The following is a 55,981-nucleotide window of genomic DNA, read 5'->3' as shown; positions in this document are numbered from 1 at the left end:
ACGACCGATACCCCCCAGTAAAGGTTGCGTTCGTACGTTCTTGAACTTCTTCAGAACGGATTCTTACGGTGAGGTGAACCTACTTTTGAACAAAGGAAGCTGGCGCGCCTCATGCCCCGAGACATACCGTCATTGCCCGAAGTGCGGCGCATCACCCAGAAAAAGCGTGACGCGTGGTGGACCGTGCTGCTCGTCGATCCGATCGCCACTCCTCTCGTGCGGGTCACGGCGCGCTGGACGCGCATCACGCCGAACCAGATCACTTGGGGCGCCCTGATCCTGGGGCTCGGCGCGGCCGGCTGTTTCGCGATGGGGGACTGGCGCTGGCTGATCGCCGGAGCGCTGATCTACCACCTGAGCTTCGTGCTCGACTGCATGGACGGCAAGGTCGCCCGGCTGACCGGGCAGGGCTCCGTGTTCGGCGCCTGGCTCGACTACATCTTCGACCGCGTCCGCGTGATGGCCTGTGCCGTGGCGCTGATGGGCGGCCAGTTCCACCGCACCGGCGAGCTGATCTACGTCTGGCTTGCCGTGGTCGTCGTCTTCCTCGACGGGCTGCGCTACATCAACTCGCTGGAGATCTTCAAGACCCGGCACACGATGCGCAAGCAGATCAAGGCCCGCATGCGGGCGGCCCGTCGCGCGCAGAACGCGGACGACGTCGCCTTCATGGAGGACCTGCTGCGGGCCAACCCGTCCGCGGACATCGAGCAGGACCTGCGCGGGGCGGCCGCCGCCACGGAGGACGGCGCGGCCCAGCAGTCGGATTCCGTCGAGCCGGCGATGCAGACGGAGACGGGGACGGAGACGCAGACGGAGGCGGGGGCGGTCGAGACCGTCGAGCCGGCCCCGCGGCCCAAGGTCGTCGACCTGCACCAGGAGTTCCGCAGCCGCTTCCCGGTCTATCTGCGTTTCCGGTCCTTCCTGCTGCGCCACCGCATCCGTACGCACCTGATCAGCGGCATCGAGTTCCAGATGGCCGTCTTCATCGTCGGACCGCTGATCGACCAGGTCATCGGGGCGACGGTCGTGGCCGGTGTGCTGCTGCTCGTCTTCGAACTCGCCATCGTCTACAAGCTGTTGCTGTCGACGCGCGACTTCGGCCGCACGCTGGAGGCCTTCGAGAAGGACGGCCGCGAGCGGGACGCTCTGGCGGCGAGTAACGGTGGGGAGCAGGACGGCGGTCTCCAGGAGGCCAAGGAGGAGGGCCTGTCCACCGTCGCGTGACGCGACACGGCGGACAGACCCTCGGACCGGCGGGAGGACGGATCGCGCGTCGTCAGACGCGCACCTCCTCACCGCCCTCGCGCGGGACCGGGGCGGGCTCCATGCCCGCCTCGTCGTGCGTCAGGTCCGGCATCCGGCGCAGCCACTTCGGCAGATACCAGTTGCGCTCCCCGAGCAGCGCCATCACGGCCGGGAGCAGCACTCCGCGGATGACGGTCGCGTCGATCAGGATCGCGGCCGCGAGGCCCACGCCCATCTGCTTCATGGACTGCATGGACAGCGTCCCGAAGATGCTGAACACGGCGACCATGATGACGGCCGCGCTGGTGACCACGCCCGCGGTGGTGACGACGCCGTGCCGGATCGCGTCGAGGTTCGTACGCCCCTGAAGACGCGCCTCCTTGATCCGGGACACCACGAACACGTGGTAGTCCATCGACAGGCCGAAAAGGATCACGAACAGGAACAGCGGCAGCCACGCGATGATGGCGCCCACGCCCTCCGCGCCGACCAGCGAGGCGCCCCAGCCGTGCTGGAAGATGGCGACGAGGACCCCGTAGGCGGCGCCCACCGACAGCAGGTTGAGCACGATCGATGTGATCGCGACCGTCAGTGAGCGGAACGAGAGCAGCATCAGCAGGAACGCGAACGCGACGACGAACGCGAAGACCGGGACGACGGAACCGACGATCTGGTCGTTGAAGTCCTTCGACCCCGCGACCTGACCGGTGATCGGCGCCTCGGCGCCGTCCACCTCGCCGAACGTGGCGGGCCGCACCTCGTCGCGCAGCAGCGCGAGGCTCTGCTCGGCCTTGTCCTGATCGGACCCGCCCACGAGCGGTACGTCGATGACCGCCACGTTCGCGTCCCGGTGCACGGTGACCTCGACAGGGCCGCGCGAGGCGCCCGAACTCACGGCCTGCGCGCGGAAGTCGGCGAGGGCGGCGCGCACCTCGGCGGCGTTGATGTCGTCGGCCTTCACGACCACCTCGGCCGGATCCGAGCCGCCCGGGAACGCCGCGTTGACCCGGTCGTACGTCGCCACGATCGGCAGCGAGTCGCCGAACTCCTGGTCCAGGGTGAGGTTCTGGGTCTTCATGCCGAGCGCGGGCGCGGCGATCGCGAGCAGCGCGACGACCGCGACGGCGACGGAGACGGCGGGCCGCGCCAGTACGACGGTCAGCACCCGGCTCCAGAAGCGGCTGCCGCCCTCTCCATTGGCCCCATCGCCGTTGCCGCCCCGCCGCTTCGTCGGGTGCAGGAACGGGATCCGTCCCTTCTCCACCCGCTCCCCGAGCAGCGAGAGCAGCGCCGGAAGCACGGTCACAGAGCCGACCATCGCGACCGCCACCACCATCAGCGAGGCGAGGCCCATCGCCTGGAACTCGGCGAGCCCGGTGAACAGCATGCCCGCCATCGCCACGCACACCGTGACCCCGGAGACGATGATCGCCCGGCCACTGGTGGCCGCCGCGACGCGCAGCGCCGTCTGCGGGTCGTGCCCCTTCATCCGTTCCTCGCGCTCGCGCCGCACATAGAACAGGCAGTAGTCGACGCCGACCGCAAGGCCCACGAGCAGCATCACCGAGTTGGCGGTCTCGCTCATCGGCTGCAAGTGGCTGACGATGCCCATCAGGCCCATCGTCGCCATGATCGCCGTGACGGCGAGCGCCACCGGGAGCAGCGCCGCGACGAGCGCGCCGAACGCGATCAGCAGGATGCCGAGCGCGACCGGCACCGCCGAGTACTCGGCGCGCTGGAAGTCCTCGCCGAACGCGTCGTCGAAGGTCTTGTTCATGCTCGCGGCGCCGATCTCCTCGATCCGCAGCGCGTCATGGTCGTCCGCGACGCCCGCGACGGCCTTCTGGACCGGCTCGACCCGGTCGGCCGCGGTGTCGGGGTCGCCCCGCATGTCGAACTGGACGAGCGCGGTGCGGCCGTCCTTCGAGATCGTCCGGGTGTCGGCGGCGTACGGCGAGCGGACGCCGGTCACCTCGCCCGTGCCCTCGACGGCCTTCGTCACGTCGGCGACCGCGGCCCTGAACTCGGGCGCGGTCGCCCGCAGGCGACCGTCCTTGCTCTGTACGAGCACGGTCTCGCCCGCCGGTTCGTCGATGCCCGCGTCGTCGATGATCCGCGCGGCCTGGCTGGTCTCCCCCTTGAGCTGGTCGTCCTCCGAGACGTCCACGCGCCCCGCGACGGACCCGAGGCCCATCGCCACCACGACGAAGAGCACCCAGATCCCCACCGCCGCCCACCTGTGCCGGGCGCTCCATCCGCCGGCCCGGGCCGCGAATCCGCGCACCCGGGGCTCCGGCCGTTCCCCGTTCCTGGCCATCAGGTCCACCTCCGGATTCGAAGGTATGGCCGGGATAAGGCCGGTTCGTCGTGCTGTTCGGTGAGGTCCGGGAGGCGGGGGTCCCCGGGGAGGATGACCCGAGTCCCCTACATCTATTGGGGGTTGAGCCATCGAGGGATGAACCGTCGAACCTTGATCCGAATCTCCGCTACCGCCCGATTTGTTATTACGAAACCTTGTTGAGCACGTCACAGGTTCATGTAGGTCTTGATCTGATCGCGTCAATCGGTCAGGGTTTCGTCTCAACCCCCGGACATCTTCCGGAGTTTGACAACCTTCGCGAGGGTTCGTCCTGGGGCGCTGGCATTCCCCCCACACACCACTGAGGAGATCCCTCTTCATGGCAACAAACCAGCATGCGCGCACGATGAAGCTCACCGCGGCCATAGCCACGGCGGCTACAGCGGTGGGCGTCACCATGTTCGGCGGCTTCTCCGCCACCGCGGCCCCCGCCGAGGGCAAGGTCTACGGGCAGGACGCCAAGGGCGCCGTGTCCGGCAGCTACATCGTGCTGCTCGACCAGAAGGCGGGCGCCTCCGCCAAGAAGGACCTGGCCAAGGAGTACGGCGGCACGCTCAAGCGGAACTACGGCTCCGCCGTCAACGGCTTCTCGGCGAGCGGCCTCTCGGACACCGAGGCCAAGCGCCTGGCGGCCGACGGCTCCGTGTCGAAGGTCGTCCAGAACAAGAAGTTCCACATCGACGCCACCCAGGACAACCCGCCGTCGTGGGGTCTGGACCGCATCGACCAGGCGGACACCGCGGGCGACAGCAAGTACACGTACCCGGACAGCGCGGGCGAGGGCGCGACGGCGTACGTCATCGACACCGGCGTGCGGATCAGCCACAAGGACTTCGGCGGCCGGGCCTCCTACGGCTTCGACGCCGTCGACAACGACGACAGCGCCGACGACGGCAACGGGCACGGTACGCACGTCGCCGGCACCATCGCCGGTGAGGCGCACGGTGTCGCCAAGAAGGCGAAGATCGTCGCCGTCCGTGTCCTCGACGACCAGGGCTCCGGCACCACCGAGCAGGTCGTGGCGGGCATCGACTGGGTGACCGAGAACCACCAGGGCCCCTCCGTCGCCAACATGTCGCTCGGCGGCGGCGTGGACGAGGCGCTCGACGCGGCGGTCAAGAAGTCCATCGACTCCGGTGTCACCTACGCGGTGGCGGCGGGCAACGAGTCGGCGGACGCCTCGCAGTCCAGCCCCGCCCGGGTCCCGGAGGCCATCACGGTCGCCTCCTCCACGAAGGACGACGAGCAGTCGGACTTCTCCAACTACGGCTCCGTCGTCGACATCTACGCGCCTGGATCGGATATCACGTCCGACTGGAACACCGGGGACGACGCCACCAACACCATCTCCGGTACGTCGATGGCGACCCCGCACGTCGTCGGCGCGGCGGCCGTCTACCTGGCCGGGCACAAGGACGCGGCCCCGGCCGACGTCGCCAAGGCGCTCACCGACGGGGCCACCCCGGACGCCATCAAGAACGCGTCCGACGGCACCGCGAACAAGCTCCTGAAGGTCGTCGAGTAAACGTTTCGGCTCGATGACCGGCGGCCGCCGTGCCCACCCCCACGGGGAACGGCGGCCGCCTTGCCGTGTGCGCTTATCGTGTCCGCATGACTCAGGGGACGATGGCCGAGGGCTGCGCCGCGCTGCTGCGCGGCATCAACGTGGGCGGCAACAAGAAGGTGCCGATGGCCGTGCTGCGGCCGGTGATCGAGGGCCTGGGCCTGACCGACGTACGCACCTACCTCCAGAGCGGCAACGTCGCCTTCACCGCGCCGGACGGCGGTGACGAGGAGGCGCTCGCGGCCGCGATCGGCACGGCGATCGAGGGCGAGTTCGGCTTCACCGTCGACGTTCTCGTGCGCCGCCACGCCTACCTGAAGGCGGTCATGGCGGACTGTCCGTTCCCGGCCGCCGAACTGGAGGCCAAGCAGCTGCACGTCACGTACTTCTCGGAGCCCGTGACCGCCGAGCGGTTCGCCGCCGTGGACCCGGCCGCGTACGCCCCCGAGGACTTCCGCATCGGCGACCGCGCCCTCTACCTCTACGCTCCCCAGGGCCTCGGCGTCTCGAAGCTGGGGGCCCAGCTGTCCCGGCCTGCGCTCAACAAGGGCCTGATCGCGACGAGTCGCAACTGGAACACCGTGACGAAGCTCGTGGAACTCACGGCCCCATAGCGGGCACGTCCGTGAAAAGGTCGGTGTATGCGCTACGTAATCATCGGAGCAGGAGCGGTCGGCGGCGTCATCGGTGGGCGGCTCGCGCAGGCGGGGCACGGTGACGTCGTGCTCGTCGCGCGCGGCAGCCAGTACGAGGCGCTGCGCGACAAGGGCCTGCGTGTCGAGACGCCGGACGGCCCGCACACCCATCAACTCCCGGTCGTGGACGGCCCGGAGGCGCTCGGGGCGCTGCGCGCCGACGACGTGCTGATCCTCGCCGTGAAGACACAGGACAGCGCGGCGGCGCTCGCCGCGTGGGGTCCGCGCCCCGTCGAGGGCGGCGGCACGGCGGCCGGGCGGCTGCCTCTCGTCTGCGCGCAGAACGGGGTGGAGAGCGAGCGGCTGGCCCTGCGCACCTTCCAGCGCGTGTACGGGATGTGCGTGTGGCTGCCCGCCACGTTCGTCGAGCCGGGCGTCGTCCGCGCCCAGGGCGCCCCGCTCTCCGGCATGCTGCACCTCGGCCGCTACCCCTCAGGCAGCGACGAGACCGCCCGCGCGATCTCCGCCGACCTGGAGAAGGGGCTGCTCGAAGCGCCCGTCGTCGACGACGTCATGCGCTGGAAGTACGCCAAGCTCCTCGCCAACCTCGCCAACGCGATCGAGGCGGTCTCCGGCGTCCTCACCAGCGACGAGGCCCTCGCCCTCTTCCGCAGGGCCCGCGCCGAGGGCGAGGCCGTGCTCGACGCCGCCGGTGTCGCGTACGCGAGCCCGGACGAGGAGAAGGCCGCCCGCGCCGACAAGATCCGCTTCGAGCCCTTCGACGGCGCCCCGCGCGGCGGCGGCTCCTCCTGGCAGTCCCTCCAGCGCGGCGCGGGCAGCATCGAGGCCGACTACCTCAACGGCGAGATCGCCCTGCTCGGCCGCCTGCACGGGGTGCCGACACCGGTCAACGACGTCCTGCAGGAACTCGCCAACGAGGCGGCGAGGGAAGGGCGTTCGGCCGGGGAGACGAGCGTGGCGGACCTTGTCGCGGCGGTGGACGCGCGCTGCGCGCCGTAGTGCGGTCTCCCGCCCTGTCGCGTTTGTTCAAGAGGAGCGGGTACCGGTCGCCGTAGCGTCAGCGGCATGAACGAACTCCGCATGGACACCGTGTACCCGTACCTCACCGAGAGCGCCACCGAAGCCGCTCGCGTCGCGGCCGGCGTCAAGCCCGACCGGCTCGACGCGGCCTCCGGCTGCGGCGACTGGGACGTGCGGACGCTCGTGAACCACTGGACCGTGTACACCTCGCACGGCATGGAACACCGGGCGCTGCGCACCCAGTTGCCCGAGGAACTGACCTCGCGCGACCTCACGGCCGACGAGGACTGGGCGGCGACGTACGCCGCCGACCTCGACCGGGCGGTCGCCGCCTGGGCCGAACCGGCGGTCTGGGAGGGCGAGGTCGACCTCGGCTTCGCCAAGCAGCCCGCACCCGAGGTCGCCGCGCTGCTGTGGGCCGAACTCATCCTGCACGGCTGGGACGTGGCCACCGCGACCGGGCAGGAGTTCCGCGTCTCGGACGGTGCGGCGGCCCTGCTCCTCCAGGTCGTGGAGGCGAACGCCGAGCTGTACCGCCAGTACGAGGGCTTCGCCGCGCCCGTCGACGTGAGCGACGACGCGTCCGTGTACGCGAAGGCCCTCGCGCTCAGCGGCCGCGACCCGCGCTGAACTCACGGCTCACTCGCCGCGCCACTGGGAGTCCCGCCGTGCCCACCGCACGGCGGGCCCCACCCCGAGCCCCGCCACCACGAACAGCACCCCGAGCACGGCCCAGCCCGCAGTGCCGTGCCGGATCGCGGTGACCGTCACGAGGGCGGGCGCGGCCATCGTCGCCGCGGCCTGCCCGGAGTTGAAGACGCCCTGGTAGACGCCCTGCGCCCGGGAGTCCGCGAGGCCGTAGCCGACGGTCCAGCCGCCCGCCGCCTGCAAGACCTCGGCGAGCACTTGCACCACCGCGCCGACCACCAGAACGCCCAGCGCCCACAGCGGCGAGGCCCCCGCCGAGAAGGCGAAGAACGCGCAGGACAGCGCGAGCAGCAGCCCCGAGCGCCGCATCGCCTTCACCGCACCCGGCAGATCCTCCACACCGCGCGTCGCCCGCACCTGGAGCAGCGCCACCAGCACACAGTTGAGGACCATGACGAGCGCCGCCGTCCACGTCGGCGCCTCCGTGTGCTGCGCGATCCACAGTGGCAGCCCCACCTCCAACAGGCTGTATTGGAGGGCCAGTACGGCGTTCAGGAACGTCACCGCCAGGAACGGCAGATCGCGCACCGCCCGCCACCGGCTCTCCGCCGGGGTGTCCGCCACCGGCCGTCGCCCCGCACCACCCGGCAGCCGGTGCACCATCACCGCGGACCCGACGAAGGCCGCCGCGTCGACGAGGATCAGGGCCGTGTAGCCGGCCCGGCTGTCGAGCTGCAACGCCAGCGCGCCGAACGCTCCGCCGACACCCATGCCCACATTGGTGACCATCCGCAGATGCGCCCGGCCCTCGACGCGCTCCCCGGCGGGCAGCACGTCCGCGTACAGCGCGTTGCGCACGCCCATGCTGCCCTGGCTCAGCGTGGCGTAGCAGATCGCCGTCACCAGGAACGAGGCGTACGAGCCGATCAGCGTGTACGCCGTGAGCGCCACGCCGCACCCGATCCACAGCCCGGTCAGCACCGGCCGCCGCCCCCACCGGTCCGACGCCCGCCCCGCCGGCACCCCCGCCGCGAGCCCGAACACCCCGGCCACGGACAGCCCCACGCCCACCGAGGTCGCGCTCAGGCCCACGAACCGCGTGAAGTACAGGACGCTCACCGGGAAGAAGAGCCCGCGCCCGAACGCGTTGAGGAGCGTGAGCAGCGACAGCCGGCGCAGCACCGGCACGGTCGGCAGCATCCCGGCGAAACGCGTGGTGGGACCGGTGGAGCGGGGTGGTGAAGTGGTCATGCCCACAGGGAAGCGGGGTTCCGGGCGCCGCGACATTTCTTTAGCGTGGCGCTAAAGGGTGGTGGGGGAGACGAGAGGGCGGGAGGGGGCGAGCCGTGATCGAGTTCCGGTTCGTCGTCGGCGACCTCGCCCGTACGTCCTTCGCGTACTCGCCCCTCCAGGAGGCCGTGTACTCGCTGCGCTGCTGGCGCGACCCCGCCCGCTATCCGCACCAGCGGCCCTGGCTGCGCCGCCTCGCCCCGGCCTTCCGGCGCCTCGACACCGAACTGCTCGGCGCCCTCATCGCACCGCACCTGTGGATACCCGACTACCTCACGCCGCGCCCGGAGCGCCCGCGCCCCGCGTTCACCGCGCAGCTCGACCGGATCCGTGACGTGCCGCCCGAGACCCTGGAGCCCGAATTCACCGCCGCCTACGACACGGTGACGGACCGCCTGCCACAGGTGTTGCGCGAGGGGCTCGCGGACCCGGCCGCGTTCCGCCACCGCATCGCGGACGCGCTGGAGGCCTACTGGCACGAGTGTCTCGCCCCGGACTGGTGGCCCCGTGTGCAGTCCGTCCTGGAGGCCGACCTCACCTACCGAGGCAAGGTGCTCGCGGACGCGGGCGTCGGCGGCCTGTTCACCAGCCTCGACCGGCGGCTTTCCTGGGACGGCGACGCGCTCACCCTCGTACAGACCGACAGCCTGCACACCTGGCCAGGGGCCGACATCCCCATCGAGGGCCGCGGGCTCGTCCTCGTCCCCACGCTCTTCTGCCACGGCGCGCACACCATGATCGACCCCGGTCTTCCGCCGCTGCTCAGCTATCCGGCCCGCGGCCGCGCCACCATCTCCGAGACCCCGCCCCCGGCGAGCAGCGAGGCCCTGACCCGGCTGCTCGGCGCGGCCCGCGCCCGCATCCTGCGGCTGCTCGCGGAACCCGCGTCGACGACGGAGCTCGCCCACCGCCTCGACGTCACCCCGGGCGCGGTCAGCCAGCACCTGTCGATCCTGTACGACGCCGGTCTCCTGCTGCGTACGCGCAGCGGGCGGAGCGTGCGGTATGCGCGCAGCGAGCTGGGGGAGCAGCTGTGCGGGTGAGTCCGAGCCCGGCTCAGGCGCTCACTGCCGCCAATTCCCTGACGAGGGACGCCTCGTAACGCTCCATCAGTACTCGCGCGACCTCCGGCGCGGCCCCCAGTACATCGGCCAGGACGTCGGCGTCCGCCGCGCCCGCCACGATCCGGTCCGGGAGCCGGCCCGGCGCGAGGACGTAGGGGGCGACCGCCACCCGCTCGCAGCCGAGGGCCCGCAGTTCGCGCACGGCGTCCTCCGTGCGCGGCAGAGATGCGGAGGCGAACGCAGGCCGCACGGCGCACCAACCGGTGTGCCGCCACTCCCGCGCGATTTCAGCGATCACTGCGATCGCCTCCGGGTCGGAGGAGCCCGCCGAGGCCAGGACGACCCCGGTCGTGGGCTTGTCTGCGGGGGTCAACCCCGCCTCGTACAGGCGCCGTTCGAGGGCCGCGACGAGCAGCGGGTCGGGGCCCAGGACCTCCGCCTGGTGGATGCGCAACCCGCGCGGCGCCTCGCGCAGCACCGCGGGGATGTCCGTCTTCGCGTGGAAGGCGCGGGTCAGCAGGAGGGGCAGTGCGACCACATCGCGTACGCCGTCCGCCGCGAGCGACTCCAACACCCCATGCACCGAAGGGACGTTGAACTCCAGGAACGCCGTCTCCACCCGCACGCCGGGGTTCTGTGCCCGGACCTCGCCCACGAGGGCGTGCACGGTCGCGGCATGGCGCGGGTCGCGGCTGCCGTGGGCTATGACGAGAAGGACGGGGGAGTGGCTCATCGGTCGCTCAGTTCTTGACGAGGAGTCCGCGGCCGCGCTGTGCGCGCCGCTCCAACGGGCTGAGGATCAACAGGTCGACGGCGATACCGACGGTCGGGATGAGGAGGGCGGTGAGGAGAACCATCGAGGCGGCGTGGTCGCTTCCCTGGAACCGGTCGAGGCCCGGCGCCGAGGCGATCAGTTGTGCCGCCAGCAGCGCGCGCCACGTGAACGCCCAGCCCCGCTTGAGCCCCGCCGGGTAGGCGGACGGCGAGGACCCGACGCCGGCCGCGATCGCGGGGGCCGCGCCCAGCAGGATCACCCCGTACAGCACCGGGTCGCTCGGGCCGAGCCACAGCACCACGGCCGGCACCCACAGCACCGACGGCAGCGACCGCAGGGCCGAAAGGACCGGGCCGACCGTCGCCCGCACGAACCGCATGCGGGAGACGGCGAGCCCGAGCAGCGTGCCGACCGCCAGGGCGAGCAGGAACCCGAGCAGCCCGCGCGAGACGCTCGTCCAGACGAAGCCGGAGAGCGTGCTCGGCAGCCAGGCGCTCGCGTTCATGCCGACCAGGGACTCAGAAGTCCCAACCCTCCTCGTCCACCAGCGCCTTGGGGTCCTCCGCCGAGGCGAAGGACTCGCCGGCCATGCCCGCCGCGAGCGTCGTCCCGTCCGACGGGTCGACCAGCAGGAACGAGCCCGTGCGCCGCGAGTCGGCGTAGGAGTCGATGGCGAGCGCCTCGGCGATCCGCACCTTGACCCGGCCGATGTCGTTGGCGACGAGCCGGCCGGGCTCGGGGTGCTGGGAGAGGTCGTCGAGCGTGAGCCGCGACGGGATCTCCTTGACGATCGCCTTGACCGTACGGGTGGTGTGCTTGAGCAGCACCCGCTGGCCGACGACGAGCGGGGTGTCGGCCACGTGGCACACCGTCGCCTCGATGTCCTGCGAGGTGGCGGGCGCGTCATGGCTCGGCACGATCAGGTCGCCGCGCGAGATGTCGATGTCGTCCTCCAGCAGGAGGGTGACCGACTGCGGCGTCCACGCGACGTCGACTGCCGTGCCCAGCAGGTCGATTCCGGCGACCTTCGACGTGCGGCCCGAGGGCAGCACGGTGACCTCTTCGCCGACGCGGAACGTGCCGGCCGCGATCTGCCCCGCGTAGCCCCGGTAATCCGGGTGCTCGGCGGTCTGCGGGCGGATCACGTACTGGACGGGAAGGCGCGCGTGGCAGCTCGTGAGGTCGTGGCTGACCGGCACCGTCTCCAGGTGCTCAAGGACCGTCGGGCCGCCGTACCAGTCCATGTTGGCGGACGGCTCCACGACGTTGTCGCCCGCGAGCGCCGAGATCGGGATGGCGGTGATCTCCGGCACGCCCAACTGCCCGGCGTACGCGGTGAATTCCTCGGCGATCTTCGCGAAGACCCGCTCCTCGTAGTCGACGAGGTCCATCTTGTTCACGGCGAGGACGACGTGCGGGACACGCAGCAGCGCGGCGACGGCGGCGTGCCGGCGGGTCTGCTCGATGACACCGTTGCGCGCGTCGACGAGGACCACGGCGAGGTCGGCGGTGGAGGCGCCGGTCACCATGTTCCGCGTGTACTGCACGTGGCCCGGCGTGTCCGCGAGGATGAAGCGGCGGCGCGGGGTCGCGAAGTAGCGGTACGCGACGTCGATCGTGATGCCCTGCTCGCGCTCGGCGCGCAGGCCGTCCGTGAGGAGGGCCAGGTCGGGCTCGGCGGCGCCGCGCGACTTGGAGGCGAGCTCGACGGCCTCCAGCTGGTCGGTCAGGACCGACTTGGAGTCGTGCAGCAGGCGGCCGACCAGCGTGGACTTGCCGTCGTCGACCGAGCCGGCCGTGGCGAACCGCAGCAGGGTCGTCGCCGAAAGCCCGGCCAGCTCTTCGGCGGCGGAGGTGGTGGTGCTCATGTCTAGAAGTACCCTTCGCGCTTGCGGTCTTCCATCGCGGCCTCGGACATCTTGTCGTCGGCGCGGGTGGCGCCCCGCTCGGTGAGCCGGGACACGGCGATCTCGGCGATGACCTTGTCGATGGTCGTGGCGTCGGAGTCGACGGCGCCGGTGCAGGACATGTCGCCGACGGTGCGGTAGCGGACCTGCCGCGTCTCGACCGTCTCGTCGTCCTTCGGGCCGCCCCAGTCGCCGGCGGTCAGCCACATGCCGCTGCGCTTGAAGACCGGGCGCTCGTGCGCGTAGTAGATCTGCGGCAGTTCGATGTTCTCGCGGGCGATGTACTGCCACACGTCCAGCTCGGTCCAGTTGGACAGCGGGAACACGCGGACGTGCTCGCCGGGCGCGTGCCGGCCGTTGTAGAGCTGCCACAGTTCGGGGCGCTGGCGGCGCGGGTCCCACTGGGAGAACTCGTCGCGCAGGGAGAACACGCGCTCCTTGGCGCGGGCCTTCTCCTCGTCGCGGCGGCCGCCGCCGAAGACGGCGTCGAACTTCTCCTGCTGGATCTTCTCGGTCAGCGGCACCGTCTGGAGCGGGTTACGGGTCCCGTCCGGACGCTCGCGCAGCTTGCCGGCGTCGATGTACTCCTGCACGGACGCGACGTGGAGGCGCAGCCCGTGCTTCTCGACGGTGCGGTCGCGGTACTCGATGACCTCGGGGAAGTTGTGCCCGGTGTCCACGTGCAGCAGCGAGAAGGGAATCGCGGCCGGGGCGAACGCCTTCAGCGCCAGGTGCAGCATGACGATGGAGTCCTTGCCGCCGGAGAAGAGAATCACCGGCCGCTCGAACTCGCCCGCCACCTCGCGGAAGATGTGCACCGCCTCGGACTCAAGGGCGTCCAAGTGGCTCAGCGCGTAAGGGCTGTCGGTCTCCTCGGAGCCCTCGGAGACGGAAGAAGCTACGGTCGTCATGCGGCGAGACCCCTCTCGGTGAGCAGCGCACGGAGCGCTGCCGCGGACTCCTGCACGGTCTGGTTCTGCGACTCGATGCGCAGGTCGGGCGATTCGGGTGCCTCGTACGGGTCGTCGACCCCGGTAAGGCCGGACAGCTCACCTGCCGCCTGCTTGGCGTACAGGCCCTTCACATCGCGTACGGAGCACACGTCCACGGGCGTGGCCACGTGCACCTCCAGGTATCCGGTGCCGCCGGTCTGGTGGCGCTTGCGGACGGCCTCGCGGCTGTCCGCGTACGGCGCGATGACCGGGACGAGCACCAACACGCCGTTACGGGCGAGGAGTTCGGCGAGGTAGCCGATGCGCTGCACGTTCGTGTGCCGGTCCTCCCGGCTGAAGCCGAGGCCCGCCGTGAGGTATTCGCGGATCTCGTCGCCGTCCAGCACCTCGACCTTGCGGCCCTCGGCGCGCAGCGTGTTCGCCAGCTCGTACGCGATGGTGGTCTTGCCGGCGGACGGCAGACCCGTGAGCCAGATCGTGGCTCCGGTCACTTGGTTCTCCAAAGTCCGTGTTTCGTTCATGAGTTCAGGCCCGGTCAGCCGTGCAGTCCGCACTCGGTCTTGGCCTGGCCCGCCCACCGTCCGGCGCGCGCGTCCTCGCCCTCGAGGAGGCGGCGGGTGCACGGGGCGCAGCCCACGGAGCCGTAGCCGTCCATCAGGAGCGGGTTGGTGAGCACGCCGTGCTCGGCGACGTAGGCGTCGACGTCGTCCTGCGTCCAGCGGGCGATCGGCGAGACCTTGACCTTCTGCCGCTTCTCGTCCCAGCCGACGACCGGGGTGTTGGCGCGGGTCGGGGACTCGTCGCGGCGCAGGCCCGTGGCCCATGCGGAGTAGTTGGCAAGCCCCTCTTCCAGGGGCTTGACCTTGCGCATGGCGCAGCACAGGTCGGGGTTGCGGTCGTGCAGTTTCGGGCCGAACTCGGCGTCCTGCTCGGCGACCGTCTGCCGCGGGGTGAGCGTGATGACGTTGACGTCCATCACGGCCTCGACGGCGTCCCGCGTGCCGATCGTCTCCTCGAAGTGGTAGCCGGTGTCGAGGAACACGACGTCCACACCGGGCATCGCACGGGAGGCGAGGTGGGCGACGACCGCGTCCTCCATGGACGAGGTCACGCAGAACTTCTTGCCGAAGGTCTTCGCCGCCCACTGGAGGATCTCCAGCGGAGTGGCGTCCTCCAGGTCGCGCCCGGCCTGTTCGGCGAGCGCCTTCAACTCATCTGTGTCCGTGGGGGCTTGAGCCGTCGTCATATCTGTTCCCCTCCACCGTCGTTGCGCTGAACCCCGCGGGCGAGGAGCCCGCGGAACTTCAACGTGAAGGCTCGGTTGCAGGCCGCGCATTCCCAGGCGCCGTGACCTTCTTCGCTCGGACGAAGGTCCTCGTCGCCGCAGTACGGGCAGAAGAACGGGGCCGCGCGCTCGCTCACGACAGGGCCTCCGCACTCGCACGAGCGGCCCAGGTCGCGAAGCGCTCGCCGTCCTCGCGCTCCGCCTCGAAGTTCCTGACCACGCGCTCGATGTAGTCGGGCAGCTCGGCCGAGGTGACCTTCAGGCCACGCACCTTGCGGCCGAACCCGGCCTCCAGGCCGAGCGCGCCGCCGAGGTGCACCTGGTAGCCCTCGACCTGCTCGCCGTTCTTGTCGAGCATCAGCTGGCCCTTGAGACCGATGTCCGCGACCTGGATACGGGCGCAGGCGTTCGGGCAGCCGTTGAGGTTGATGGTGAGCGGCTCGTCGAAGTCCGGGAGGCGCTTCTCCAGCTCGTCGATCAGCTGCGAACCGCGGGCCTTGGTCTCGACGATGGCGAGCTTGCAGAACTCGATGCCGGTGCAGGCCATCGTGCCGCGCCGGAACGGCGAGGGCTTGACCTGGAAGTCCAGCGCCTCGAGCCCGGCGACCAGCGAGTCGATCTGGTCCTCGGCGACGTCGAGGATGATCATCTTCTGCTCGACGGTGGTCCGCAGCCGGTCCGAGCCGTGCGCGCCCGCCAGTTCGGCGATCTTGGTGAGCGTGGTGCCGTCCACCCGGCCGACGCGCGGCGCGAACCCGACGTAGAAGCGGCCGTCCCGCTGCTTGTGCACGCCGATGTGGTCGCGCCACCGGTGCGAGGGCTCCTCGGGCGCCGGTCCTTCGACCAGCTTCCGCTTCAGGTACTCGTCCTCAAGGACCTGGCGGAACTTCTCGGCGCCCCAGTCGGCCATCAGGAACTTCAGACGGGCGCGGTTGCGCAGGCGGCGGTAGCCGTAGTCACGGAAGATGCCGACGACGCCGGCCCAGACGTCGGCGACCTCGTCCAGCGGCACCCACGCGCCGAGGCGCTGCGCCAGCTTGGGGTTGGTGGACAGGCCGCCACCGACCCACAGGTCGAAGCCGGGCCCGTGCTCCGGGTGGTTGACGCCGACGAAGGCCACGTCGTTGATCTCGTGGACCACATCCTGGACAGGAGAGCCGGAGATCGCGGTCTTGAACTTGCGCGGCAGGTTGGAGAATTCCTTGTTGCCGATGTACCGCTCGTGGATCTCGTCCACGGCGGGCGTGCCGTCGATGATCTCGTCGGCGGCGATGCCGGCCACCGGGGAGCCGATGATCACGCGCGGGCAGTCGCCGCAGGCCTCGGTCGTGGACAGGCCCACGGCCTCCAGCTTGTCCCAGATCGCCGGGACGTCCTCGATGCGGATCCAGTGCAGCTGGATGTTCTGCCGGTCGGTGATGTCGGCGGTGCCGCGCGCGTACTGCTCGGAGACCTCGCCGATCGCGCGCAGCTGCGGCACGGTCAGCCGGCCGCCGTCCACGCGGACCCGCAGCATGAAGTACTCGTCGTCCAGCTCCTCCGGCTCCAGGACGGCCGTCTTGCCGCCGTCGATGCCGGGCTTGCGCTGGGTGTAAAGACCCCACCAGCGCATGCGTCCGCGCAGGTCCTGGGGGTCGATGGAGTCGAAACCGCGCTTGGAGTAGATCGTCTCAATACGTGTCCGTACATTGAGACCGTCGTCATCCTTCTTGAACTGCTCGTTGCCGTTGAGCGGAGTGAAGTGACCCACGGCCCACTGGCCCTCGCCACGGTGACGGCTCACCTTGCGGCGGGGCGTGACGGGGGTAGGCGTATCCGGGGTGGCAGCCATGGAGATGTGTCCTTCAGGCAGGCTTAGGGCGGCTCTGACCTGCGCACTTCGCGGCAAAGGCGCGGCGGTGCGCAAGAGGTCAGGTGTGACGAGGATTCGGCGAAGCTGGAGAGATCAGCGCGCCGGACAGATGGCGCTGGACATGCGGCCGAAGTCGACGTGACGTCGACTCACCAAGGCGGTTCCAGCTGTAGACATGACGAAAGCGTGTCACGGGACTTTGGGCCCGGTCCACCATTGTCCGCAATCTGGACGAGATCGTCTCGAATCGCGGACGACAGTGGCGTCGGTCACAGCGGTGCGGGCCTGCTCGACGGGAACTCGACGGGCACTCGACGGGCAGGCGTGGCGCGCTCAGACGGCGGGAAAGGCCCCCGGCCACGGGCCCGCGGTCGGAAGGTCCGGCTCCTCTTCGGTCGCCGTGTGGAACAGCTTGAACCCGCGCCGCTCGTAGTTCGCCATCGCGTGCTCGCCGTCCTTGCTGCAGGTGTGCAGCCACACCCGCTTCGTCGGCGCCCGATCCGGCCACCGCTCGGCGAGATCCCACGCGCGCGCGACCGCGTACGACAGGAGGTGGCCGCCGATCCGGCGCCCGCGGAACGCCGGGATCAGGCCGAAGTAGACGACCTCCACCACGCCGTCGTCCTGCGCGTCCAGCTCCACGTACCCGGCGGGCGTCCCCTTCTCGTACGCGACCCAGGTCTCGGCACCCGGACGCGACAGCTGCTCCTGCCACTGCGCGTAGGTCCAGCCGAGCCGGTCGAGCCAGCGGATGTCGCTGCCCACGGACGCGTACAGGAACCGGCTGAACTCGGGGGAGGGGACCTCGGAGCGGACGATGCGGACGTCGTCGCCCTCCGGCGGCGTCGCGGGGCGCAGGTCGGAGGGAGCGGTCTGCTCCAGCGACCACGTGGTGACGGTGAGGGTGTTGCTGCTGCTCATGCGGCTCATCGGATCACGGCCGACGCCCTATGGCCAGGGCTGCCCGGGATGCGGGAAGATCCGGCAGCGCGCAACAGCGCCACCCCCCGCGCCATCCGTACCAGCCCGACCGGAGGTTGTACCGATGTCACGTCGTTCGTCCCGTGGTGCGCTCGCCGCGGCCACCCTCACCGTCGCCCTCGCCACGCTCGCGACCCCCGCACTCGCCGCGCCCGCGACGGCGGGGGCCCGGATCTTCATGGTCAACCCGGTCCAGTCCTCGGGCGACCAGTCCCTGACCGACGCCAAGGACTCCGCGACGGCGGTCCCGGCCGGACAGTACGCGACGGCGGCGCTGCGCAACCTCGACGGCAGCGGGGGACTGTCCGGAAAGTGGGCGGCCATCAGATCCGAGACCGGCGCCGCGGCGAAGGTCGCCGACGCCGGGACGTACACCCGCCACGACGACCAGTTCGAGCAGGTGATGGCCTACTTCTGGGTCAACGAGGCGCAGGAGTACCTCCAGTCCCTCGGCTTCGGCAGCGAACTCCCCGGCGCCAACGACCGCGCCCAGCCCGTCCGCATCAACCAGTGGGGCGCCGACAACTCGTTCTTCACCGACAAGAAGGCCGAGATCCGCTTCGGCAAGGGCGGCGTCGACGACGCGGAGGACGCGGAGGTCGTCGTCCACGAGTACGGGCACGCCGTGCACAATGCCCAAGTCCCCGGATTCGGCGCCTCGTTGGAGGCGGGATCGATCGGTGAGGCGTTCGGCGACTACCTCGCCGTGGAGGTCGGCGCCGCCGCCGACGCCAAGTACGGCTGGCCGCGCAGGACGGACCTGGCGTGCGTCGCCGACTGGGACTCCGTCTCGTACACCTCGTCAACTCCCCACTGCCTGCGCCGCGTCGACACCGACAAGACGTACGCGGACCGGGTGGGGGAGGTGCACGCCGACGGCGAGATCTGGTCGCGCGCCCTGTACGACATCCGCCGCGCCCTCGGCGCCCGCACGGCCGACCGGATCATCGTGAACGCCCAGTTCGCCTTCGCCCCCGACACCAGCTTCTCGGCGGCGGCGAAGTCGACGGTCACGACGGCGCGGGAGATGTACGGCGCCGGGGCGGAGACGGCGGTGCGCAAGGCCTTCGCGGACCGGGGGATCCCCGGAATCTAGGCCCTGCGCACCTGGTCCGGACGTCTCAGTCCGTGTCGCGGTCGCGGCCGAGGCGCCCGGGCCACCACGACTTCGGGCCGATGTCCCGGACCAGTGCGGGCACCAGCAGCGACCGTACGACCAGGGTGTCCAGCAGGACGCCGAAGGCCACGATGAACGCGATCTGCACCAGGAAGGCGAGCGGGATCACGCCGAGCGCGGCGAACGTCGCGGCCAGCACGACACCGGCCGACGTGATCACGCCGCCCGTCGCGACGAGCGCCCGCAGGATCCCGTCCCGCACCCCGTGCTCCAGGGACTCCTCGCGGGCCCTCGACATCAGGAAGATGTTGTAGTCCACGCCGAGCGCGACCAGGAACACGAACCCGTAAAGCGGCACGGACGCGTCGGTGCCGCTGAAGCCGAGGACGTGCTCGAAGACGAGCGCCGAAATGCCCAGCGTCGCCACGAAGTTGAGCGCCACCGTCGCCACCAGAAGCAGCGGCATCATCAGGGACCGCAGCAGCCCGATGAGGATCACCAGGATGATGGCGAGGACCACGGGAACGATCAGCGTCCGGTCGCGTTCGGCGGTGTGCTGGGTGTCGTACTGCTGCGCGGTGTAGCCGCCGACGAGGGCGTCCGCGCCGTCGACGGAGTGCAGCGCCGTACGGAGCCCGACGACCGTCTCCTTGGCCGCGTCGCTGTCCGCCGGGTCCTTCAGCGTCACGTCGACGCGCACCTTGCCGTCCACGACGCGGGGGGAGCCGCCGCCCGGCCGTCCCTGCTCGGTGAGGACGGCCGCGCTCGCGACGCCGTCGACCTTCTCGGCACGCGAGACGACCGCGTCCCGGTGTCCGGCGTCCGCGATCACCACGGCAGGGTTCCCGGAGCCGCCCGGGAAGTGCTCGGCCAGCGTGGCCTGCGCGGCGACCGAGGGCGCGTCGTTGACGAAGATCTCGTCGAGCGGCACACCCTTGGAGTCGAGGGTGGGAGCGAAGGCCGCGCACGCCAGCAGGCCGACGAGGGCGATCGCCCAGATCCTGCGCGGCGCCCGCTCCACCGCCCGCGCGACGCGCCGCCACAGGCCGTGCCCGGCGCCCGAGCCGTTGTCGGTGCGCACCTTCGCGGGCCAGTACGCGGCGCCGCCCAGGAGGACGAGCGCGGCCGGCAGGAATGTGAGGGTGCTCAGGACGGCGCAGCCGATGCCGATGGCGCCGACCGGGCCGAGCGCCCGGTTGTTGGTGAGATCGCTCAGCAGCAGGGCCAGCAGGCCGAGGGCGACGGTGGCGGCGCTGGCCACGATCGCCCCGGAGGAGCGGCGCAGCGCGGCCCGCATCGCGGCGAACCGGTCGGTGCCCGAGGCGAGTTCCTCGCGGTAGCGGGCGGTGAGCAGCAGCGCGTAGTCCGTCGCGGCGCCGATGACCAGGATCGACAGGATGCCCTGCACCTGCCCGTCGACGCGTACGACGTCGTGGTCGGCCAGGGCGTAGACGACGGCGCAGGCGGCGCCGAGGGCGAGCACCGCCCCGATGATGATCACGAACGGGAGCAGGACGCTGCGGTAGACCAGGATCAGGATCACCAGGACCGCCACGAGGGCGACCGACAGGAGCAGCCCGTCGATCCCGGCGAAGGCATCGGACAGGTCGGCCTGGCTCGCCGCGGGGCCCGCGACGGCGACCGTCGTGCCCGGCACCTTCGACGCCGCGGACTCGACCGCGTCGAGCGTCGGCGCGAGCTGGTCCCCCAGGTCGGGGCGGAGCTGCACGACCCCCTGAAGGGCCTCGCGGTCGTCCGACGGCAGGGCGGGCGACACCTGTCCCACGACGCCGGGCTCGCCCTTCAATGTGGCCAACGCGCGTGTGGCGGCGGCCTGTTGACGGTCGGCTATCCGGCCCCCGCCGTCGGCGGTCCACACGACCACCGCGGGGAGCGTCTCGTCCTCGCTGAAGGCGCGCTGCGCGTCGATCACGCGCGTGGACTCGGCGCCCTGCGGCAGGAAGGCCGCCTGGTCGTTGGTGGCGACCTCGCCGAGTTTCCCGGCGTACGGACCGAGCGTGCCGCCGATGGCGAGCCAGCCGAAGAGCAGGACGATCGGCACGAGCCAGCGGGCGCGTCGGTGGGTGCGGGGCATGGTTCTCCCAAGGAAGGCGTCCGGACAATCTCAATCGGAAAGTATCTCAATGATTGAGTTAACCGGAATGGTGGCATACGCCGTTCCTTCTCCTGGAGCCGGGCCCGCGGATGCGGGTGGACGCGGTCGAAAGGATCTGGGTTCGAGGGCCGCCTGGGCCCGAGGACCACCTAGGCCCGAGGGCTCTCGACCGCGGCGAGCTCCTCGTTGAGCGAGCCCAGGAAACGGATCACCACGTCCAGTTCCGCCGGGCTGAAGTCGCCGCGCACCCGGTCGGTCGCCTCGGCGAGGGGCCCGAAGTACTTGCGCGCCCGTGCCTGCGCCCCCGGGACGTACTGGAGGTGCACCACGCGCCGGTCCTGGCTCTCCCGTACCCGCCGCAGATGACCGGCGCGTTCGAGCCGGTCCACGCAGGCGCTCACCGCGCCGGACGTCAGGCCGAGGCGGCGGCGCAGCACGCTCGGGGTGACGGGCTCCGCGGAGTCCAGGACGACGGCGAGCGCCTGCACGTCCGTGGGGTGCAGGCTCTGGCCGGTGGCGAAGCCGTGCACCACCCGCGTGAGTTCCCCGTTGAGGCGGCGCAGCTCCACCGCGAGGTGCCGCAGATCCGCCTGCGCGGGCGCGGCCCCTTCGGCGGCTTTCTCGGCCCGTCCACCCACGCCCACCACTGCGTTCCCTTCGCGTGGGACGGCGCCCGCTCGGCGCCGCCCGCTCGATCCTGTACGAGGGTGCGCCAGCTTACTCGGGCCGCCCCGGCGCGCCTGACGTGCGGCTTCGGTCGGCGGGCCGGTCGGGGTGGCGGATGACGTCCAGCGGCGCCCGGTACCACGGGCTCTTGCGGTTCGCCGGGTCGAGCAGGGACTTCACGTGCGCGTCGGCGACGTCCCGCGGGGCGAGCAGCGATTCGGAGGGCGTCCCCTGCGCGCCTTCGTGCCAGACCGAGAGGCCGAGGAGGTAGTGGTCGCCGTACTCCTCCCATGTGTTGTACGTGCCCGCCACCTTCGGCACCACGTTCTTCAGCAGGTTCCACGCGTCCGCCTCGGACAGCAGCCCCGCGGCGAAGCCGCACCGCGCGATGTCCGCGTACAGGGCGATGTCCCAGGCCAGCGGCGCCACGCCGACCCGGGCGCGGGCCTGCTCCCGGAACCCCGACCGTGCCAGCACCCCGAGCCGCGCGAGCAGCTCTTCCCGCGTGCCGGTCTCCCACTGCCCGGCCAGCCGGCGCCGCGCCTTGTCGTCGTCGATGCGGGTGAACGGATAGAGCGTGGTGCGCGAGGCGTCCTTGCCCGGACGCACGGGTGCGCTCAGGGACACCATCCACAGCTGGTGCAGGCTGAGAGGCGTGCGGTAGCGCCGCTCCGCCTTGGGTCTGATGCGCGGGACACGTTCGAACATGGACATGCCGCCGGAGCGTACCGAACCAATCTGAGCCCCTGGGGCGGGCCTCTCAAGCCCCGCTCAGCGCCGCGCCAACCGCACCGCCAACTCGAACGCGTTCCGGATCGACCCCGTGTTCGAGGCCCCCCGACCGACCAGGTCGAACGCAGTGCCATGCGCCGGCGTACAGATCGGAATCGGCAGCCCACCCGCGATGGTCACCCCACCGTCGAAGCCCATCAGCTTCATCGCGATCTGCCCCTGGTCGTGGTACATCGTCAGCACCCCGTCGAACTCCCCGGCCCGCGCCTTCAGAAAGATCGTGTCGGAGGGGAACGGCCCGCTCAGGTCGAGCCCACCCTCGCGCAGGTCGCGAATCGCGGGCGCGATGATGTCCAGCTCATGACGGCCGAAGCGCCCGTTCTCACCCGCGTGCGGATTCAGCGCGCACACCCCGATGCGCGGCGCCCCGACCCCCGCGCCCCGCAGCACCCGGTCCAGGAGCCGCCCCGCCTCCGTCACCCGCTCGTGCGTGACCCCGGCGTCGACCTCGGCGATGGAGACGTGCGAGGTGACGCGCGCGGTCCACAGACCGGGCACCACGTTCAGCTCGGAGGTGAAGGAGTCGACGCCCAACTCCTCCTCGAACCACCGCAGTTCATCGCTCTGTGTCATCCCGGCCAGATGCAGCGAGGACTTGTTGAGCGGAGCGAAAAGCATCGCGCTGACCTCGCCCGCCCGCGCCAGGTCGAGCCCGGTCTTCAGCCGGCCGAGCGCCCAGCGCCCGCCCTCCGCCGTCGCCGCCTTGCGCTGGAAGCCGCCGCGCGGACGCTCGGGCGCGGGGCCGGGGTGCAGCAACTCCCGTGCCCAGCCCAGGTCCACGCCCGCGTCCTCGCCCGCCGAGCGCAGCTCCTCCTCGTCGGCGAGGAGCACGAGGTCCGCGGCCGAGCGGGTCCTCGGATCGTCGAGCAACCGGGCCACCAGCTCAGGTCCGATCCCGGCCGGATCGCCGAACGTCACGGCCACACGCGGGAGTTCAGAGGTCTGCGTACTCATGAAGTCTTCTCCGGAGTCTTGGGTTCGGGTGCCGTGGTGGCCTCGGGGACGGTACGTGCGCGGCGCAGCCCGCGGGTCAGCGGCGGCCCGGCCACCAGCACCACGGCGAGCGCCAGGATCGTCACCGCGGCCGGGCTGTGCAGGATGAGCAGGGAGTTCTCGCCCGACAGCGCCGACGTCTGCACCAGCGCCTTCTCGAACAGCGGGCCGATGACGAGGCCGAGGACGAGCGGCGCCACGGGGAAGTTCAGCCGCTTCATCGCATAGCCGACGAGCCCGAAGAACAGCACGATCCAGATGCTGAACATGCTGTTCTTCACCGAGTACGCGCCGATCAGCGAGGTCACGATGATCAGCGGGTACAGGAACGCGTAGCGCACGCGCAGGAGTTGGGCGAAGACCGGCGCGAGCGGCAGGTTGAGGATGAGGAGCAGAAGGTTGCCGATGAAGAAGGAGACCAGCAGGCCCCACACCAGCTCCGGCTGGTTCTCGAAGAGCAGCGGGCCCGGCTGAATTCCGTAGACGAGGAACGCGCCGAGCAGCACCGCCGTCGTCGCGCCGCCGGGGACACCGAGGACGAGGGTCGGCACGAAGTTGGCGTTGGACGCGGAGTTCGTGGCCGCGTCCGGGGCGACGACGCCCTCGATGGCGCCCGTGCCGAGCTTCTTGCGGTTGCGGGAGAACCGCTTCTCCGCCCCGTACGCCATGAACGAGGCGAGCGTCGTGCCCGCGCCCGGCAGACAGCCGAGCAGAAAGCCGAGGACCGTGCCGCGCGCGGTCGGGGCCGCCGCCCGCTTCAGGTCCTCCTTCGTCAGGAGCAGATCGCGGAAGCGGGCCCGGATCGGCTCGGCCATGCCGATGTGCAGCTGGTTGAGCAGCTCGCCGATCGCGAACAGACCGATCATGACCTCGACGAACGGGATGCCGCCGAAGAGGTCGATCTGACCGAACGTGTAGCGGGGCGTGCCGCTGCCGCCGTCCACGCCGACGCAGCCGATGAGCACACCGGTGAGGCCGAGCGCCATGCCGAGCAGCAGATTGCGGCCAGAGAAGACGACGATCGTGCACAGGCCGAGGATCATCACGGCGAGCATTTCGGGCGGCCCGAAGTCGAGCGCCAGATTCGCGAAGAACGGGGCCACCGCCATCAGCGCGACCAGCGACACCATCGCCGAGACGAACGCGCCGAGCGCCGAGATCGCGAGCGCCGGCCCGGCTCTCCCGGCCCGTGCCATGCGATAGCCGTCGAGGGTGCTGACCACCGACGACGCCTCCCCGGGCGTCGCGATGAGGATCGCGGTGATCGTCGCCCCGAACTGGGCGCCGTGATAGATCCCCGCCAGCATGATCAGCGCGGTGAGCGGCGAGAAGGTGAGCGTGACGGGGATGAGGATCGCGACACCCGTCGCCGATCCCAGGCCCGGCAGAATGCCGATCACGGTGCCGAGCAGCACGCCGACGAAGCACCACAGCACGTTCTCCGGGCTGAGCGCCGCGCCGAATCCGGTGACGAGATGGTCGATCACAGCTGGCTCCAGACGGCGGGGTCGAAGAGACCGAACGGCAGCGGAATGCTGAGAATCGTGATGAACAACAGGTACGAGACCGCGAACACGAGCACCGCCACGAGCACACTGCGCGCGAGCGGCTGCCGCTCCACGACTGCCGTGAGGAACAAGGTCATCAGGGTCAGTGCGGGCAGCAGCCCGAGGAACGGCACGAGCAGCGCGGTGACCACCATCGTCACCACGACCACGATCAGCTTCGAGCGGACCCGCCGCGCCTCCTCGGCGCCGACCTCGGCCGCCTCCTCGACGTGCCCGTCGCCCTCCAACACCGAACCCGTACGCAGTTCTTGACGCACCAGCAGCAGTCCGAGGACGGCGAGCAGCAGGCCCGCCGTGCGCGGCATCACGCCGGCGCCGATGGTGCCGTCCTCCGGCTGGGTCCACGGATAGGCGAAGGAGCCCGCGAAGAACAGGGCGCCGAGCGCGGTCAGCGTGCCGTACGCGATGAGGACGGGGCGGCGCGCCCGCGCGGGGGTAGGGGTCGTCACTTGAGGTCCTCCTTCACCTGCGCGTCGTACTTCTTGAGGTACGCGGCGAACGCCGGGCCGCTGCGGTGGGCGGGCGTGAGCATGTCGGTCTTCAGGTACTCGTGGTACGCCTTCGACTTCATGGCCCGCTCCAGCGACCTGATCCAGTACCTGCGCTGTACGTCGTCGATCCCGGCGGGCGCGAACACCCCGCGCCACAGGGTGACTTGGGCGTCCATGCCCTGCTCATCGGCCGTCGGCACCTTGCCGAGGACCGGGTCGTCGTAGCGCTTCGCGGTCATGGTGCACAGCGCCTTCAAGTCACCGCTCTGCAGATACGGCTTCGCCGATGAGGCGCTGGAGGGCGCGATGTCGATCTGCTTGCCGAGCAGCCCGGTCAGTACCTCACCGGTCGAGCCGTAGGGCACGACGCCGAACTTCCCGCCCTGCTTCTTGAACTTCCCGATCACCAGCGCGTCCGCGCCCGTCTTGCCGCTCGACCCGGTGACGACACGCTTCTCGCGCGCGGCCCGCACCACGTCCGGGCAGGTCTTGTACGGGGAGTCCTTGCGGGCCACGACGATGCGGGAGTCCTCCGCGAACATCATCAGCGGCGTGAACGACTTGTACGTGAACGGCACGTCATAGACGAGCGGGAGCGTGTTGAGGGCGCCCTCCGCGACGAGCAGCGCGTTCCCGTTGCCCTCCTCCGCGAGGAAACCGGCCCAGCCGACGGCGCCCGAACCACCCTCCTTGTTCTCGACGTTGACGTGGTAGCCGCCGTCGAGCTCGTTGAGTCCCTGGGCCATCACGCGCGCCGAGCGGTCGCTGCCCCCACCCGGCGCGAACGCGACGAGCGCGGACACCGAACCGCGCGGATGCCAGTCCTTCGGCACCTCGGGGGTGGCGTCGAGCAAGGTGCACGAGGTGAGTGCGGTGACCAGTGCCGTGGCTCCGGCGAGACGGCGTGCCGCACGCAGTGGTGACGTCATCGTCAACCTTCCTGCGGATCCGAGATCCTATGGGATATGGCCGTGACCGTAGGTGCGCCGAAGGAGCCATGACAAGAGGCGTGCGTGAATTGCCGCCGCGCGGACGGAAGTTGACCTCTGAAACCCGCCTAGGTGTTACGCGTCATCGAGCGAGCGCCGCTCGACACCCTCCAGGTGCGTGCGCATCGCGCGGGCCGGCGCCTCGGGGTCGCCGGACTCGAAGGCGGCGAGGATCGCGGTGTGCTCGGCGATGGCCTGGTCGATGTCGAACGTGCCGTGGTCGACGGTCTGCCGCATCCGGTGCACGTGCGCGCTCAGCGACTCGGCCATCGCCGTCATGAACCGGTTCTGGGCCGCCTGGATGATCAGCAGGTGGAACTCCCAGTCGGCGGCGAAGTACTCGCGCAGATCGGAGTTGTCGGTGGTGGCGCCGTGCTCCTGGCCGCCGCCGCGCAACTTGCGCACGCGGTGCGCGGCGAGCACATGCCGGGCGTGCGCGGCCCGCAGCTCTGGCACCAGGTCATCGGCGTGCGCGAGGGCCCGCTCCACCGCGCCGAGCTCCAACATGATGCGGGCGTCGAAGAGTTCGGTGACCTGCTCGGGGGAGAGCGGCGGCGCCACCTTGTACCCCTTGAGCGCGACCCGGTTGACCAGGCCCGTGTGCTCCATCTGAACGAGGGCCTCGCGTACGGGAGTCGGCGAAACCCCCAGCTCGCGGGCGAGCGAGTCGATGCCGAGCGAGGAGCCGGGCGGCGTCGAGCCGTCGAGCAGCTTCTCCAGGATCGCGTCGTAGACCCCGTCGCGCAGCGCACGGCGTGCCACGAGCGGGGAGTTGGGGCTCTGCGGGTGCGTGCTCTTCGGGCTCATCTCGCCGTCCAGGTTATCCGAGGGGGAGTGCGGACAGTCTGTCGGGGACAGAATAGATCCTATAGGGTCTACGATTCAGTGAGGACCGTTCAGGCCGACGAGGGAGTCGCCCATGCCGCCCACCGTCCACCGCGCTTCGCCCCGCACTTCCCGCGACTGGCCCATCGGTGCCGCCCTCCTCCAATTCCCCGACGCCCACAACGCGCCTACGAAACACTGGTGTTCTGTACTCAACGAAGTGGCGGGCGAGGGCTTCGACCACGTCGACCTCACCGACAGCTGGGTGCGCCCCGGCGACCTCGACGCAGACCGCAGAGCCGAACTGTCCCGCGCTCTCAAGGAGTCGGGCCTCGGCGTCACCGCGATCTCGGCGATCCGCCGCAGCGTCATCGACCCCGACGAGGACGCGGCCCGCGCGCACCTCGCGTACCTCCTGCGCACGGTCGACGCGGCGGCCGGCCTCGGCACGGGCGTCGTATCGGTGGGCCTGCACCGGGAATTGACGCAGACTCAGCAGGACGCACTCTGGTTCTGGCACGAACAGGGCGCCACCGACCCGATCGGCGACTTCCGCACCTGGGAACTCGCGGTCACCCGCCTGCGCGAACTCGGCGAACGCGCCGCCCAGCACGGGATACGCCTGTCCCTGGAGATGTACGAGGACACCTACCTCGGCACGGCCGACAGCGCGGTCTCCCTCGTCACCGACATCGATCTCCCGAATGTCGGCCTCAACCCCGACATCGGCAACCTCGTCCGCCTGCACCGCCCCGTCGAGGACTGGCAGTCCATGCTGCGCAAGACCCTCCCGCACACCAACTACTGGCACATCAAGAACTACTACCGCGACCACGACCTCGCCACCGGCGCCTACTTCACCCACCCCGCCCCCTGCGAAGGCGGCCTGATCGACTACCGGCGCGCCCTCGCCATGGCCCTCGAGTGCGGCTTCGACGGCCCGATCTGCGTCGAGCACTACGGCGGCGACGGCCTGGGCGTCTCGGCCGCCAACCGCGACTACCTGCGACGTGTGCTGCGCGCCCGCCTAGGGGAGTGATCCGGGGGCATGGAACCCGTACGAGCAGGAGGACGCTGCCTAATGCTGTTGTCAAGCCACGAGACGAAGAGGCGGCCGGGCTCGGTAGGGCTGGCGGTCGCGCAGGATCGCGTAGAGGACGTTCACCTTGCGTCGGGCCAGGGCGATCAGGGCCTGATGATGTCGTTTGCCCTCGGCTCGTTTGCGGTCGTAGAAGGTTCGCGAGGCGGGATCGCGCCGGATCGAGCAGAACGCGGCCTGGTAGAAGACCCGCTTGAGGGCCTTGTCGCCGCCGGTCGCGCGGCGCGAGTAGCGCACCTTTCCCGACTGGGAGAGGACCGGGGCCAGACCCGCGGCCGCGGCCAGCGCGTCGCCCCCGGTGAAGCGGTGGATGTCGCCGACTGCGGCGAGGAACTCGGCGCTGAGTGCGGCCCCCATCCCCGGCAGGCTCTGGATGAGGGCCCCGTCAGGGTGGACGTCGACCAGGCCGGCGATCTCGGTCTCGATCTGCTTCAACCGGTTTTTGCCCGCGAGGAGTTCGGCGGCGAGCTCACGGATGAGCATCGCGGTGCGTCGCTCGCCCACCACGGTGGTGGGCTGGGCGAGGGCCGCTGTGTGCGCGGCGTCGGCCAGCGTCTGCGCAGTGGGTTGCTTGACGCCGCGTCGGCGCAGGTAGTCGGCGATGCGGGCGGCTCCGGCCCGGCGGATCTCGGCCGGGGTGACGTAGTGGCTGAGGAGGATCAGGCTGGATTTGCGGGTCGGGTCGGTGGCGCGTTCCAGGCCGGGATGGATGCCGGTGAGCAGGTCGCGCAGCCTCGCGGTGCGGGCGGTGGCGTCCTTGACCAGCGTGGTGCGATGGGAGACCAACAGCCGCAGCTCCACGGTGGTTTCCTCGGGCAGTTCGACGATCCGCAGGTCATCGCGGAGCATGACCTGCTCGGCAATGACCTTGGCGTCGCGCGGATCGGACTTGTTCTCGCCGCCGCGGGTCGCTCGGCGGGCCCGATTGACCGCGAGGCCGGGCACGTGCACGCAGGTGAAGCCCTCGGCCAGCAGCATCGCGGCGAGCAGGCCGGCGATGCCGCCGAGGATGTCCAGCCCGATGGTTACGGTGCCGTGTTCGGCCTCGATGACGTGCAGTTCGCTGATCGAGTGCTCGATTGCCTCGGGTGTGTTGTCGACCCGGTGGCTGAGCAACGCACGGCCCCGGTCGTCGAGGGCCGTAAGCCAGTGGAACTCCTTGGCGATGTCGTACCCGGCGGTGCTGGACACAGTGTTCCTCCCCTGGTCGGACGACGTGCGGCGCACCTCCTTCCGCCTGTCCTCGCCCTACCAAGCGATGGTCCGCAGAGCCTAATCAGCAGTCCGGAAGAAGTGGCGGGGCAGGGGGATCAGCGTCCCGAGCCATCAAGGGCAGCCAGCATGAAAACCATCCCTGCCCCACCCGCGCAGTCCCAGGGTCGCGACCTACTGGGACGCACTCAAGAAGGTAGGACCGCATGAGCCGCTGGATCGGGACCAGCTTCAAGATGACCAAGACCCGTTCCGAGGCCGCGAGTTACGCGGCGCGCGTGCGGGCCGCGGTCGGCGACGGCATCGACGGCGTGCAGCCCTTCCTGATCCCCTCGGCGACCGCCGTCTCCGTCGTCGCCGACACCCTCGGCCCCCGCTCGCCCGTCCTGACCGGCGTGCAGAACGCCCACTGGGACGACGCGGGTGCCTGGACCGGCGAGATCTCGGTGCCGCAGGCCGCCGACGCGGGCGCCCGGCTCGTCGAGATCGGGCACTCGGAGCGGCGCGCCCACTTCGCCGAGACCGACGAGACGGTCCGCCTCAAGACGGCCGCGGCCCTGCGCCACGGCCTCACCCCGCTGGTCTGCGTCGGCGAGGACGCCGCGGCCAGGGACGCGGGGCGCGGCGCCGACGTCGTACGCGCGCAGGCGGAGGCGGCCCTCGAAGGCCAGTCGGACCCGGGAGCGGTGCTGCTCGCCTACGAACCGGTCTGGGCGATCGGCGAAAGGGGCCGGCCGCCCCGCCCCGAGGAGATCGCCCCCGCCCTCGCGGCCCTCGCCGAACTCCCGGCGCGCGCCGTGCTGTACGGGGGATCGGTCGACCTGGGAAACGCGCCGTGGTTGCTTGAACTGCCGGGTGTGCAGGGGTTGTTCGTGGGGAGGGCGGCTTGGGATGTGGATGCGTTTTTGAAGTTGCTCGGCCTGGGACTGTGACGGCTGACGACGCAGGAGTGGTGCTTCGGCGTCACAGTCCCAAGCAGTCCCAAGGCCTCCAACCTCAGAACCGGCCCGCCTCCCGCGCCGCCACGACCGCCGGCGCGACCGAGTGCGGAAGCAGGTCCCGCGGGTCCTTCGGCAGCACCACGTCCACGTCCGCGTCGTCCGCGAAGCGGTACGGGCGGTGCGCGAGGAGGGCGCCGAGGTAGCGGCGGACGCGGGACATCTCGGCCCGGACCGTCACCGTACGGGTCCGGTCGCCGAACAGGTCGTCGGCCAGCGCGGAGGCGCTGCGGCCCGTCGGGTGCAGCGCCAGGACGTACAGCAACTCGGCGTGCCGCGGGCTCAGTTCATGGGTCCAGGTGGCCGCTGCCCCGGACACCTCGAGGGACCAGCGGCGCGGGCGGCTCACGTCGAGCGCGATACGGGTCGCGCCGAGCGGCCGCGGCGTCTCGTCCACCATCAGGAGCCAGCCCCCGGGCAGCGGCGTCACATTGCAGGCGCCGAGCGTCGGGACCCAGCAGCAGCCCTCCGCAAGGGACTTGGGCAGCGCCACCCGGTCCACCGCCGGCATCCCGGTGACCGCCGCCGTCCAGCCGAACGGGTCCACCGCGAGCGCCCGCCCGCTCATCCGGGCGAGGACCGGCGCGGCGACCGAACGCAGCCGCTCGAGGCTCCCCTGCAACTGTTCGCGCAGCCGGGCCTCGGCGAGCTGCGCCACCGAGTGCACCCACGACAGCGTCGCCGGATGCATCGTGTCCATCGGCCCGCTGATGTCCACGACGCCGAGCACCCGCCCGTCGCGCGGGTCCGTGATCGGGGCGCCCGTGCATATCCATGGGTGCTGCGACTGCACGAAGTGCTCGGCGGAGAAGACCTGTACGGGACGGCGGGCCACCAGCGGCGTGCCTATGCCGTTCGTCCCGACGACGTCCTCCGCCCAGTGCGCCCCCAGCTCAAAACCGAGTTTGTCGGCCATGCGCAGGACTCCGGGGTGTCCCTCGCGCCACATGATCCGGCCCTCGGCGTTGCTGATCACCATGATGTGCTGCGCCGCGTCGGCCACCGTCACCAGTGCCTCGCGCAGCATGGGGAGGAGCGGGAGGAGGGGTGAGGCCTGCCGCTTCTCCTCCAGTTCCTCCGCGGTGAGCAGCCCCGCCCGGACGTCGTGGTCCGGGTCGACGCCGTCCCGCAGCATCCGCCGCCAGGAGTCGCCGATCACCGGTCGGGGGCGTACCCGCGGCCGCTGCCCCGAGAGCGTGGCGTCGCGCACCCCCTTGAGCAGGCGGGACGAGTGCGCCACGTCCATGGCGGACAACCGTGCGAGGTCGATCGTCGAATCCTTGTTCATGCGGGGAACCTCGGTTGTGGGGAGTTGCGTCCATCCTGCCCTGAGAACCCGCGCGGGCGTGGGCCTTCCCGAGGAACGTTGCAACCCCCTGCAACCCTGGTGAACAACCGTGCGGAGTTTGAAGATGGGGACGACGCCGCTGATGCGGCGTCCGAGCTCCTCTAGGGGCCCTGATGAGTGGGGATGGTGCCGTGTCGGCGCAGCACCATCCCCGCGTCGGTTCCCGGACCTCGTCATCAGCGTCCGGACATCGCGTCGGACTCCAGGCGTTCAGATCTGGGGGCGGGCCCGTTCCGCCAGTGCCGTCAGGTCCAGCGTGTGCGGCAGCGTTCCGAAGCCCGTGCCCCTGTCGCCCCCGAACCGCGCCGCGCAGAACGCGTCCGACACGTCGTCGGGCCCGAACCGCGCGAGCAGCGAACCCTGGAGCACCAGCGCGATCCGCTCCGCGATCCGGCGCGCCCGTGCCTCGATGCCGTCCAGGTCGCCGAGTTCGGTCAGCAGGTCCTTCACCGCCGCGTCGAGCCGGTGATCGGCGCCGCGCGCCTTGCCGATCTCGATCAGGAACGCGTTGAGCGCCTGCGGCTCCCGCTGCAACGCCCGCAGGACGTCCAGGGCCTGTACGTTGCCCGCGCCCTCCCAGATCGAGTTCAGCGGTGACTCGCGCAGCAGCCTCGGCATGCCGGACTCCTCCACGTACCCGTTGCCGCCGAGGCATTCGAGGGCCTCCGCGACCAGCGGCGTACAGCGCTTCGTCACCCAGTACTTGGCCGCGGGCACCGCGATCCGCAGGAAGGCCCGCTCCTGCTCGCCCCCGTCCTCGTACGCCGCCGCGAGCCGCAGCGCGAGCGTCGTCGCCGCCTCCGACTCCAGGGCAAGATCCGCCGTGACGTTGCTCATCAGCGGCTGGTCGGCCAGCTTCGCGCCGAACGCCTCGCGGTACGCGCAGTGGTGGGTCGCCTGCGCCACCGCCTGCCGCATCAGGGCCGCGGAACCGAGCACGCAGTCGAGCCGGGTCGCCGACACCATCTCGATGATGGTGCCTACCCCGCGCCCCTCCTCACCGACCCGGCGCGCCCACGTCCCGTCGAACTCGACCTCGGCCGACGCGTTGGACCGGTTGCCCAGCTTGTCCTTCAGGCGCTGGAGGGCGAACGGATTGCGGGTCCCGTCCTCCAGGACGCGCGGCACGAGGAAACAGGTGAGGCCGGCACCTGTCTGCGCCAGGACCAGGAATCCGTCCGACATCGGCGCGCTGCAGAACCATTTGTGGCCGGTGAGCGTGTACGTCCCGTCCTCGGACAGGGGTACGGCCCTCGTCGAATTGGCCCGTACGTCGCTGCCGCCCTGCTTCTCCGTCATCGCCATGCCGAAGAGCGCTCCGGCCTTCTGCCCCGCGGGGCGCAGCCCGGAATCGTAGACCGGGGACGTCAGCAGAGGCTCCCACACGGCGGCGAGGTCCGGCTCCGCGCGCAGCGCGGGCACCGCCGCGTGCGTCATCGACAGCGGGCACAGGTGTCCCGCCTCCACCTGCGACCACACCAGGAACGCGGCGGCGCGCCGCAGATGACCTCCCGGCCGCGTCCACGCCGACGTCAGTCCCGCCGACACACCCTTGCCCAGGAGCCGGTGCCACGCGGGATGGAACTCCACCTCGTCGATCCGGTGGCCGTAGCGGTCGTGGGTGCGAAGGCCTGGCGGGTTCTCGTTCGCGAGCCGGCCCCACTCCTGTGCCTGCGCCGACCCCGCGGTGCGGCCGAGAAGTGTGAGGTCCGCGAGGGTCTCGTCCAGAAGTCCCGGGTCCAGATGCCGCTTCAGGCCCTGCGTGAGGGCCGCGTCGGCGGAGAAGACGTCGTATCCGACGAGCGGAGGGACCTGGTTGGTGACGGTATGCGTGCTGCCTGCCATGTCTGTCGAACCTACCCGCGCCACCGCAAACCCCACCACAGGCCGGGCCTGACGTCGGACGCCGTCCCTCCTGGCGGATACCGTTGAGGGGTGCAGCCAGCAAGTGAATCCCCCGAACCGCCGTCCGGACGTCTGCACCGGGTGCGCGTCTTGTATCACAACGTCTCGAAACGGAAGACGACCTGGCTGCTCCTGAAGGACACCGTCAACTCGTGCATGGAGTACCGCATCCTGGGCCTCGCGGCCGAGGCGGCGTTCTTCACGCTCCTGTCGGTGCCTCCGCTGCTGCTGTCCCTGGTGGGTCTGCTCGCGTACGTCGACACCTGGACCGGCGCCGACACCATCGCGGGCGTTCGCGACAACATCCTGGAGGCGTCCCGCACGGTCCTCACGGACCAGGGCGTGAAGGAGATCGCGGAACCGATTCTGGACGACGTCATCAAGGGCGGCAGGCCCGACGTCATCTCCATCGGCTTCCTGCTCTCGCTCTGGTCGGGCTCGCGCGCGGTGTCGACGTTCGTGGACACGGTGACCGTGATGTACGGCCTCGACGGCGTCCGCGGCATCGTGAAGACGCGGCTGCTCGCCTTTCTGCTCTTCCTGGTGGGGCTCGTCGTCGGCGCGATAGCGCTGCCGCTGATGATCGCGGGCCCGGACGCGGTGATCGGGCTCGTGCCCTGGTCCCAGTCCCTCGTCCAGATCTTCTACTGGCCCGTGGTCCTGGTCCTGTCCATCGCGTTCCTCACGACGCTGTACCACGTGTCCGTGCCGGTGCGCTCGCCGTGGATCGAGGACGTGCCGGGGGCCCTCGTGGCGCTCGCGATGTGGATCCCCGGCAGCTTCCTGCTGCGCCTCTACCTCACCAACACCATCGAGGGCCCGACCATCTACGGCTCCCTCGCCGCGCCGGTCGCCGTGCTGCTGTGGATCGGTGTCTCGGCGTTCGCGGTGCTCGTGGGCGCCGCGGTGAACGCCGCGATCGACCGGGTGTGGCCGTCGGTCGCGACGGCGGCGGCGCGCGCCGCGAACGAGCGGGTGCGCAGGGCGGCCGCCACCGAGCAGTTGGCGCGGGCGGCCGCGCTGGGCTTCCCCGACGACGACGAGGACCTGGACGAAGGCGACGACCCGGGCATGCCGTCCGAGTTCCCGGAGCGCTGGTCGAAGTTCCTGCCCCCGGAGGACGTCACGTCCCGCCTGCGCACGCACGCCCGCAAGAACGGTGACGGGTCGGAGGACGAGGAGGACTGACGCCATCGGGCGGATGGGCCGGCTACTTCCTTGCGTCGGCCCGTTACTTCCAGGCGCCGACCGCCGAGCGTGGGAGGGGCCGCCGGGCGGAACCGGCCCGCTACTTCCAGGCGCCGGCCGCCGCCTCCCGCTCCGCGAACTCCCCGAACGTGCGCGGCCCGCGCCCGAGCACCCGCTCCACGTCACCGCTGACCGCGGCGTTCCGCCCGTCGAGCAGCGCCCCGAACAGCTCCACCAGGAACGCCACTTCCTCCTCCGGCACCCCGAACCCGGCCAGCGCCGCCCCGTACTCCCGCACCGGAACCGGGACATAGCGCTTCTCGGTCCCGGTGGCCGCCGCGACGGCCGCGAGCGCCTCGCCCCAGGTGAGCAGCGCGGGCCCGGTGAGATCCAGGACCTCACCGGCGTACCGCCCCGAGGGTTCGCGCAGCACGGCGACCGCGACCTCCGCGATGTCCGTCGCGTCGATGAACGGCTCGCGCAGCGCCTCCGGCGCCGCGAACGCCAGTTCCCCGCCGCGCACCTGGTCCGCGAGCGGACCCTCGCTGAAGTTCTGCTGGAACCAGGCGCACCGCAGCACGGTCCACTGCGCCCCGGACTCCCGCAGCGCTTCCTCGGCGGGCAGCGCCTGGTCCTCGCCGCGCGCCGACAGCAGCACGAGCCGCGTCACCCCCAGCTCCACGGCCCGCCGCGCCAGCACGCCCACCAGGCCGGCGGCGTCCGGCGCCCCGATGTCCGTGGGGAAGGCCAGATACGCCCCGTCGGCGCCGCGCAGCGCCTCGTCCCAGGTCCCGGGCTCCTCCCAGTCGAACCGCACCGCGCCCGACCGGGAGGCCGCCCGCACGCTCAGCCCGGCGGCGCGCGCCGCGTCGGCGACCCTGCGCCCCGTACGACCGGTCGCCCCGGTCACCAGCACCGTCCGTGTGTTCCGCTCCGTCTGTGTCATGCCTCCACTCAACTGCCGCACGCCACCCACCGACATCGCCGAGCCGCTCACCGCCATACGCGTCCGTCTACGCTGAGCTAATGGACGTACTCGCAGGGCTCCTGGAAGGGCCGAGGGCGCGCGGGGCCTTCATGATGCGGGCCTGCTTCGAGCCGCCGTGGGCCGTGCGGATCGCCGACGAGGCACCGCTCTCCGTGATGATCATGGTGGAGGGCGAGGCGTGGATCCTGCCGGAGAGCGGCGAGGACAAGCCCCGGCACATCCGCCCCGGTGACATCGCCATCGCCCGCGGCCCTGACCCGTACGTCTGCTGCGACGACCCGGCCACCGCACCGCGCGCCGAGATCGGGCCCGGACAGGAGTGCCGCCCGCTGGGCCCCGCACACGTCGGCCGCTACAAGGAGTTCGGCGTACGGGAGTGGGGCGAGGGCCCGGACGCCCCGGCCAAGATGCTCATCGGCACGTACCAGCTGCGCGGCGAGCTGACCGCGCGGCTGCTCGACGCGCTGCCCGCGCTGCTCGTGCTGCCCACCGAGGTGTGGCGGTGCCCGCTCACCCCGCTGGTCGCCGAGGAGATCGTGAAGGACGAGCCCGGCCAGGACGTCGTCCTCGACCGCCTCCTCGACCTCCTGCTGATCGCCTCGCTGCGCGCCTGGTTCTCCCGCCCGGAGGCCGACGCGCCCGCCTGGTACCGGGCGATGGGCGACCCGGTCGTGGGCCGCGCGCTGCGCCTCATCCAGGACGACCCGGCCCACCCCTGGACGGTCGTCGAACTCGCCGAGCGGTCCGGCGTCTCGCGGGCCGCGCTCGCCCGCCGCTTCACGGAGCTGGTGGGCGAGCCCCCGATGGCGTACCTGACCGGCTGGCGCCTCGCGCTCGCCGCGGACCTGCTGCGCGAGGGCGGGGCTACGGTCGCGGCGATCGCCCGGCGCGTCGGGTACGGCAGCGCGTTCGCCCTGTCCACCGCGTTCAAGCGGGAGTACGGGGTGAGCCCGCAGGAGTACCGGACATGAGCGGCGGCTACGCGGAGCGGGCCGCGCGGGTGCCGGGCGCGGTGGTGTGGACCCGGACCGTCGCGGACGACGAGGGCGCCGCGGCCCCGGTGCTGCCCGACGGCTGCATGGACCTGATCTGGAGCGAGGGCCGGCTCTTCGTCGCGGGACCCGACACCCGCGCCCACTCCACGGACCCCGGCGAGGGCCGCCGCTACGCGGGCATCCGCTTCGCACCGGGCACGGCGCCCGGCTACCTCGGCGTACCGGCACACGAACTGCGGGACACCCGCGCCGAGTTGGCGGACCTGTGGCAGGGGGGCGAGGCCCGGCGGCTGACCGAGCGGCTTGACGCGGCCGCCGACCCCGCGGCCGAACTGGAGGACCTCGCGGCCCGCCTCGCCCACGTCGCGGGCCCGCCCGACCCGCTGCTCACCCACGTGGCGCGGGCGCTCGACGCGGGCCGCACCGTCACGGCCGTCGCCGACGAGACGGGCCTGGGCGCCCGCACCCTGCACCGCCGCTCGCTCGCCGCGTTCGGCTACGGCCCCAAGACCCTGGCCCGCGTCCTGCGCCTGCAACGGGCCCTGGCGCTCGCCCGCGCCGGCGTCCCGTTCGCCGAGGCGGCGGCCCGCGCGGGCTATACGGACCAGGCCCATCTGGCGCGCGACGTAAGGGAGTTGACAGGGACGACGCTCGGCAAGCTGTTGCTCAGGTGAGAGGCGCGAACAGGTCCACCTGGTTGCCGTCCGGGTCGAGGACGACGGCGTACCGCTGCCCCCACGGCGCGTCCCACGGCTTGGCCTCGCCCCGGTGGCCCGCCCCGGTCAGCCCCTCGTACGTGGCATCGACCCCAGCGGCGTCCCCGCAGTGGAACGCGAGCCCGACGCGGCCCCGGCCGCGCTCCGCGGCGCCGGGGTCCGGGTCGAACATCAGCCGGATGCCGCCCGGCAACTCGGCCTCCACGTGCGGGAGTTGCTCGGCGCCCTCGGGGAACGTGAGGCCGAGGCGGCGGTAGAAGGCCAGCGAGGCGGCCAGATCGGTGGTGGCGACGCCGATGGCGTCCATACGGATACGGATCTCGTTCATGCGGCCCACCGTAGGCAGCGGGCCCCGGCCGGTCTTGTACGAAACGGACACCTTCCGTCCCTCCTTGCGCGCGGGCCGAAACCGCCGTACACGAGGCATATGGCAGAAAACGAGTTCCTCGTCACCACCGCGGTCCCCGCGAGCCCGGTCACCCTGGAAGCCGATTACGATCCGGCCGTGTCCCGATGGCTGTGGCTGGTGAAGTGGCTGCTCGCCCTGCCGCACTACCTCGTCCTCGTCCTCCTCTTCATCGGCTCCGCCCTCACCACGCTCGTCGCCCTGTTCGCGATCCTGTTCACGACCCGCTACCCGCGTCTCCTCTTCGACTTCAACGTCGGTGTGATGCGCTGGACCTGGCGCGTCGGCTACTACACGTACGGAACCCTCGGCACCGACCGCTACCCGCCGTTCACGCTCGGGCCCGTCCCCGACTATCCGGCCCGCCTCGACGTCGTCTACCCCGAGCACCTGTCGCGCGGCCTGGTCCTGGTCAAGTGGTGGCTGCTCGTGCTGCCCCAACTGCTGATGGTGTCGCTGCTCGTCGGCGGCTCCAGCACGGCGGGCGGCGTCGCGGGACTGCTCACGCTCTTCGCCGCCGTCGCCCTGCTCTTCACCGGCGTCTACCCGCGCGGCATGTACGACTTCAACATCGGCCTGCACCGCTGGGCGGCGCGGGTGGCGGCGTACGCGGGACTGATGACGGACACCTATCCGCCGTTCCGCCTCGACCAGGGGGAGCGCGAGCCCCACTAACATCCGGGCATGCCCGCCGCCACGCTCCTCGTGTACACCCGCACCACCGACTACCGCCACGACTCCATCCCGGGCGCCGTCGAGACCCTGCGCGCACTCGGCTTCGCCGTGCGGCACACCGAGGATCCGGCCTCCTTCGAGGCGGGGCTCGACGCCGGGCCCGACGCCGTCGTCCTCCTCTCCACCAGCGGTGACGTACTCACACCCGCCGGACGCGAGCGGCTCGCGGCGTACGTGGACGGGGGCGGCGGCTTCGTCGGGGTGCACGCGGCGGCGTGCACGGAGTACGGGTGGCCGTACTACGGGCGACTGCTCGGCGCCCGCTTCGACCGACACCCGGCGTACCAGCCGGGCCGCGCCCGGATCGCCGACCACGCCCACCCGGCCACCCAACACCTGCCGCCCCACTGGGAGTTCACCGACGAGTGGTACGACTTCCGCTCCGACCCGCGCGAGGATCCGACCGTACGGGTCCTCGCGTACGCCGACGAATCCTCGTACGAGGGGGCGGCCATGGGCGGCGACCACCCGCTGGTGTGGTGCCGGGACCCGGAGACCTCGGGCCGCATGTTCTACACGGCCCTCGGCCACGCCACCGAGGCGTACGACGACCCGGCCTTCCGGGCGCACCTGGCGGGTGCGATCGGCTGGGCGGCACGCCGGGCTTAGCGCTCCCGTGGCCCAGCGCTCCCGTGGCTCAGCGGCCCAGCGCCGCCGCGATCCCCGCCACGGCTCCCGGCCCGACCCGGCAGCAGCCCCCGATCAACCGGGCCCCGGCGTCCCGCCACGCGGTCACCTGTTCCGGGGCGGACGTGGCGCTGCCCGTCCAGGCGCGCGCCTCCGCGTCCCACTCCTCGCCGCTGTTGGGGTAGACGACGACCGGCTTGCCGGTGACGCGGGACGCGAGGCGCACGGCGGGCTCGACGTCGCGCGGGGCGCAGCAGTTGACGCCGACCGCGACGACCTCCTCCGAGTCCGCGGCGACCGCGAACGCCTCCTCCAGCGGCTGCCCGGCGCGCGTACGGGCCCCCTCCACGCTGTACGACAGCCAGGCCGGCACACTGAGCCCGCGCACGGCCCGCACCAGGGCCCGCGCCTCGTCCGCGTCGGGCACGGTCTCCAGGGCGAACACGTCGGGCGCGGCCCCCGCGAGCACCTCGAGGCGGGGCCGGTGGAAGGCGTACAGCTCCTCCTCGCTCAGCCCGTACCGCCCCCGGTACTCCGACCCGTCGGCGAGCATCGCCCCGTACGGCCCCGCGGACGCGGCCACCCACAGGGGCCGGTCGGTATCGGTGGCGGTGGCCGCCGCACGCGCCAACTCGACGCTGGACACCATGAGTTCGGCGGCCTTGGCCCGCCCGATGCCGCGCCGCGCGAACCCCTCGAAGGTCGCCTGATAGCTGGCCGTGATGGCGACATTCGCGCCCGCCTCGTAGTACGCGCGGTGCGCCGCGACGATCGCCTCCGGCTCCTCGGCGAGCAGCCGGGCCGACCACAGCTCGTCGCTCAGATCGTGCCCGGCGGCCTCCAACTGATTGGACAGTCCCCCGTCGAGAACGAGCACGCCTGCGGCGAGGGCGCGGGTGAAGGAGTTGCTGGTCATGACGTCGACGCTAACCGACGGACCGGTCCGGACCCTACGCCGGCAGATCGACCGCGTCGATCGCCGTCCCCGGCACCCAGATACGAGCTCGTGCCAACCTCAAGCCGGACGCTCTCCCCGGCGGCCCGCGCCACCGCCGCGACGAGCCGCTGATTCTCCGGTGCCGCGCCGCCCGGGAAGGCGAAACGGCGGCGGGCGTAGCCGTAGGCCAGGCCGGTGCGCGGGTCCGCGAACGCCTCGGAGCCCGCGGCCCCTGAGTGGCCGAAGGCGGTGGCGCCCAGGGCCGGGTAGCGCACTCCCTCCGTCTCGAAGCCGAGCGTGAAGTGGTCCGGCTCGCCGGTCACCGCGTCGGTGCCCGCCCAGCGGCGCTCCGTGAACTCCGCGACCGTCTCCGGCTCCAGCAGTGCAGGCGCCCCGTCGACGCCGCTGAGCGCCGCCGCGTACAGCCGGGCGAGGCCCCGTGCGTTGCCCACCCCGCCACCAGAGGCGGGCCCGAGAGCGCGTACCGCACGGGAGTTGGCGTAGTCGACGATGTCGAAGGAGGGGTCGGCGGCCCGGTTGAACGCGATGGGGAGGAGACCCTCGGCCGGGGGCCGGTTCGCGTCCAGGAGCGCCTGCTGCTCGGGCGTCGGAGCCATCGGCCGCGTCGGCTGGAGCCGCGCCTCCTCGGCCTCCGGGAGCCCCAGCCACAGGTCGAGGCCGTGCGGCGCCCGGATCCGCTCCTCGTAGACTTCCTGGAGCGTGCGACCCGTCGCCCTGCGCACCACCTCACCCGTCAGGGCCCCGATGGTCAGCGCGTGATAGCCGTACGCCGTCCCCGGCTTCCAGAACGGCCGCTGCCCGGCGAGACGGGCGGCGACGACACGGTCGTCCGCCAGTTCCTCCAAGGTGAATCCGCCGTCGACACCGATCAGGCCCGAACGGTGCGCGATCAGCTCGCGCAGCGTCAGCCGCTCCTTGCCTCCACCCGTGAACTCGGGCCAGTACGACGCCACTTGGCGGTCCAGATCGAGCACGCCCTCCTGCACGAGCAGGGCCACCACCAGGTGTGCGGCGCCCTTGCTGTTGGAGTAGACGGGCAGCAGCGTCGACCCGTCCATGTCCTCGCCGGCCCACAGATCGACGACGGGCCGCCCCTGGACGTACGCCGCCAGCTGCGCGCCCGGCTCGGCCGTCTCCTCGGCGACCGCCGCCGCGAACTCCTCGCGGACCGCCTCGAAGCCGTCCGCGACGCTGCCGTACACCTCGATGCCGCTCATCCTGCTCTCCCCCTGCGCCAGTTGACCGCCCGTACGCGTACGAGGTGATCGAACCGGGGGCCCGCCACGGGTATTCCCGCACGGGCGCCCCTCGCATTGGAGCGTGTGCTTCAGAACGTCCTGGCTCCCGCGGTACGGCGGGGGAGAGGGCCGAGGCTACGGCCGTACCGTGAGTACGAGCTTGCCCGTCACCCGTCCCGTGTCGCCCTCCGCGTGTGCCTTGGCGGCCTCGGGCAGCGGGTGCGTGTCCGACACGTGCACCTTGAGCCGGCCCGACTCGACGAGTTCGGTGACGGCCCGCATGCCCGCCTGATCGTGCTCGACGAGCATGTCCGTCGCCCGCACCCCCAGCTCGGCGGCGCGCGCCGCGACGTCCTCGAACCGGCCCGGCAGCAGCGAGACGAGAATGCCGCCCGGCTTCAGCACGTCCAGGGAGCGCAGCCGCTCCTCGCCGCCCAGGGTGTCGAGGACGACGTCGATGTCACGGACCTCGGCCGCGACGTCCGTGGTGCGGTAGTCGATGACCTCGTCGGCGCCAAGGCCCCGTACGAACTCGTGCTTGGCGGCCGACGCCGTCCCGATGACGTACGCGCCGCGTGCCTTGGCGATCTGCACCGCCACATGTCCGACACCGCCGGCCGCCGCCTGCACCAACACCCGCTGTCCGGGCGCCACTTGGGCGATGTCGACGAGGGCCTGCCAGGCGGTGAGCCCGACGAGCGGCAGCGCGCCCGCCTCGACATGGCTCAGCCCCGCGGGCTTCGGCACGAAGGCGCGGGCGGGCCCGGCCACGTACTCGGCGTGCGAGCCGGCCCCGTACGGGTACGGCAGCATGCCGAGCACCTCGTCGCCCGGCTCGAACAGGGCGACGCCGAGACCGACGGCCTCGACGACCCCGGACACGTCCCAGCCGAGCACGAACGGCGGCTCGCCCAGGAAGAGCCCGGAGCTGCGGTGCTTGTAGTCCGTCGGATTGAGGCCCGCCGCGTGCACGGCGACCACGATCTGTCCGATCCCGGGCTTCGGTCGCGGAACCTCGACCTCCTGGAGCACCTCGGGCGCCCCGAGGGTGTCCTGGCTGATGGCCTTCATGGTGGTGGTCACGGTGGTGTTCTTGTCGCTCATGAATCCAGCGTGCGCCACGGAAGCAGAACGGGACAATGGCAAGATGGTCATCCAGCGATAGAATCGTGCCATGACTGGATTGGGTGCCGATTCTCCCCTCGCCCGGCACGAGGGCCCGCCCCACCGCGTGGTCGTGCTCGCGCTCGACGGGGTCTACCCCTTCGAGCTCGGTATCCCGAAGCGGGTCTTCGGCTCGGCGGGTGACGCCTACGAGGTCGTGACCTGCGCCGCGACATCGACCCGCACCGTACGCACGGACGCCGACTTCACGATCACCGTCGCGCACGGCCCGGAGGCGCTGGAGACCGCGGACACCGTGATCGTCCCGCCGTACGACATGTCCCGCATCGCCGAGCCGCTCCCCGCCGCCGAACGGGCCGCGCTCGCCCGCATCAGGCCCGGCGCCCGCACCGTCTCCATCTGCACGGGAGCGTTCGCGCTCGCCGCCGCCGGGATGCTCGACGGCCGGCGCGCCACCACGCACTGGTCACTGGCGGACCGCTTCCGCCGGATGTTCCCGCACGTCGCCCTGGACCCGGACGTGCTGTTCGTCGAGGACGGCGACGTACTGACGTCCGCGGGCGCGGCCTCAGGACTCGACGTCTGCCTGCACCTGGTGCGCTCCGACCACGGCAGCGCCCTCGCCAACTTCGTGGCCAAGTGCTGCGTCGTCCCGCCGTGGCGCGAGGGCGGCCAGGCCCAGTACATCGAGCAGCCCGTCCCCGACGAGGGCGAGACCGGCACCGCGCCGGCCCGCGCCTGGGCCCTGGAGCGGCTCGACCGGCCGCTCGCCCTGCGGGAGCTGGCCGAGCACGCCCGGATGAGCCCGCGCACGTTCGCCCGCCGCTTCCAGGAGGAGACGGGCACGAGCCCCGGCCGCTGGCTGATCCTCCAGCGCGTGCACCGGGCCCGCCACCTGCTGGAATCCACGGACCTCCCGGTGGACCGCATCGCGGCGGAGGTCGGCTTCGCCACGGGTACGTCCCTGCGCCAGCACCTGCACGCCACCATCGGGGTCACCCCACAGGCGTACCGCCGCACGTTCCGGGCGGGCCCGGTGGGGGCGAGCTGAGGGGGGGCGAGCTGAGAGAGGGTTGAAGGGGGGGAGAGAGGGGACTGTGACGTCTGACGACCGTATTTGCGTCGTCAGACGTCACAGTCCCCCAAGGATCACGCCCCCTCCGGCCACTCCCACCGCTCCAGGTCCCTCAGCCACACCCGCGCGTTGCTGTCCGACGGAGCGCGCCAGTCGCCGCGCGGCGAGAGCGAGCCGCCGGCCGAGACCTTCGGGCCGTTCGGCATCGCGGACCGCTTGAACTGCGCGAACTGGAAGAAGCGGCGGCAGAAGTACTCCAGCCAGTGCTTGATCTCCGCGAGGTCGTACGCGCCGCGCTTGTCCTCCGGGAAGCCGGGCGGCCACTCGCCCGCCTCCACGTCCCGCCAGGCGTGCCACGCCAGGAACGCGATCTTGGAGGGGCGGAAGCCGTACCGCAGCACGTAGTAGAGCGTGAAGTCGTGCAGCGCGTACGGGCCGATCTTCGACTCGGTGGACTGCAGTTCCTCGCCGGGGACCAGCTCGGGGCTGATCTCCGTGTCGAGGATCGCGGTGAGGATCTTCCCGGCCTCGTCGCCGAACTCGCCGCTGCTGACGACCCAGCGGATCAGGTGCTGGATGAGCGTCTTGGGCACGCCGCCGTTGACGTTGTAGTGGCTCATCTGGTCGCCGACGCCGTACGTGCACCAGCCGAGCGCCAGCTCGGACAGGTCGCCGGTGCCGAGCACGATGCCGCCGCGCTGGTTGGCGAGGCGGAACAGGTAGTCGGTGCGCAGGCCCGCCTGGACGTTCTCGAAGGTGACGTCGTACGCCGGCTCGCCCTGCGAGAACGGGTGGTCCATCTCCTTGAGCATCAGGCGGGCCGTGTCGGTGATGTCCAGTTCGGCGGCCGTGACGCCGAGGGACTTCATCAGCGCATGCGCGTTGGACTTGGTGTGCTCGCCCGTCGCGAAGCCCGGCATCGTGAAGGCCAGGATGTCGGTGCGCGGGCGGCCCGCCCGGTCCATCGCGCGGGCCGCGACGATCAGGGCGTGCGTGGAGTCGAGGCCGCCGGAGACGCCGATGACGATCTTGGGGCCGCCGATCGCGCCCATGCGCTGGACCAGGCCGGACACCTGGATGTTGTACGCCTCGTAGCAGTCCTGGGCGAGGCGCTCGGCGTCGGCGGGCACGAACGGGTAGCGCTCGACGCGGCGCTTGAGGCCCAGGTCGGTGCTCGTGGGCGGGGCGAGGTGGAAGTCCACCCGGCGGAAGTCGCCGGTGCGCGCGGTGTGCGTGCGACGGTTGTCGTCGAACGTGCCCATGCGCTGGCGCTCCTGGCGCAGCAGGTCGAGGTCGACGTCGGCGACCGCGTGCTGGTCACCGAGCGGGAAGCGGTCCGTCTCGGCGAGCAGGACCCCGTTCTCGTAGATCATGGTCTGGCCGTCCCACGAGAGGTCCGTGGTGGACTCTCCCGCTCCGGCCGCCGCGTACACGTAGGCGGCGAGGCAGCGGGCCGACGCCGAGCGGCACAGCAGCTTGCGGTCCTCGGCGCGGCCGACCGTGATGGGGCTGCCGGAGAGGTTGAGCAGGACGGTCGCGCCGGCGAGGGCGGCCTCCGCGCTGGGCGGCACCGGGACCCACATGTCCTCGCAGATCTCCGCGTGCAGGACCAGGCCGGGGACGTCCTCGGCCGCGAAGAGGAGGTCCGTACCGAAGGGGACCTCGGTGCCCCCGATCCGGATCGTGCCGCCGCGCTCGTCGTCGCCCGCCGCGATCTGGCGCTTCTCGTAGAACTCCCGGTAGGTGGGGAGATACGACTTGGGGGCCACGCCGAGGATCCGGCCGCGGTGCACGACGACCGCGCAGTTGTAGATGCGGTTGCGGTGGCGCAGCGGAGCGCCGACCACGAGGACCGGCAGGAGGTCCGCGGAGCCCGTGACGATGTCGGCGAGCGCCTCCTCCACCTCGTCCAGGACCGGGTCCTGGAGCACCAGGTCCTCGATGGAGTAGCCGCACAGGCCCATCTCGGGGAAGAGGGCGACGGCGACTCCGTCCTCCGCGCAGCGGCGGCCCTGCCGCAGGACGGCCTCCGCGTTGGTGCGCGGGTCGGCGATGGCGGCGTGGCCGGTGCACGCGGCGACCCGCGCGAAACCGTGACTGTAGATCGACCGGAAGTTCACCCGTCCATGATGTCAACCGGGCCGGGGCGGTGCGCGGCGGGGCCCGGACGGCGGGGGCCGGGGCAGCCAGAAGGGGGAACCGCTGCCGCTCCCCGAGGCCTTCGAGATCTGCCCGAAGGGCGCCGCGACGGCGGGCCGCACCTTCGACCCCGACGCCCGGTTCGCCTACCGGGGCGACGAGGGACTCGGCTCTACTCCTTCGCGGTGAAGCTCTGAGCAGAGCGCGGGAGCGAGGCGGCAACCTTCCGGCCCCCGGCGGCGACTCCCGTGCACGACGACCGCTCCGCCCCTGCCCCCTAGGGCGGTCGTCAGGTCGGCCGGGGCCGCGACGGGACCGCCGCCCCGGCCGACACGGGCGCGCGGGCGCTACGTCAACGTGCTGAAGACGAAGCCGAATTCAGCCGGCCCCGGCGTGAGCCGGTACTGCGGGAGCACGCCGGGTCCGCACGACTGCGTGCCGATGCCCTGCTGCGCGTGGTCGAGGTGCACCCACAGCGTGTCGCCGGGCGTCAGGTCCGTGCGGTGCGTGGCCGCGTCGAGCTGCTGCGTCGTCCAGCGGCGGGCCGTGAGCGCGTAGGCGGGCTCGCCCTCGATCCGCAGGCCGCCGAGTTCCGCCCAGCGGACGTCGATCCGCGCCCCGTTCTCCTGCGGTCGCACGTACGGGGTGTGCAGGGCGTCGACGTCCGCCTCCCAGCGGCCGAGCCGCGCCGCCTCGCGCGTGTCCGGGTACGCCTCGCCGGGCCCGCCGCCGAACCAGCGCACACCCAAGTCCCCTACGGGGAGCCCGAGTCGGACGCCGAGCCGGGGCAGCGGGAGTCGCCAGTCGCCCTCCGGGGTGACGGACACGGTCAGCCGCAGCCGCCGCTCGTCGGCCGTCCAGCGGTAGCTCGCGCGCAGCCCGATGTCACGGCTGGCAGGACCGACCCGCGTGTGCACCGTCAGCGCCGCGCCATCCAACTGGACGCCGTCCACGCGGTGTTGCATCCGGTGCAGGCCGAACTGTCGCCACAGCAGGCCGAGCCGCTCGTCGTTCTGCCAGCTCGCGCCGTCGTCGTTGTCCGTGGGGGCGCGCCACACGTCGAGGCGGGGAGCGGCGGCGAGCGCCACGTCGCCGATGGCGCGCAGGTCTCCGGTGCGTGCGTCGAAGGTGGCCGGGCCGAGCGTGAGTACGTCCCCGGTGGTATTCGGTCGTTCACCAACTGACTTGTTGAGTGCGGGTGTTGGTGCCTCCGGAGTGCTCTGGCCCCACGCCACTTCCTCGCCGTCGGTGTCCGTGGCCCGGACCGTCCAGTACCCGGAGCCGTCACCCGTCGCGGGTGCCGAAAGCTTCAGGTCCGTGGACTCGCCGGGGGTGAGCGGGGGCACGGTGAGCGTGCCGCGTTCCACGGGCTCGCCCTCCACCTCGTACGTCCAGTCGAAGGAGAGGTGGGACAGGTCGCGGAAGTCGTAGCGGTTGGTGATGTGCACCGCTCCGGTGTCCCCGTCGACGGCGATCCGTACGGGCTCGATCACCTTCTTGAACTCGATGAGCCCCGGCGACGGCGTCCGGTCAGGGAACAGCAGCCCGTCGCAGACGAAGTTTCCGTCGTGCAGCTCCTCGCCGAAGTCACCGCCGTACGCGTACCCGTGGCGCTCGTCGGCGACCCCGTGGTCGATCCACTCCCAGACGAACGCGCCCTGAAGACGGTCGTACTTCTCGAACAGCCGCTGGTAGTCGGCGAGTCCGCCGGGTCCGTTGCCCATGGCGTGCGCGTACTCGCACTGGATGAAGGGCAGGCCGCGCCGCCGCTCGGGGCCGCCGTCGAGTCCCTGGCCGATCCGCTCGACCTCGGCGTGGTCGGCGTACATGCGCGAATAGACGTCGGTGTCACGGCAGTTGATGTCGCCCTCGTAGTGCACGAGGCGCTCGGGGTCGCGGGCGCGGATCCACTCGGCCATGGCGGTGAGCCCGCGCCCGGTGCCCGCCTCGTTGCCGAGGGACCACAGAACGATGGACGGGTGGTTCTTGTCGCGCTCGACCATGCGGGCCGCCCGGTCGAGCAGTGCGGGGGTCCAGCGCTCGTCGTCGACCGGGTTGTCGCGCCAGCCCTGTTCGCAGAAGCCGTGGGTCTCCAGGTCGCACTCGTCGATGACCCACAGCCCGTACTCGTCGCAGAGGGAGAGGAAGGCGGGGTGCGGCGGGTAGTGGGAGGTGCGGACCGCGTTGATGTTGTGGGACTTCATCAACTCGACGTCGCGGCGCATGGTTTCGAGGTCGAGGGCGCGGCCGTGCTCCGGGTGCCACTCGTGCCGGTTGACGCCCTTGAAGAGGATCGGCGTGCCATTGACCTTGATCAGGCCGTCCGACAGTTCCACGGTACGGAAGCCGATCCGCAGCGGCACCCGCTCACCGGCCGTCGCCAGCTCGCCGTCGTACAGGCGCGGCGTCTCGGCCGTCCACGGCTCGACGGAGACGGTCACCGATTCCCCTGTGGCGACGTCAACTCCCAGTTCGGGCACGGTGATCCGCCCCTCCACGTCACTGTCGACGCGGAGCGTGCCGAGCCCGGTGGTGTGGTCGTACGAGGCGTGCGTGAAGAAGTCCCGGACGCCGCCGGCGGGGCGGTGCAGAAGTGTCACGTCGCGGAAGATGCCGGGCAGCCACCACTGGTCCTGGTCCTCCAGGTAGGAGCCCGCGGACCACTGGTGCACGCGGACCGCGAGCACGTTGCCGGTGGGGGCGAGGAGGTGGCCGACCTCGAACTCGTGCGGCAGCCGGCTCCCCTTGAACTCGCCGAGCTCCGTGCCGTTCAGCCACACCTTCGCGCAGGACTCCACGCCGTCGAAGCGGACCACGGCCGAGCCGTCACCGGGCCAGTCGCCGGGCAGATCGAAGACGTGCAGGTGATCCCCGGTCGGGTTCTCGTCGGGGACGCGCGGCGGGTCGACGGGGAAGGGGTAGAGGACGTTCGTATAGGCCGGGGCCCCGAACGCCCCGTCCCCCTGCATCACCCAGTGCCCGGGCACGGAGACGTCGCTCCAACCGCCGGCGTCGTACCCCGGGGAGGCGAAGGAGTCGTCGTGGGCGTCTGCTCGCGCTGCCAACCGGAAGCGCCAAGTTCCGTTGAGAGGCAGGGAGTTGGCTGACGATTCGGCGTACCAGGTGCGAGGCGGGAGAGCGCCGTGGCCGGGGGAGGGGTCGGTTACGTAGGCGATTGAGGTGGACGCGGACGTGGGCATGGAGCTCCTTACGTCGAGATCAAATTCGGCAATCAGGCCGGACGGGGCACATCAAGCCCCGCCGGCGATTGAGGCGCGGGGTCCGGGGCGGAGCCCCGAGGCGTCACCCCCGGTGCCGCTCAACACCCCTTCCAGCGCGAACGTCGCCGCACCAAGACTCACCGGATCCGTAGGAACAGGCGAAAGAACGATCTCCGTCGCGGCGAACGGCCCCGCCAGCGAATGCCGTTCCACCACCCGGCGAACCTCGCTCACCAGGGGACCGCCCAACGCACTGGCGACCCAGCTACTGAGCACCACGACCTCCGGATTGAGCAGATTGACGAGATCGGCGACCGCCGCACCCAGATACCGCGCGGTCTCCCGCACCACATCGAGCGCCTGCACCGACCCCTCCGCGGCGGCCCGCCCGATCGCCTCGATCGTGGCGGTCTGGTCGGCGGAGTGCAGCAGCGGCGAACCCGGGTGCAGCTCCCGCAGGTTGCGCATGATCCCCGGTGCCCCCGCATACGCCTCCACACACCCCCGGTCCCCGCAGTGGCACGGCCGCCCGTCCAGCACGAGCGTGGTGTGCCCCCACTCGCCGGCGCTGTTGGTGACACCCCGGTGCAGCGCCCCGCCGAGCGCGAGCCCCGCACCGACACCCGTGCCGAGGTTGACGACGACCGCGTCGTCCCGCCCGCGCGCCGCCCCGAACCACAACTCGGCGACAGTGGACGCACGCAGCGGATTGTCCAAGTACAGGGGTACGTCGAGGTGTTGGGCGAGGAGGTCACGCAGCGGCACCGCCTCGTGCCACCCCCAGTTCGGGGCGTAGGCGCTGATGCCGCCCTGCCGGTCGACGAGCCCCGGCATGCAGACGCCCGCGCCGAGCACGGGTCCGCCGGTGTCGGCGTCGAGCACCGCCTGGACCGCGTCCGCGATCACGGCGACCACGTGCCCGGGCTCGTGGGCGCCTGGCCGCAGTTGGCGGTCGGCGCGGGTGACGACCCGCAGGTTCAGGTCGAAGAGCTCGGCGTGCACATATGTCTCCGCGACGTCCACGCCGACGAGCGAACCGCGGCCCGCGTCGACGGAGACGAGGCCGCGCGGCCGCCCGCCCGCCGAGTCCACGAAGCCGCCCGTGACCAGGATCCCCAGGTCGAGCAGCTCCCCGACGAGCGTGGCGACCGTCGCCGAGCTGAGGCCGGTCTCTGCGGCCAGCTCCTGCCGGGAGACGGCGGGCCGGTCGAGGCAGCGGCGCAGCACCTCGTACCGGTTCGCCGTCCGTATGTCGCGGGACGTGCGCTTCATACCGTCAGGCTAGGAGCGCCCGACGGACTTCGACAAGGGGTTGGAGAAAGGGCTTTCAGAAGTCGCCCTGCACACCCCTCCCCGCACACCATCCCTGCACCCCTCGCACATCCTCCTTACGCGCCGCGCGGAAGCAGCGCCCGCACGAACGCGTTGCTGAACTTCCCCTCCGGGTCCAGCCGTTCGGCGAGCGCCACGAAGTCCGCCGCATGCGGGTACCGGGCGGCGACGCGCGCCGGATCGGCCGTGAACACCTTCCCCCAGTGCGGCCGCGGCCCGAACTCCCGCAACTGGTCCTCCACCAGCGACACGACCGGAAGGACCCGCTCCGTGTCCGCCACCCACGTGAAGTGGAACGCGACCGTGTCCCGGCCGTACGCGGGGCTCAGCCACTGCGTGTCAGCGGCGACCGTGCGCACCTCGCAGACCTGGACCACGGGGGCGATCCGGTCGCGCACCGCGTCGAGGGCGGCGAGCGCGGCGGCGGCGTGCTCGCGCGGCAGCAGATACTCCGACTGCAACTCGTCGCCGTTGCTGGGCGTGAACTCGGCCCGGAAGTGCGGCAGTCGCTCGTGCCAGGGCCCCGGCACCCCGAACTGCTCGGTGCAGTGCACGGCGGACATCCCCGGCACCGGGTGCTGCGCATCGACGGCGGCCTCGGCCCACCGGAAGTCCAGCGCGTCCGGCAGCCGCCGCTTCACCCACACCTGGTCGAAGCGCGGACCGCGCCAGTCGGTGAACAGGCTCACGCTGTACGCGGCGGCCGACACGGCGTCGAAGTCCATCCCCTGGAAGGGGAGTTCACGGAACACGTGCTGCGCGACATCGAAGGACGGCTCCACGTCCAGCGTCAACGACAGCACCACACCAAGAGCGCCCAGGGAGACGACCGCCCCCTCGAAACCGGCGTCACCGCGCGCGAGCGTGACCAGCTCCCCGTCCCCGGTCAGGATCTCCACGGCCCGTACGGCCTCGGCCAGCGACCGGTTTCCGTTGCCCGAGCCGTGCGTGCCGGTGGCCACCGAACCGGCGACGGAGATGTGCGGCAGCGAGGCCATATTGGGCAGCGCGAGCCCGTGCGCGTGCAGCGCGGCGGCCAGTTCGGCGTAGCGCACACCGCCGCCGACCCGGACGGTGCGCTCCGCGGCGTCGACGTCGATCCGGCTCGGCAGCGCGCCGAGCGACACGAGCGCGCCGTCGCGCTCCGCGTCCACGTCGGCGATCCGATTGAACGAGTGGCCGCTGCCGAGCACCCGTATGTGCCCGCTCTTGGCGACGACCGCGCGCAACTCGTCGACGGTGGCCGGGTGGTGAAGCCGCTCGGCGGCGAAGGTGATGTTGCGGGCCCAGTTGGTGATTGCAGGCACGGGATGCCTTTCTCGAGTGCGGACTGCCGAGAATTGGACCACGGCAATGCAAGCCCCCTTGAGGGCGAGAGCTTGCGGAGCCCCGCGTCCGCAACCAATCAAGCCCCGCCGGCGATTGAGGCGCGGGGTCCGGGGCGGAGCCCCGCGTCCGCAACCCGACGGGTACCGATGAACGCCCGGCACCCCCACGGGAGTAGCGTGCTGGCGCATGACGTACACCGACGACTCCCGCACCCTGCCGCAGACCGAGCGGACCACGCACCGACGCATGCGGGAGCAGGGCAGTACCGATCGCGCCGACCTGGAGGCGATCCTCGACGCGGGCTTCGTCTGCCACCTCGGGGTCATGGTCGACGGCGCCCCCGTCGTCGTACCGACCGTCTACGGGCGTGACGAGCGGTGGCTGTACGTGCACGGGTCCGTGGCCAGCCGCAGCCTCGCGGCCGACCCGGGCGCGGCGGTGTGCGTGACGGTGACCCACGTCGACGGCCTCGTCCTCGCCCGCTCCGTCTTCGAGCACGGGGTGAACTACCGCAGCGCCATGGTGCACGGCGTGCCGCGCACGATCACCGACGAGGCCGAGAAGCTGGAGGGCCTGCGGCGCCTCACCGAGCACGCGACCCCCGGCCAGTGGACGTACGCGCGGCAGCCGAACCGCAAGGAGCTCGCCGCCACCACGCTCCTCGCCCTCTCCCTCGAGGAGGCCTCCGTGAAGATCCGGTCCGGCGCGCCCGACGACGGCGAATCCGCCGACGCGGAGCTCGGCCTCTGGGCCGGGACCCTGCCGCTGAACGCCCGCTGGGGCGCGCCCACGGCCGATCCGCTGCTGCCCGTCGGCATCACCGCGCCCGCCCATGTGGTGGCCCGAGCGGGGACCCGTCAAGGCTGACCGGCGACCGGGGCGTACCGTGAGGAGTCGAGAAACCGTAGAAAACGCTGCACAGCAGAGGGTCGAGGAGTAACGGGATGCAGAGCCGAACGGCGCTGGTAGAGGACCTGATGGAGCGCTTCCCGCACGTTCCGAAGGAAGCGGTCTTCAAGGAGGACCTGCTGCGCGGCGGTGTCGCCTTCGACGCGTCGGCGCTGAGTGACAACGAGGACGGCGAGGTCAAGCCGAAGTCGTACTTCATCTTCTCCTTCGACCACGGCACGCTCCCCGAGCTGGGCGAGGCCGCGCTGCGCCGCCCGCCCGAGGAGATCGTCCTCACCGGCGGCCCCTACGACCTGCGCCGCACGGTCGTCTCGGTCCGCGTGAACCCGAACTCGCCGTACCGCGTCGCGTCGAACGAGGACGGCATGCTCGGCCTCTACCTCGACGGCAAGCGGATCTCCGACGTGGGTGTGCCGCCGATGCCGGAGTACTACCGGCACAAGCTCTCCAACGGGAAGTCGGTCATGGAGGTGGCGCCCACGATCCAGTGGGGCTACCTGATCTACCTGACCGCGTTCCGGGTCTGCCAGTACTTCGGCGCCAAGGAGGAGTGCCAGTACTGCGACATCAACCACAACTGGCGCCAGCACAAGGCGGCCGGCCGTCCGTACACGGGCGTGAAGGATGTCGACGAGGTCCTCGAGGCCCTGGAGATCATCAACAAGTACGACACCGGGAAGACGTCGACCGCGTACACCCTGACCGGCGGCGCGATCACGTCGAAGGTCCAGGGCCTGGACGAGGCGGACTTCTACGGCCGGTACGCCAAGGCCATCGAGGAGTACTTCCCGGACCGCTGGATCGGCAAGGTCGTCGCCCAGGCGCTGCCCAAGGACGATGTGCAGCGCTTCAAGGACTACGGCGTGCAGATCTACCACCCCAACTTCGAGGTGTGGGACGAGTACCTGTTCAAGATGTACTGCCCCGGCAAGGAGCGCTACGTCGGCCGCGACGAGTGGCACAAGCGGATCCTCGACTCGCGCGAGGTCTTCGGCGCGCGCAACGTGATCCCGAACTTCGTGGCGGGCGTCGAGATGGCCGAGCCGTTCGGCTTCAAGACGGTCGACGAGGCCATCGCCTCCACCACCGAGGGCCTGAACTTCTTCATGTCGAACGGCATCACGCCGCGCTTCACCACGTGGTGCCCCGAGCCGACGACGCCGCTCGGCAAGGAGAACCCGAACGGCGCGCCGCTGGAGTACCACATCCGGCTGCTCGACGCGTACCGCAACGCCATGGACGAGCACGGGCTCTCCTCGCCCCCCGGGTACGGTCCGGCGGGCGCGGGCCGGGCCGTGTTCTCGGTCAGCTCGTTCATGGACAGCCTCGCGCCGAACGAAGAGGCCGTGGAGTTCTGAGCCCCGCTTTCTGATCCCGTTACGCGGCCGCCTGCTGTTGGGCGGCCGCGTCCGTGCTCGGGGCGTCGATCAGCCGGCGCAGCAGGTCCGGCCGGGCCGCGGGCGTGACGTCCGCGAGGAGCGCGGCCAGGACGGCGATCCGGGTCTGGCCCGCGCGCAGCGTGCCGCTGAGCACGGCGCCCGCGGCGACCAGGTCGACGGCTCCGCCGCCCGTGTAGATCTCGGCGAGCGGGCCCGCGGATACGCGCGTAGATACGGCGACGAGGACTCCGCGGCGTACGGCTGAGGACACCGCGTCGACCAGTTCCGGCGTCGCGTTTCCCGCGCCCGTGGCGACGAGGACGATGCCGCGCGCGCCCGCGGCGACGGCCGCATCGAAGAGCGTGGCGTCGGCGTCGCTGTGGTGCATGACGATGTCTACGCGCGGTATCTCCGCGCCCTCCGGCTGCGGCAGCGGGGCCGGGCGGCTCGGCTTGTGGCGCAGGTCGACGCGGCCGAAGCCGAGCCGGCCGAGCGGGCCCGCGGACGGGTCGGCGAAGGCGTCGGCCGCGAGGGTCTGCGTCTTCACGGTGCCGCGGGCGGCGTGCACCTTCCCGTCGAAGGCGATGAGTACGCCCAGGTCACGCACGTTCGCGGCGAGCTGGAGCGCGTCGTACATGTTCCCCGGGCCGTCGCCCTCGGCCTGGCCGAGCGGCTTCTGGGCGCCGGTGAAGACGACCGGGCGCGGGTCGTCGTGGTGCAGGTCGAGCAGGAACGCCGACTCCTCAAGGGTGTCCGTGCCGTGCGTGACCACGATGCCGTCGACGGACGGGTCGGCGAGCACCTCGCGCACCGTGCGCAGCAGCGTCAGCTGGAGCTCCGTCGTCATCCGCGAGCTGTTCACGTTGAACAGGTCGACGACGTCCACCTCGACCCCCTCCGGCAGCGCGGCCGACGCCAGCACCGTGTCCCCGCCGGCGTCGGCGGCGTAGCCGGTGCCCTGCCAGCGGCTCGCGATGGTGCCGCCGGTGCTGATGAGGGTGATGCGTGCCATGTGACCTGCCTCGCGAAGAGTCGGCGCTCGCGCAGTGGGTGCTCGCGCGCGTGGGGAGCGTATGTTCGATCTACAGCAAGGATAAATCGTGATCGGCGCAATCGGATTGCGAATCCTGGCCGATGATCGCGGGAAGTGTGGTGCATGATTGCGCCATGGACCGGATCGACCTGCATATCTTGCGCGAGCTCCAGGAGGACGGCCGCCTGAGCAATCAGGACCTGGCCGCCCGCGTCGGCCTCAGCCCGTCCCCGTGCATGCGCCGCGTGCGGCAGCTGGAGAAGGACGGCGTCATCCAGGGCTACCGCGCGATCGTCGACCCGGAAGCCGTCGGGCGCGGCTTCGAGGTGCTCGTCTCCATCGAGGTGCGCCGCGACCGCGCCTCCGTCGAGGCCTTCGAGCACGCGCTCCAGGACATCCCCGACGTCATAGAGGCCTACCGGCTCTTCGGCAGCCCCGGCTGCCTGCTGCGCATCGCGGTCGCCGACCTCGCCGCGTACGAACGCCTGTGGATCGAGGAGCTCACCGCGCTCGACGGGGTCACCGAGGTGAACTCGCAGATCATCATGAAGCGCATCAAGGAGCCGAAGGGCCTGCCGGTCTAGAGGGGGCTGCCGGTCCAGCTGACAGCCCCGCTCGGCCCTACTGCTCCCGCAGATTCAGCACCAGCTCGCGCGGCAGGCCGTGGGTGTCGTGCAGATAGTGCAGGTCGTCCTCGTCCAGCGGGCCCGAGAACCGGGGTCGCGACAGCACCTTCCTGCCGCGCTCCAGGAGCCGGTCGAAGCGCAGCTCCTCGTCGAGCAGCACCTGGCGGACGTACGACGGGTCGACGTCCTGGCGGAAGTGGTCCAGGGTGTGCCGGATCAGCTCGACCGGCAGGTCCCCGAG

At 71.4% G+C, this 55,981-nt stretch carries 50 protein-coding genes and 1 pseudogene (1 of these 51 running past the window's edge); 18 read left to right on the top strand and 33 right to left on the bottom strand.

Annotated elements, in window-relative coordinates; genetic code table 11:
- The first annotated feature begins 111 nt into the window (after nt 1–111).
- Nucleotides 112–1,227, top strand: a complete 1,116-nt coding sequence (locus tag ACOKM3_RS11870; protein ID WP_426899695.1) for a CDP-alcohol phosphatidyltransferase family protein — start codon at nt 112–114, stop codon at nt 1,225–1,227.
- A gap of 52 nt (nt 1,228–1,279) precedes the next feature.
- On the opposite strand, the gene ACOKM3_RS11865 is transcribed toward ACOKM3_RS11870, so the two are convergent.
- Nucleotides 1,280–3,565 (bottom strand): MMPL family transporter, encoded by a 2,286-nt coding sequence (locus ACOKM3_RS11865; protein ID WP_426899693.1) that lies wholly within the window; start codon nt 3,563–3,565, stop codon nt 1,280–1,282.
- Nucleotides 3,566–3,926: 361 nt separating this feature from the next.
- Here ACOKM3_RS11865 and ACOKM3_RS11860 point away from each other — a divergent pair, with 361 nt between their 5' ends.
- The 4 genes from ACOKM3_RS11860 to ACOKM3_RS11845 all read left to right on the top strand — a co-directional run bounded on the left by ACOKM3_RS11860 (nt 3,927) and on the right by ACOKM3_RS11845 (nt 7,477).
- The gene (locus ACOKM3_RS11860) at nt 3,927–5,132 is read left to right on the top strand and encodes a S8 family peptidase (protein ID WP_426899692.1); all 1,206 of its coding nucleotides are present in this window, start codon (nt 3,927–3,929) and stop codon (nt 5,130–5,132) included.
- An 86-nt stretch (nt 5,133–5,218) separates the two neighbouring features.
- Nucleotides 5,219–5,785 carry a DUF1697 domain-containing protein gene (locus ACOKM3_RS11855; protein WP_426899690.1) on the top strand — a complete coding sequence of 189 codons (567 nt, stop codon included), beginning with the start codon at nt 5,219–5,221 and terminating at the stop codon, nt 5,783–5,785.
- A gap of 27 nt (nt 5,786–5,812) precedes the next feature.
- Nucleotides 5,813–6,826, top strand: coding sequence for a ketopantoate reductase family protein (locus ACOKM3_RS11850; protein WP_426899688.1), 1,014 nt, complete (start codon nt 5,813–5,815; stop codon nt 6,824–6,826).
- A gap of 66 nt (nt 6,827–6,892) precedes the next feature.
- Complete coding sequence (locus ACOKM3_RS11845; protein ID WP_426899686.1) at nt 6,893–7,477, top strand: TIGR03086 family metal-binding protein; 585 nt, start codon at nt 6,893–6,895, stop codon at nt 7,475–7,477.
- A gap of 9 nt (nt 7,478–7,486) precedes the next feature.
- Here the strand turns inward: ACOKM3_RS11845 and ACOKM3_RS11840 are convergent, their stop codons facing one another.
- A complete protein-coding gene (locus ACOKM3_RS11840) occupies nt 7,487–8,746 on the bottom strand; it encodes an MFS transporter (RefSeq protein WP_426899684.1) in 1,260 nt (419 codons plus the stop codon).
- 95 nt (nt 8,747–8,841) lie between these two features.
- Between ACOKM3_RS11840 and ACOKM3_RS11835 the strand changes: the two genes are divergently transcribed.
- A complete protein-coding gene (locus tag ACOKM3_RS11835; RefSeq protein WP_426899682.1) occupies nt 8,842–9,828 on the top strand; it encodes an ArsR/SmtB family transcription factor in 987 nt (328 codons plus the stop codon).
- Between the two features lie 13 nt (nt 9,829–9,841).
- On the opposite strand, the gene ACOKM3_RS11830 is transcribed toward ACOKM3_RS11835, so the two are convergent.
- The 9 genes and pseudogenes from ACOKM3_RS11830 to ACOKM3_RS11790 form a co-directional block, all read right to left on the bottom strand.
- A complete protein-coding gene (locus ACOKM3_RS11830; RefSeq protein WP_426899680.1) occupies nt 9,842–10,582 on the bottom strand; it encodes a sirohydrochlorin chelatase in 741 nt (246 codons plus the stop codon).
- A 7-nt stretch (nt 10,583–10,589) separates the two neighbouring features.
- Nucleotides 10,590–11,123: pseudogene (locus ACOKM3_RS11825) on the bottom strand (ABC transporter permease); the annotation flags it as partial.
- A gap of 19 nt (nt 11,124–11,142) precedes the next feature.
- The gene (locus tag ACOKM3_RS11820; RefSeq protein ID WP_426899678.1) at nt 11,143–12,492 is read right to left on the bottom strand and encodes a sulfate adenylyltransferase subunit 1; all 1,350 of its coding nucleotides are present in this window, start codon (nt 12,490–12,492) and stop codon (nt 11,143–11,145) included.
- 2 nt (nt 12,493–12,494) lie between these two features.
- A complete protein-coding gene (cysD, locus tag ACOKM3_RS11815; RefSeq protein ID WP_426899676.1) occupies nt 12,495–13,442 on the bottom strand; it encodes a sulfate adenylyltransferase subunit CysD in 948 nt (315 codons plus the stop codon).
- A complete protein-coding gene (cysC, locus tag ACOKM3_RS11810; protein ID WP_426899674.1) occupies nt 13,439–14,005 on the bottom strand; it encodes an adenylyl-sulfate kinase in 567 nt (188 codons plus the stop codon). The genes cysD and cysC overlap by 4 nt, the downstream gene beginning before the upstream one ends.
- Nucleotides 14,006–14,019: 14 nt before the next feature.
- Nucleotides 14,020–14,730: a phosphoadenylyl-sulfate reductase gene (locus tag ACOKM3_RS11805; RefSeq protein WP_426899672.1), complete on the bottom strand. Its 711-nt coding sequence runs from the start codon at nt 14,728–14,730 to the stop codon at nt 14,020–14,022.
- On the bottom strand, nt 14,727–14,906 hold the full coding sequence (locus ACOKM3_RS11800; protein ID WP_266715153.1) for a hypothetical protein: 180 nt from the start codon (nt 14,904–14,906) through the stop codon (nt 14,727–14,729). Before ACOKM3_RS11800 ends, ACOKM3_RS11805 begins: the two co-directional genes overlap by 4 nt.
- A complete protein-coding gene (locus ACOKM3_RS11795; RefSeq protein ID WP_426899669.1) occupies nt 14,903–16,600 on the bottom strand; it encodes a nitrite/sulfite reductase in 1,698 nt (565 codons plus the stop codon). Before ACOKM3_RS11795 ends, ACOKM3_RS11800 begins: the two co-directional genes overlap by 4 nt.
- Before the next feature lie 354 nt (nt 16,601–16,954).
- On the bottom strand, nt 16,955–17,542 hold the full coding sequence (locus ACOKM3_RS11790; RefSeq protein WP_426899667.1) for a GNAT family N-acetyltransferase: 588 nt from the start codon (nt 17,540–17,542) through the stop codon (nt 16,955–16,957).
- 124 nt (nt 17,543–17,666) lie between these two features.
- Here ACOKM3_RS11790 and ACOKM3_RS11785 point away from each other — a divergent pair, with 124 nt between their 5' ends.
- A complete protein-coding gene (locus ACOKM3_RS11785) occupies nt 17,667–18,698 on the top strand; it encodes a M36 family metallopeptidase (protein ID WP_426899665.1) in 1,032 nt (343 codons plus the stop codon).
- Between the two features lie 25 nt (nt 18,699–18,723).
- On the opposite strand, the gene ACOKM3_RS11780 is transcribed toward ACOKM3_RS11785, so the two are convergent.
- From ACOKM3_RS11780 to ACOKM3_RS11745, 8 genes are all read right to left on the bottom strand, one after another.
- Nucleotides 18,724–20,814 (bottom strand): MMPL family transporter, encoded by a 2,091-nt coding sequence (locus tag ACOKM3_RS11780; RefSeq protein WP_426899663.1) that lies wholly within the window; start codon nt 20,812–20,814, stop codon nt 18,724–18,726.
- Between the two features lie 170 nt (nt 20,815–20,984).
- Nucleotides 20,985–21,473: a MarR family winged helix-turn-helix transcriptional regulator gene (locus ACOKM3_RS11775; RefSeq protein ID WP_426906769.1), complete on the bottom strand. Its 489-nt coding sequence runs from the start codon at nt 21,471–21,473 to the stop codon at nt 20,985–20,987.
- A gap of 79 nt (nt 21,474–21,552) precedes the next feature.
- Complete coding sequence (locus ACOKM3_RS11770; RefSeq protein ID WP_426899661.1) at nt 21,553–22,215, bottom strand: DUF1266 domain-containing protein; 663 nt, start codon at nt 22,213–22,215, stop codon at nt 21,553–21,555.
- Between the two features lie 57 nt (nt 22,216–22,272).
- Entirely contained in the window at nt 22,273–23,247 is a 975-nt protein-coding gene (locus tag ACOKM3_RS11765; RefSeq protein ID WP_426899659.1) for a 4-hydroxythreonine-4-phosphate dehydrogenase PdxA, read from the bottom strand.
- Nucleotides 23,244–24,773 carry a tripartite tricarboxylate transporter permease gene (locus tag ACOKM3_RS11760; protein WP_426899657.1) on the bottom strand — a complete coding sequence of 510 codons (1,530 nt, stop codon included), beginning with the start codon at nt 24,771–24,773 and terminating at the stop codon, nt 23,244–23,246. Before ACOKM3_RS11760 ends, ACOKM3_RS11765 begins: the two co-directional genes overlap by 4 nt.
- On the bottom strand, nt 24,770–25,303 hold the full coding sequence (locus ACOKM3_RS11755; RefSeq protein WP_426899655.1) for a tripartite tricarboxylate transporter TctB family protein: 534 nt from the start codon (nt 25,301–25,303) through the stop codon (nt 24,770–24,772). Before ACOKM3_RS11755 ends, ACOKM3_RS11760 begins: the two co-directional genes overlap by 4 nt.
- Nucleotides 25,300–26,274, bottom strand: coding sequence for a tripartite tricarboxylate transporter substrate binding protein (locus ACOKM3_RS11750; RefSeq protein WP_426899653.1), 975 nt, complete (start codon nt 26,272–26,274; stop codon nt 25,300–25,302). Before ACOKM3_RS11750 ends, ACOKM3_RS11755 begins: the two co-directional genes overlap by 4 nt.
- A gap of 135 nt (nt 26,275–26,409) precedes the next feature.
- Nucleotides 26,410–27,141 carry a GntR family transcriptional regulator gene (locus ACOKM3_RS11745; RefSeq protein ID WP_426899651.1) on the bottom strand — a complete coding sequence of 244 codons (732 nt, stop codon included), beginning with the start codon at nt 27,139–27,141 and terminating at the stop codon, nt 26,410–26,412.
- Nucleotides 27,142–27,253: 112 nt separating this feature from the next.
- On the opposite strand from ACOKM3_RS11745, the gene ACOKM3_RS11740 reads away from it, so the two are divergent.
- On the top strand, nt 27,254–28,198 hold the full coding sequence (locus tag ACOKM3_RS11740; protein ID WP_426899649.1) for a sugar phosphate isomerase/epimerase family protein: 945 nt from the start codon (nt 27,254–27,256) through the stop codon (nt 28,196–28,198).
- 51 nt (nt 28,199–28,249) lie between these two features.
- On the opposite strand, the gene ACOKM3_RS11735 is transcribed toward ACOKM3_RS11740, so the two are convergent.
- On the bottom strand, nt 28,250–29,449 hold the full coding sequence (locus tag ACOKM3_RS11735) for an IS110 family RNA-guided transposase (RefSeq protein WP_426899647.1): 1,200 nt from the start codon (nt 29,447–29,449) through the stop codon (nt 28,250–28,252).
- 227 nt (nt 29,450–29,676) lie between these two features.
- On the opposite strand from ACOKM3_RS11735, the gene ACOKM3_RS11730 reads away from it, so the two are divergent.
- Nucleotides 29,677–30,402, top strand: a complete 726-nt coding sequence (locus ACOKM3_RS11730) for a triose-phosphate isomerase (RefSeq protein WP_426899645.1) — start codon at nt 29,677–29,679, stop codon at nt 30,400–30,402.
- Between the two features lie 64 nt (nt 30,403–30,466).
- Here ACOKM3_RS11730 and ACOKM3_RS11725 read toward each other — a convergent pair whose 3' ends face one another.
- Nucleotides 30,467–31,756, bottom strand: coding sequence for a helix-turn-helix domain-containing protein (locus ACOKM3_RS11725; RefSeq protein WP_426899643.1), 1,290 nt, complete (start codon nt 31,754–31,756; stop codon nt 30,467–30,469).
- A 270-nt stretch (nt 31,757–32,026) separates the two neighbouring features.
- Nucleotides 32,027–33,661: an acyl-CoA dehydrogenase family protein gene (locus tag ACOKM3_RS11720; RefSeq protein ID WP_426899640.1), complete on the bottom strand. Its 1,635-nt coding sequence runs from the start codon at nt 33,659–33,661 to the stop codon at nt 32,027–32,029.
- A 90-nt stretch (nt 33,662–33,751) separates the two neighbouring features.
- Here ACOKM3_RS11720 and ACOKM3_RS11715 point away from each other — a divergent pair, with 90 nt between their 5' ends.
- Entirely contained in the window at nt 33,752–34,909 is a 1,158-nt protein-coding gene (locus ACOKM3_RS11715) for a YihY/virulence factor BrkB family protein (protein WP_426899638.1), read from the top strand.
- A gap of 100 nt (nt 34,910–35,009) precedes the next feature.
- Here the strand turns inward: ACOKM3_RS11715 and ACOKM3_RS11710 are convergent, their stop codons facing one another.
- On the bottom strand, nt 35,010–35,855 hold the full coding sequence (locus ACOKM3_RS11710; RefSeq protein ID WP_426899636.1) for an NmrA family NAD(P)-binding protein: 846 nt from the start codon (nt 35,853–35,855) through the stop codon (nt 35,010–35,012).
- An 80-nt stretch (nt 35,856–35,935) separates the two neighbouring features.
- Here ACOKM3_RS11710 and ACOKM3_RS11705 point away from each other — a divergent pair, with 80 nt between their 5' ends.
- Nucleotides 35,936–36,868, top strand: coding sequence for an AraC family transcriptional regulator (locus ACOKM3_RS11705; protein WP_426899634.1), 933 nt, complete (start codon nt 35,936–35,938; stop codon nt 36,866–36,868).
- Nucleotides 36,865–37,566, top strand: coding sequence for a helix-turn-helix domain-containing protein (locus ACOKM3_RS11700; RefSeq protein ID WP_426899631.1), 702 nt, complete (start codon nt 36,865–36,867; stop codon nt 37,564–37,566). The genes ACOKM3_RS11705 and ACOKM3_RS11700 overlap by 4 nt, the downstream gene beginning before the upstream one ends.
- Here ACOKM3_RS11700 and ACOKM3_RS11695 read toward each other — a convergent pair.
- The gene (locus tag ACOKM3_RS11695; RefSeq protein WP_426899629.1) at nt 37,559–37,936 is read right to left on the bottom strand and encodes a VOC family protein; all 378 of its coding nucleotides are present in this window, start codon (nt 37,934–37,936) and stop codon (nt 37,559–37,561) included. The two genes, ACOKM3_RS11700 and ACOKM3_RS11695, sit on opposite strands and share 8 nt — an antisense overlap.
- Nucleotides 37,937–38,035: 99 nt before the next feature.
- On the opposite strand from ACOKM3_RS11695, the gene ACOKM3_RS11690 reads away from it, so the two are divergent.
- Together ACOKM3_RS11690 and ACOKM3_RS11685 are read left to right on the top strand one after the other, a co-directional pair.
- The gene (locus tag ACOKM3_RS11690; protein ID WP_426899627.1) at nt 38,036–38,689 is read left to right on the top strand and encodes a DUF4389 domain-containing protein; all 654 of its coding nucleotides are present in this window, start codon (nt 38,036–38,038) and stop codon (nt 38,687–38,689) included.
- A 9-nt stretch (nt 38,690–38,698) separates the two neighbouring features.
- Complete coding sequence (locus ACOKM3_RS11685; RefSeq protein WP_426899625.1) at nt 38,699–39,358, top strand: ThuA domain-containing protein; 660 nt, start codon at nt 38,699–38,701, stop codon at nt 39,356–39,358.
- A 28-nt stretch (nt 39,359–39,386) separates the two neighbouring features.
- Here ACOKM3_RS11685 and mmuM read toward each other — a convergent pair whose 3' ends face one another.
- From mmuM to ACOKM3_RS11670, 3 genes are all read right to left on the bottom strand, one after another.
- Nucleotides 39,387–40,292 (bottom strand): homocysteine S-methyltransferase, encoded by a 906-nt coding sequence (gene mmuM, locus ACOKM3_RS11680; protein ID WP_426899623.1) that lies wholly within the window; start codon nt 40,290–40,292, stop codon nt 39,387–39,389.
- The gene (locus tag ACOKM3_RS11675; protein WP_426899621.1) at nt 40,289–41,551 is read right to left on the bottom strand and encodes a serine hydrolase domain-containing protein; all 1,263 of its coding nucleotides are present in this window, start codon (nt 41,549–41,551) and stop codon (nt 40,289–40,291) included. Before ACOKM3_RS11675 ends, mmuM begins: the two co-directional genes overlap by 4 nt.
- Before the next feature lie 156 nt (nt 41,552–41,707).
- Nucleotides 41,708–42,676, bottom strand: a complete 969-nt coding sequence (locus tag ACOKM3_RS11670; RefSeq protein WP_426899619.1) for an NADP-dependent oxidoreductase — start codon at nt 42,674–42,676, stop codon at nt 41,708–41,710.
- A gap of 70 nt (nt 42,677–42,746) precedes the next feature.
- On the opposite strand from ACOKM3_RS11670, the gene ACOKM3_RS11665 reads away from it, so the two are divergent.
- Nucleotides 42,747–43,748, top strand: a complete 1,002-nt coding sequence (locus ACOKM3_RS11665; protein ID WP_426899617.1) for a GlxA family transcriptional regulator — start codon at nt 42,747–42,749, stop codon at nt 43,746–43,748.
- 98 nt (nt 43,749–43,846) lie between these two features.
- Here the strand turns inward: ACOKM3_RS11665 and ACOKM3_RS11660 are convergent, their stop codons facing one another.
- The 4 genes from ACOKM3_RS11660 to ACOKM3_RS11645 all read right to left on the bottom strand — a co-directional run bounded on the left by ACOKM3_RS11660 (nt 43,847) and on the right by ACOKM3_RS11645 (nt 51,771).
- The gene (locus ACOKM3_RS11660) at nt 43,847–45,892 is read right to left on the bottom strand and encodes an NAD(+) synthase (RefSeq protein ID WP_426899615.1); all 2,046 of its coding nucleotides are present in this window, start codon (nt 45,890–45,892) and stop codon (nt 43,847–43,849) included.
- A gap of 366 nt (nt 45,893–46,258) precedes the next feature.
- Nucleotides 46,259–49,111, bottom strand: a complete 2,853-nt coding sequence (locus ACOKM3_RS11655) for a glycoside hydrolase family 2 TIM barrel-domain containing protein (RefSeq protein ID WP_426899613.1) — start codon at nt 49,109–49,111, stop codon at nt 46,259–46,261.
- A 51-nt stretch (nt 49,112–49,162) separates the two neighbouring features.
- The gene (locus ACOKM3_RS11650) at nt 49,163–50,404 is read right to left on the bottom strand and encodes an ROK family protein (protein WP_426899611.1); all 1,242 of its coding nucleotides are present in this window, start codon (nt 50,402–50,404) and stop codon (nt 49,163–49,165) included.
- Nucleotides 50,405–50,520: 116 nt separating this feature from the next.
- The gene (locus tag ACOKM3_RS11645) at nt 50,521–51,771 is read right to left on the bottom strand and encodes an FAD-binding protein (protein ID WP_426899609.1); all 1,251 of its coding nucleotides are present in this window, start codon (nt 51,769–51,771) and stop codon (nt 50,521–50,523) included.
- Nucleotides 51,772–51,979: 208 nt separating this feature from the next.
- Here ACOKM3_RS11645 and ACOKM3_RS11640 point away from each other — a divergent pair, with 208 nt between their 5' ends.
- Nucleotides 51,980–52,660, top strand: a complete 681-nt coding sequence (locus ACOKM3_RS11640; protein ID WP_426899607.1) for a pyridoxamine 5'-phosphate oxidase family protein — start codon at nt 51,980–51,982, stop codon at nt 52,658–52,660.
- A 77-nt stretch (nt 52,661–52,737) separates the two neighbouring features.
- Nucleotides 52,738–54,060 (top strand): radical SAM protein, encoded by a 1,323-nt coding sequence (locus tag ACOKM3_RS11635; protein WP_426899605.1) that lies wholly within the window; start codon nt 52,738–52,740, stop codon nt 54,058–54,060.
- A gap of 19 nt (nt 54,061–54,079) precedes the next feature.
- On the opposite strand, the gene ACOKM3_RS11630 is transcribed toward ACOKM3_RS11635, so the two are convergent.
- Nucleotides 54,080–55,093 carry an asparaginase gene (locus ACOKM3_RS11630; RefSeq protein WP_426899603.1) on the bottom strand — a complete coding sequence of 338 codons (1,014 nt, stop codon included), beginning with the start codon at nt 55,091–55,093 and terminating at the stop codon, nt 54,080–54,082.
- A gap of 155 nt (nt 55,094–55,248) precedes the next feature.
- Between ACOKM3_RS11630 and ACOKM3_RS11625 the strand changes: the two genes are divergently transcribed.
- Nucleotides 55,249–55,698: an Lrp/AsnC family transcriptional regulator gene (locus tag ACOKM3_RS11625; RefSeq protein WP_426899601.1), complete on the top strand. Its 450-nt coding sequence runs from the start codon at nt 55,249–55,251 to the stop codon at nt 55,696–55,698.
- A 37-nt stretch (nt 55,699–55,735) separates the two neighbouring features.
- On the opposite strand, the gene ACOKM3_RS11620 is transcribed toward ACOKM3_RS11625, so the two are convergent.
- A protein-coding gene (locus ACOKM3_RS11620) for an alanine--tRNA ligase-related protein (RefSeq protein WP_426899599.1) crosses the window boundary here: on the bottom strand, nt 55,736–55,981 show its 3' end. It continues 924 nt past the right edge of the window; only the last 246 of its 1,170 coding nucleotides appear in the window; its start codon lies off the right edge, out of view; the stop codon is at nt 55,736–55,738.

Source organism: Streptomyces nidicola, from assembly GCF_050106155.1.
Lineage (GTDB): Bacteria > Actinomycetota > Actinomycetes > Streptomycetales > Streptomycetaceae > Streptomyces.
Note: the sequence above shows the minus strand (reverse complement) of the source record. Positions and strands in the feature narration are given on the sequence as shown.

Coding starts and splice junctions, on each gene's coding strand:
- ACOKM3_RS11870 (WP_426899695.1), top strand. CDS start 112: ATGCCCCGAGACATACCGTCATTGCCCGAAGTGCGGCGCATCACCCAG.
- ACOKM3_RS11865 (WP_426899693.1), bottom strand. CDS start 3,565: ATGGCCAGGAACGGGGAACGGCCGGAGCCCCGGGTGCGCGGATTCGCG.
- ACOKM3_RS11860 (WP_426899692.1), top strand. CDS start 3,927: ATGGCAACAAACCAGCATGCGCGCACGATGAAGCTCACCGCGGCCATA.
- ACOKM3_RS11855 (WP_426899690.1), top strand. CDS start 5,219: ATGACTCAGGGGACGATGGCCGAGGGCTGCGCCGCGCTGCTGCGCGGC.
- ACOKM3_RS11850 (WP_426899688.1), top strand. CDS start 5,813: ATGCGCTACGTAATCATCGGAGCAGGAGCGGTCGGCGGCGTCATCGGT.
- ACOKM3_RS11845 (WP_426899686.1), top strand. CDS start 6,893: ATGAACGAACTCCGCATGGACACCGTGTACCCGTACCTCACCGAGAGC.
- ACOKM3_RS11840 (WP_426899684.1), bottom strand. CDS start 8,746: ATGACCACTTCACCACCCCGCTCCACCGGTCCCACCACGCGTTTCGCC.
- ACOKM3_RS11830 (WP_426899680.1), bottom strand. CDS start 10,582: ATGAGCCACTCCCCCGTCCTTCTCGTCATAGCCCACGGCAGCCGCGAC.
- ACOKM3_RS11820 (WP_426899678.1), bottom strand. CDS start 12,492: ATGAGCACCACCACCTCCGCCGCCGAAGAGCTGGCCGGGCTTTCGGCG.
- cysD (WP_426899676.1), bottom strand. CDS start 13,442: ATGACGACCGTAGCTTCTTCCGTCTCCGAGGGCTCCGAGGAGACCGAC.
- cysC (WP_426899674.1), bottom strand. CDS start 14,005: ATGAACGAAACACGGACTTTGGAGAACCAAGTGACCGGAGCCACGATC.
- ACOKM3_RS11805 (WP_426899672.1), bottom strand. CDS start 14,730: ATGACGACGGCTCAAGCCCCCACGGACACAGATGAGTTGAAGGCGCTC.
- ACOKM3_RS11795 (WP_426899669.1), bottom strand. CDS start 16,600: ATGGCTGCCACCCCGGATACGCCTACCCCCGTCACGCCCCGCCGCAAG.
- ACOKM3_RS11790 (WP_426899667.1), bottom strand. CDS start 17,542: ATGAGCAGCAGCAACACCCTCACCGTCACCACGTGGTCGCTGGAGCAG.
- ACOKM3_RS11785 (WP_426899665.1), top strand. CDS start 17,667: ATGTCACGTCGTTCGTCCCGTGGTGCGCTCGCCGCGGCCACCCTCACC.
- ACOKM3_RS11780 (WP_426899663.1), bottom strand. CDS start 20,814: ATGCCCCGCACCCACCGACGCGCCCGCTGGCTCGTGCCGATCGTCCTG.
- ACOKM3_RS11770 (WP_426899661.1), bottom strand. CDS start 22,215: ATGTCCATGTTCGAACGTGTCCCGCGCATCAGACCCAAGGCGGAGCGG.
- ACOKM3_RS11765 (WP_426899659.1), bottom strand. CDS start 23,247: ATGAGTACGCAGACCTCTGAACTCCCGCGTGTGGCCGTGACGTTCGGC.
- ACOKM3_RS11750 (WP_426899653.1), bottom strand. CDS start 26,274: ATGACGTCACCACTGCGTGCGGCACGCCGTCTCGCCGGAGCCACGGCA.
- ACOKM3_RS11745 (WP_426899651.1), bottom strand. CDS start 27,141: ATGAGCCCGAAGAGCACGCACCCGCAGAGCCCCAACTCCCCGCTCGTG.
- ACOKM3_RS11740 (WP_426899649.1), top strand. CDS start 27,254: ATGCCGCCCACCGTCCACCGCGCTTCGCCCCGCACTTCCCGCGACTGG.
- ACOKM3_RS11730 (WP_426899645.1), top strand. CDS start 29,677: ATGAGCCGCTGGATCGGGACCAGCTTCAAGATGACCAAGACCCGTTCC.
- ACOKM3_RS11725 (WP_426899643.1), bottom strand. CDS start 31,756: ATGAACAAGGATTCGACGATCGACCTCGCACGGTTGTCCGCCATGGAC.
- ACOKM3_RS11720 (WP_426899640.1), bottom strand. CDS start 33,661: ATGGCAGGCAGCACGCATACCGTCACCAACCAGGTCCCTCCGCTCGTC.
- ACOKM3_RS11710 (WP_426899636.1), bottom strand. CDS start 35,855: ATGACACAGACGGAGCGGAACACACGGACGGTGCTGGTGACCGGGGCG.
- ACOKM3_RS11705 (WP_426899634.1), top strand. CDS start 35,936: ATGGACGTACTCGCAGGGCTCCTGGAAGGGCCGAGGGCGCGCGGGGCC.
- ACOKM3_RS11700 (WP_426899631.1), top strand. CDS start 36,865: ATGAGCGGCGGCTACGCGGAGCGGGCCGCGCGGGTGCCGGGCGCGGTG.
- ACOKM3_RS11695 (WP_426899629.1), bottom strand. CDS start 37,936: ATGAACGAGATCCGTATCCGTATGGACGCCATCGGCGTCGCCACCACC.
- ACOKM3_RS11690 (WP_426899627.1), top strand. CDS start 38,036: ATGGCAGAAAACGAGTTCCTCGTCACCACCGCGGTCCCCGCGAGCCCG.
- ACOKM3_RS11685 (WP_426899625.1), top strand. CDS start 38,699: ATGCCCGCCGCCACGCTCCTCGTGTACACCCGCACCACCGACTACCGC.
- mmuM (WP_426899623.1), bottom strand. CDS start 40,292: ATGACCAGCAACTCCTTCACCCGCGCCCTCGCCGCAGGCGTGCTCGTT.
- ACOKM3_RS11675 (WP_426899621.1), bottom strand. CDS start 41,551: ATGAGCGGCATCGAGGTGTACGGCAGCGTCGCGGACGGCTTCGAGGCG.
- ACOKM3_RS11670 (WP_426899619.1), bottom strand. CDS start 42,676: ATGAGCGACAAGAACACCACCGTGACCACCACCATGAAGGCCATCAGC.
- ACOKM3_RS11665 (WP_426899617.1), top strand. CDS start 42,747: ATGACTGGATTGGGTGCCGATTCTCCCCTCGCCCGGCACGAGGGCCCG.
- ACOKM3_RS11655 (WP_426899613.1), bottom strand. CDS start 49,111: ATGCCCACGTCCGCGTCCACCTCAATCGCCTACGTAACCGACCCCTCC.
- ACOKM3_RS11650 (WP_426899611.1), bottom strand. CDS start 50,404: ATGAAGCGCACGTCCCGCGACATACGGACGGCGAACCGGTACGAGGTG.
- ACOKM3_RS11640 (WP_426899607.1), top strand. CDS start 51,980: ATGACGTACACCGACGACTCCCGCACCCTGCCGCAGACCGAGCGGACC.
- ACOKM3_RS11635 (WP_426899605.1), top strand. CDS start 52,738: ATGCAGAGCCGAACGGCGCTGGTAGAGGACCTGATGGAGCGCTTCCCG.
- ACOKM3_RS11630 (WP_426899603.1), bottom strand. CDS start 55,093: ATGGCACGCATCACCCTCATCAGCACCGGCGGCACCATCGCGAGCCGC.
- ACOKM3_RS11625 (WP_426899601.1), top strand. CDS start 55,249: ATGGACCGGATCGACCTGCATATCTTGCGCGAGCTCCAGGAGGACGGC.